The sequence below is a fragment of the Atlantibacter subterraneus genome, assembly GCF_007570865.1.
GTDB classification, from domain to species: Bacteria; Pseudomonadota; Gammaproteobacteria; order Enterobacterales; family Enterobacteriaceae; genus Atlantibacter; species Atlantibacter subterraneus.
Genome location: NZ_VLPS01000008.1, coordinates 55814 through 113484, shown reverse-complemented (window position 1 = coordinate 113484; position 57671 = coordinate 55814). Strand labels below are relative to the sequence as shown.

General features: G+C 56.4%; 50 protein-coding genes and 1 pseudogene (2 of these 51 running past the window's edge). 36 read left to right on the top strand and 15 right to left on the bottom strand.

The genetic code is table 11. The features are described 5' to 3' along the window. The 7 genes and pseudogenes from livK to FND52_RS15345 form a co-directional block, all read left to right on the top strand. Window positions 1–662, top strand: partial view of a high-affinity branched-chain amino acid ABC transporter substrate-binding protein LivK gene (livK, locus tag FND52_RS15375; protein ID WP_144131695.1) — the 3' portion only. It extends 451 nt beyond the left edge of the window; 662 of the gene's 1113 nt are visible here — the last part of the coding sequence; its start codon lies off the left edge, out of view; its stop codon occupies window positions 660–662. A gap of 47 nt (window positions 663–709) precedes the next feature. After that, complete coding sequence (gene livH, locus FND52_RS15370; RefSeq protein ID WP_125292609.1) at window positions 710–1636, top strand: high-affinity branched-chain amino acid ABC transporter permease LivH; 927 nt, start codon at window positions 710–712, stop codon at window positions 1634–1636. Next, a complete protein-coding gene (locus FND52_RS15365; protein ID WP_144131693.1) occupies window positions 1633–2913 on the top strand; it encodes a high-affinity branched-chain amino acid ABC transporter permease LivM in 1281 nt (426 codons plus the stop codon). The genes livH and FND52_RS15365 overlap by 4 nt, the downstream gene beginning before the upstream one ends. Further along, complete coding sequence (livG, locus tag FND52_RS15360) at window positions 2910–3677, top strand: high-affinity branched-chain amino acid ABC transporter ATP-binding protein LivG (protein WP_125292607.1); 768 nt, start codon at window positions 2910–2912, stop codon at window positions 3675–3677. The genes FND52_RS15365 and livG overlap by 4 nt, the downstream gene beginning before the upstream one ends. A 1-nt stretch (window position 3678) precedes the next feature. Further along, a complete protein-coding gene (gene livF / locus FND52_RS15355) occupies window positions 3679–4392 on the top strand; it encodes a high-affinity branched-chain amino acid ABC transporter ATP-binding protein LivF (protein WP_125292606.1) in 714 nt (237 codons plus the stop codon). An 84-nt stretch (window positions 4393–4476) separates the two neighbouring features. Then, window positions 4477–4685: pseudogene (locus FND52_RS15350) on the top strand (type II toxin-antitoxin system Phd/YefM family antitoxin). 171 nt (window positions 4686–4856) lie between these two features. Then, window positions 4857–5156, top strand: a complete 300-nt coding sequence (locus FND52_RS15345; RefSeq protein ID WP_144131691.1) for a hypothetical protein — start codon at window positions 4857–4859, stop codon at window positions 5154–5156. 29 nt (window positions 5157–5185) lie between these two features. On the opposite strand, the gene FND52_RS15340 is transcribed toward FND52_RS15345, so the two are convergent. Then, entirely contained in the window at window positions 5186–5671 is a 486-nt protein-coding gene (locus FND52_RS15340; protein WP_167509368.1) for a GNAT family N-acetyltransferase, read from the bottom strand. Beyond that, the gene (locus FND52_RS15335) at window positions 5662–5961 is read right to left on the bottom strand and encodes a type II toxin-antitoxin system TacA family antitoxin (protein WP_144131689.1); all 300 of its coding nucleotides are present in this window, start codon (window positions 5959–5961) and stop codon (window positions 5662–5664) included. The genes FND52_RS15340 and FND52_RS15335 overlap by 10 nt, the downstream gene beginning before the upstream one ends. Before the next feature lie 249 nt (window positions 5962–6210). On the opposite strand from FND52_RS15335, the gene ugpB reads away from it, so the two are divergent. The 5 genes from ugpB to ugpQ are packed head-to-tail and all read left to right on the top strand — an operon-like array spanning window position 6211 to window position 11120. Then, window positions 6211–7524, top strand: coding sequence for a sn-glycerol-3-phosphate ABC transporter substrate-binding protein UgpB (ugpB, locus tag FND52_RS15330; protein WP_144131687.1), 1314 nt, complete (start codon window positions 6211–6213; stop codon window positions 7522–7524). Window positions 7525–7584: 60 nt separating this feature from the next. Beyond that, on the top strand, window positions 7585–8472 hold the full coding sequence (ugpA, locus tag FND52_RS15325; RefSeq protein WP_144131685.1) for a sn-glycerol-3-phosphate ABC transporter permease UgpA: 888 nt from the start codon (window positions 7585–7587) through the stop codon (window positions 8470–8472). Further along, window positions 8469–9314 (top strand): sn-glycerol-3-phosphate ABC transporter permease UgpE, encoded by an 846-nt coding sequence (ugpE, locus tag FND52_RS15320; RefSeq protein WP_125292602.1) that lies wholly within the window; start codon window positions 8469–8471, stop codon window positions 9312–9314. The genes ugpA and ugpE overlap by 4 nt, the downstream gene beginning before the upstream one ends. Before the next feature lies 1 nt (window position 9315). Continuing rightward, complete coding sequence (locus tag FND52_RS15315; protein WP_144131683.1) at window positions 9316–10383, top strand: sn-glycerol-3-phosphate import ATP-binding protein UgpC; 1068 nt, start codon at window positions 9316–9318, stop codon at window positions 10381–10383. Beyond that, window positions 10380–11120 (top strand): glycerophosphodiester phosphodiesterase, encoded by a 741-nt coding sequence (ugpQ, locus tag FND52_RS15310; RefSeq protein ID WP_144131681.1) that lies wholly within the window; start codon window positions 10380–10382, stop codon window positions 11118–11120. The genes FND52_RS15315 and ugpQ overlap by 4 nt, the downstream gene beginning before the upstream one ends. Here ugpQ and FND52_RS15305 read toward each other — a convergent pair. Beyond that, window positions 11117–11593: a DUF2756 family protein gene (locus FND52_RS15305; RefSeq protein WP_125292599.1), complete on the bottom strand. Its 477-nt coding sequence runs from the start codon at window positions 11591–11593 to the stop codon at window positions 11117–11119. The genes ugpQ and FND52_RS15305 overlap by 4 nt on opposite strands. A gap of 122 nt (window positions 11594–11715) precedes the next feature. Here FND52_RS15305 and ggt point away from each other — a divergent pair, with 122 nt between their 5' ends. The 6 genes from ggt to gntU all read left to right on the top strand — a co-directional run bounded on the left by ggt (window position 11716) and on the right by gntU (window position 19551). Next, window positions 11716–13455 carry a gamma-glutamyltransferase gene (gene ggt / locus FND52_RS15300; RefSeq protein ID WP_125292598.1) on the top strand — a complete coding sequence of 580 codons (1740 nt, stop codon included), beginning with the start codon at window positions 11716–11718 and terminating at the stop codon, window positions 13453–13455. 194 nt (window positions 13456–13649) lie between these two features. Next, a complete protein-coding gene (locus FND52_RS15295) occupies window positions 13650–15272 on the top strand; it encodes a methyl-accepting chemotaxis protein (protein ID WP_244290577.1) in 1623 nt (540 codons plus the stop codon). 426 nt (window positions 15273–15698) lie between these two features. Beyond that, a complete protein-coding gene (locus FND52_RS15290) occupies window positions 15699–16394 on the top strand; it encodes a pirin family protein (RefSeq protein ID WP_144131679.1) in 696 nt (231 codons plus the stop codon). A gap of 145 nt (window positions 16395–16539) precedes the next feature. Next, window positions 16540–17535, top strand: coding sequence for a gluconate operon transcriptional repressor GntR (gene gntR, locus FND52_RS15285; RefSeq protein ID WP_125292594.1), 996 nt, complete (start codon window positions 16540–16542; stop codon window positions 17533–17535). 145 nt (window positions 17536–17680) lie between these two features. Next, on the top strand, window positions 17681–18214 hold the full coding sequence (gntK, locus tag FND52_RS15280) for a gluconokinase (RefSeq protein WP_144131677.1): 534 nt from the start codon (window positions 17681–17683) through the stop codon (window positions 18212–18214). After that, window positions 18211–19551, top strand: a complete 1341-nt coding sequence (gntU, locus tag FND52_RS15275; protein ID WP_144131675.1) for a gluconate transporter — start codon at window positions 18211–18213, stop codon at window positions 19549–19551. The genes gntK and gntU overlap by 4 nt, the downstream gene beginning before the upstream one ends. A 44-nt stretch (window positions 19552–19595) precedes the next feature. Here the strand turns inward: gntU and FND52_RS15270 are convergent, their stop codons facing one another. Beyond that, on the bottom strand, window positions 19596–20189 hold the full coding sequence (locus FND52_RS15270) for a YhgN family NAAT transporter (RefSeq protein WP_002436499.1): 594 nt from the start codon (window positions 20187–20189) through the stop codon (window positions 19596–19598). A 175-nt stretch (window positions 20190–20364) separates the two neighbouring features. On the opposite strand from FND52_RS15270, the gene asd reads away from it, so the two are divergent. The 6 genes from asd to glgP all read left to right on the top strand — a co-directional run bounded on the left by asd (window position 20365) and on the right by glgP (window position 31184). Further along, window positions 20365–21471 carry an aspartate-semialdehyde dehydrogenase gene (gene asd, locus FND52_RS15265; protein ID WP_125292591.1) on the top strand — a complete coding sequence of 369 codons (1107 nt, stop codon included), beginning with the start codon at window positions 20365–20367 and terminating at the stop codon, window positions 21469–21471. 258 nt (window positions 21472–21729) lie between these two features. After that, the gene (gene glgB, locus FND52_RS15260; RefSeq protein WP_125292590.1) at window positions 21730–23916 is read left to right on the top strand and encodes a 1,4-alpha-glucan branching enzyme; all 2187 of its coding nucleotides are present in this window, start codon (window positions 21730–21732) and stop codon (window positions 23914–23916) included. Further along, window positions 23913–25895 carry a glycogen debranching protein GlgX gene (gene glgX / locus FND52_RS21830; protein ID WP_167509367.1) on the top strand — a complete coding sequence of 661 codons (1983 nt, stop codon included), beginning with the start codon at window positions 23913–23915 and terminating at the stop codon, window positions 25893–25895. The genes glgB and glgX overlap by 4 nt, the downstream gene beginning before the upstream one ends. 15 nt (window positions 25896–25910) lie before the next feature. Continuing rightward, entirely contained in the window at window positions 25911–27194 is a 1284-nt protein-coding gene (gene glgC, locus FND52_RS21825; RefSeq protein WP_125317941.1) for a glucose-1-phosphate adenylyltransferase, read from the top strand. Between the two features lie 89 nt (window positions 27195–27283). Continuing rightward, the gene (gene glgA / locus FND52_RS15250) at window positions 27284–28717 is read left to right on the top strand and encodes a glycogen synthase GlgA (protein ID WP_125292589.1); all 1434 of its coding nucleotides are present in this window, start codon (window positions 27284–27286) and stop codon (window positions 28715–28717) included. Window positions 28718–28736: 19 nt separating this feature from the next. Then, entirely contained in the window at window positions 28737–31184 is a 2448-nt protein-coding gene (glgP, locus tag FND52_RS15245; protein WP_125292588.1) for a glycogen phosphorylase, read from the top strand. 42 nt (window positions 31185–31226) lie between these two features. Here the strand turns inward: glgP and glpD are convergent, their stop codons facing one another. After that, complete coding sequence (gene glpD / locus FND52_RS15240; RefSeq protein WP_144131673.1) at window positions 31227–32732, bottom strand: glycerol-3-phosphate dehydrogenase; 1506 nt, start codon at window positions 32730–32732, stop codon at window positions 31227–31229. Window positions 32733–32948: 216 nt separating this feature from the next. On the opposite strand from glpD, the gene glpE reads away from it, so the two are divergent. The 3 genes from glpE to FND52_RS15225 are packed head-to-tail and all read left to right on the top strand — an operon-like array spanning window position 32949 to window position 34938. Beyond that, a complete protein-coding gene (gene glpE / locus FND52_RS15235; RefSeq protein ID WP_144131671.1) occupies window positions 32949–33278 on the top strand; it encodes a thiosulfate sulfurtransferase GlpE in 330 nt (109 codons plus the stop codon). 46 nt (window positions 33279–33324) lie between these two features. Then, window positions 33325–34155 (top strand): rhomboid family intramembrane serine protease GlpG, encoded by an 831-nt coding sequence (glpG, locus tag FND52_RS15230; protein WP_125292585.1) that lies wholly within the window; start codon window positions 33325–33327, stop codon window positions 34153–34155. A gap of 24 nt (window positions 34156–34179) precedes the next feature. Beyond that, complete coding sequence (locus tag FND52_RS15225; protein WP_144131669.1) at window positions 34180–34938, top strand: DeoR/GlpR family transcriptional regulator; 759 nt, start codon at window positions 34180–34182, stop codon at window positions 34936–34938. 25 nt (window positions 34939–34963) lie between these two features. On the opposite strand, the gene malT is transcribed toward FND52_RS15225, so the two are convergent. Then, window positions 34964–37669 (bottom strand): HTH-type transcriptional regulator MalT, encoded by a 2706-nt coding sequence (gene malT / locus FND52_RS15220; RefSeq protein ID WP_125292583.1) that lies wholly within the window; start codon window positions 37667–37669, stop codon window positions 34964–34966. 493 nt (window positions 37670–38162) lie between these two features. Between malT and malP the strand changes: the two genes are divergently transcribed. Then, complete coding sequence (gene malP, locus FND52_RS15215; RefSeq protein ID WP_144131667.1) at window positions 38163–40565, top strand: maltodextrin phosphorylase; 2403 nt, start codon at window positions 38163–38165, stop codon at window positions 40563–40565. Window positions 40566–40574: 9 nt separating this feature from the next. Beyond that, window positions 40575–42683 carry a 4-alpha-glucanotransferase gene (gene malQ, locus FND52_RS15210; protein WP_144131665.1) on the top strand — a complete coding sequence of 703 codons (2109 nt, stop codon included), beginning with the start codon at window positions 40575–40577 and terminating at the stop codon, window positions 42681–42683. 64 nt (window positions 42684–42747) lie between these two features. On the opposite strand, the gene nfuA is transcribed toward malQ, so the two are convergent. Together nfuA and gntX are read right to left on the bottom strand one after the other, a co-directional pair. Next, complete coding sequence (gene nfuA / locus FND52_RS15205; RefSeq protein ID WP_144131663.1) at window positions 42748–43323, bottom strand: Fe-S biogenesis protein NfuA; 576 nt, start codon at window positions 43321–43323, stop codon at window positions 42748–42750. 58 nt (window positions 43324–43381) lie between these two features. Continuing rightward, window positions 43382–44065, bottom strand: a complete 684-nt coding sequence (gntX, locus tag FND52_RS15200) for a DNA utilization protein GntX (RefSeq protein ID WP_144131661.1) — start codon at window positions 44063–44065, stop codon at window positions 43382–43384. 34 nt (window positions 44066–44099) lie between these two features. On the opposite strand from gntX, the gene bioH reads away from it, so the two are divergent. Together bioH and FND52_RS15190 are read left to right on the top strand one after the other, a co-directional pair. Beyond that, complete coding sequence (bioH, locus tag FND52_RS15195) at window positions 44100–44885, top strand: pimeloyl-ACP methyl ester esterase BioH (RefSeq protein WP_125292579.1); 786 nt, start codon at window positions 44100–44102, stop codon at window positions 44883–44885. Between the two features lie 114 nt (window positions 44886–44999). Next, on the top strand, window positions 45000–45269 hold the full coding sequence (locus tag FND52_RS15190; RefSeq protein WP_125292578.1) for a YdgH/BhsA/McbA-like domain containing protein: 270 nt from the start codon (window positions 45000–45002) through the stop codon (window positions 45267–45269). A gap of 58 nt (window positions 45270–45327) precedes the next feature. Here FND52_RS15190 and feoC read toward each other — a convergent pair whose 3' ends face one another. From feoC to FND52_RS15170, 4 genes are all read right to left on the bottom strand, one after another. Then, window positions 45328–45564 carry a [Fe-S]-dependent transcriptional repressor FeoC gene (feoC, locus tag FND52_RS15185; RefSeq protein WP_125292577.1) on the bottom strand — a complete coding sequence of 79 codons (237 nt, stop codon included), beginning with the start codon at window positions 45562–45564 and terminating at the stop codon, window positions 45328–45330. A 9-nt stretch (window positions 45565–45573) separates the two neighbouring features. Next, window positions 45574–47892, bottom strand: a complete 2319-nt coding sequence (gene feoB / locus FND52_RS15180; protein ID WP_144131659.1) for a Fe(2+) transporter permease subunit FeoB — start codon at window positions 47890–47892, stop codon at window positions 45574–45576. Between the two features lie 21 nt (window positions 47893–47913). Beyond that, the gene (gene feoA, locus FND52_RS15175; RefSeq protein WP_125292575.1) at window positions 47914–48138 is read right to left on the bottom strand and encodes a ferrous iron transporter A; all 225 of its coding nucleotides are present in this window, start codon (window positions 48136–48138) and stop codon (window positions 47914–47916) included. A gap of 452 nt (window positions 48139–48590) precedes the next feature. After that, window positions 48591–50909 carry a Tex family protein gene (locus tag FND52_RS15170; RefSeq protein WP_144131657.1) on the bottom strand — a complete coding sequence of 773 codons (2319 nt, stop codon included), beginning with the start codon at window positions 50907–50909 and terminating at the stop codon, window positions 48591–48593. 135 nt (window positions 50910–51044) lie between these two features. Here FND52_RS15170 and greB point away from each other — a divergent pair, with 135 nt between their 5' ends. The 3 genes from greB (at window position 51045) to nadS (ending at window position 52307) form a co-directional block, all read left to right on the top strand. Continuing rightward, window positions 51045–51533 carry a transcription elongation factor GreB gene (greB, locus tag FND52_RS15165; protein ID WP_125292573.1) on the top strand — a complete coding sequence of 163 codons (489 nt, stop codon included), beginning with the start codon at window positions 51045–51047 and terminating at the stop codon, window positions 51531–51533. A 124-nt stretch (window positions 51534–51657) separates the two neighbouring features. After that, a complete protein-coding gene (locus FND52_RS15160; RefSeq protein ID WP_144131655.1) occupies window positions 51658–51975 on the top strand; it encodes a type II toxin-antitoxin system RelE/ParE family toxin in 318 nt (105 codons plus the stop codon). 29 nt (window positions 51976–52004) lie between these two features. Next, window positions 52005–52307 carry a NadS family protein gene (gene nadS / locus FND52_RS15155; protein WP_144131653.1) on the top strand — a complete coding sequence of 101 codons (303 nt, stop codon included), beginning with the start codon at window positions 52005–52007 and terminating at the stop codon, window positions 52305–52307. Here nadS and uxuR read toward each other — a convergent pair. The 3 genes from uxuR to uxuA form a co-directional block, all read right to left on the bottom strand. Continuing rightward, a complete protein-coding gene (gene uxuR, locus FND52_RS15150; protein ID WP_144131651.1) occupies window positions 52304–53077 on the bottom strand; it encodes a Uxu operon transcriptional regulator in 774 nt (257 codons plus the stop codon). The genes nadS and uxuR overlap by 4 nt on opposite strands. A gap of 135 nt (window positions 53078–53212) precedes the next feature. After that, window positions 53213–54682, bottom strand: coding sequence for a fructuronate reductase (locus tag FND52_RS15145; RefSeq protein WP_144131649.1), 1470 nt, complete (start codon window positions 54680–54682; stop codon window positions 53213–53215). A gap of 81 nt (window positions 54683–54763) precedes the next feature. Next, complete coding sequence (gene uxuA, locus FND52_RS15140) at window positions 54764–55948, bottom strand: mannonate dehydratase (RefSeq protein ID WP_125292570.1); 1185 nt, start codon at window positions 55946–55948, stop codon at window positions 54764–54766. A 547-nt stretch (window positions 55949–56495) separates the two neighbouring features. On the opposite strand from uxuA, the gene ompR reads away from it, so the two are divergent. Further along, window positions 56496–57215: an osmolarity response regulator transcription factor OmpR gene (gene ompR / locus FND52_RS15135; protein ID WP_006177890.1), complete on the top strand. Its 720-nt coding sequence runs from the start codon at window positions 56496–56498 to the stop codon at window positions 57213–57215. Next, window positions 57212–57671 carry the beginning of a two-component system sensor histidine kinase EnvZ gene (gene envZ / locus FND52_RS15130; RefSeq protein ID WP_144131647.1) on the top strand. 893 nt of this gene lie beyond the right edge of the window, so the window shows 460 of its 1353 coding nt (coding positions 1–460); it begins with the start codon at window positions 57212–57214; its stop codon lies beyond the right edge, outside the window. Before ompR ends, envZ begins: the two co-directional genes overlap by 4 nt.

The following is a 57671-nucleotide window of genomic DNA, read 5'->3' as shown; positions in this document are numbered from 1 at the left end:
CGGCGAACTATATTCTGGAAACCGTGAAGCCGCAGCGTATCGCCATCATCCATGACAAACAGCAATACGGCGAAGGCCTGGCGCGTTCCGTTCAGGACGGCCTGAAAAAAGGCGGTGCCAACGTGGTGTTCTTTGACGGCATCACCGCAGGCGAGAAAGATTTCTCCGCACTACTGGCGCGCCTGCAAAAAGAAAATATCGATTTCGTGTATTACGGCGGTTACTACCCGGAAATGGGCCAGATGCTGCGCCAGGCGCGCGCCACCGGCCTGAAAACCCAGTTTATGGGCCCGGAAGGCGTAGGTAACGCGTCGCTTTCCAATATTGCGGGCGATGCGGGCGAGGGGATGTTAGTGACCATGCCGAAACGCTATGACCAGGAAGCCTCCAACAAGGCTATCGTGGATGCCCTGAAAGCCGACAAAAAAGATGCCAGCGGCCCGTATGTGTGGATCACCTATGCCGCCGTACAGTCACTGGCGACTGCGATGGACAGAAGCGGTTCAAAAGAACCGACTGATTTGATTAAGGACTTGAAACAACACGGGGCTGATACCGTGATTGGGCCGCTGAACTGGGATGAAAAAGGCGATCTGAAGGGATTTGAATTTGGTGTATTCCAGTGGCATGCCGACGGGTCGTCAACCAACGTGGCGAAATAAACGCGCACCGTGGATCGCTGACCTGAACGAGTGAAAAAGGTTACGTTATGTCCGAGCAGTTCCTCTATTTTTTGCAGCAAATGTTTAATGGCGTCACGCTGGGGAGTACCTACGCGCTGATCGCCATCGGCTACACCATGGTGTACGGCATTATCGGCATGATTAACTTCGCCCACGGCGAGGTGTACATGATCGGCAGTTACGTCTCCTTTATGATCGTGGCGGCGCTTATGATGATGGGTATCGACGCCAGCTGGCTGCTGGTGGGTGCGGCCTTTATCGGGGCGATTGTCATTGCCAGCGCCTACGGCTGGAGCATCGAGCGGGTCGCCTATCGCCCGGTGCGTAGCTCCAAGCGCCTGATCGCGCTGATTTCCGCCATCGGGATGTCCATTTTCCTGCAAAACTACGTCAGCCTGACCCAGGGTTCGCGCGATGTGGCGCTGCCGAGCCTGTTTAACGGCCAGTGGCTGGTGGGCAGCAGTGAAAACTTCACTGCCACCATCACCACCATGCAGCTTGTTATCTGGATCGTCACCTTCCTGGCGATGCTGGCGCTGACCCTTTTCATTCGTTATTCCCGCATGGGCCGCGCCTGCCGCGCCTGTGCCGAAGACCTGAAAATGGCCAGCCTGCTCGGCATTAATACTGACCGCGTCATCTCGCTGACCTTCGTGATCGGCGCGGCGATGGCGGCGGTTGCTGGGGTTCTGTTGGGCCAGTTCTACGGCGTAATTAACCCGTACATCGGCTTTATGGCGGGGATGAAAGCCTTTACCGCTGCGGTATTGGGCGGCATCGGCAGCATTCCGGGCGCGATGATCGGCGGGCTGATCCTCGGCCTGACCGAAGCGCTGACCTCTGCCTACCTGAGCACCGAATATAAAGATGTGGTCTCTTTCGCCCTGTTAATTGGCGTATTGCTGGTCATGCCTACCGGTATTCTGGGCCGCCCGGAGGTAGAGAAAGTATGAAACCGATGCATTTTGCCATGGCGCTGCTCTCTGCCGTGATGTTCTTCGTGCTGGCTGGCGTGATGATGGGCGTTCAGTTAAGCCTGTCCGGCACCAAACTGGTGGTGGATACCGCCTCTGCGATCCGCTGGCAGTGGATTGCAGTGGGTACGGCAGTGGTGTTTCTGTTCCAGCTGCTGCGCCCCTTGTTCCAGAAAAGCTTCAAAAAAGTCTCCGGACCGAAGTTCATTCTGCCCGCGATTGATGGTTCCACGCCGAAACAAAAACTGTTCCTGGTGGCGCTGCTGGTACTGGCGGTGGCCTGGCCGTTTATGGTGTCGCGCGGCACGGTGGATATCGCCACCCTGACCATGATTTACGTGATCCTCGGCCTGGGCCTGAACGTGGTTGTGGGGCTGTCTGGCCTGCTCGTGCTGGGTTACGGCGGTTTCTATGCCATCGGCGCGTACACTTTTGCGCTGCTGAACCACTATTACGGTCTCGGCTTCTGGACCTGTCTCCCGCTGGCGGGCCTGGTGGCTGCGGCGGCAGGCTTCCTGCTGGGCTTCCCGGTGCTGCGTTTGCGCGGCGACTATCTGGCGATTGTCACCTTAGGCTTTGGTGAAATCGTCCGTATTTTGCTGCTCAACAACACTGAAGTGACCGGCGGACCGAACGGCATCAGCCAGATCCCCAAACCGACGCTGTTCGGCCTGGAGTTTAGCCGCATGCCGCGCGAAGGGGGCTGGGATACCTTCAGCAACTTCTTCGGCATGAAGTACGACCCCAGCGATCGCATTATTTTCCTCTATCTGGTGGCGCTGCTGCTGGTGGTGATCACCCTGTTTGTGATTAACCGCCTGCTGCGTATGCCGCTGGGCCGCGCCTGGGAAGCGCTGCGTGAAGATGAGATCGCCTGCCGTTCCCTGGGCCTCAATCCGACGCGCATCAAGCTGACCGCGTTTACCATCAGCGCCGCGTTTGCCGGTTTCGCCGGGACGCTGTTTGCCGCACGCCAGGGCTTTGTTAGCCCGGAATCCTTCACCTTTGCCGAATCGGCGTTTGTGCTGGCGATTGTGGTGCTTGGCGGGATGGGCTCGCAGTTCGCGGTTATCCTGGCGGCTATCCTGCTGGTGGTGTCGCGCGAGCTGATGCGTGATTTCAACGAGTACAGCATGCTGATGCTGGGCGGTCTGATGGTGCTGATGATGATCTGGCGTCCGCAGGGGCTGCTGCCGATGACGCGTCCTCAGTTGAAGTTGAAGAATGGGCACGCCGCTGAAGGAGAGAAAGCATGAGTCAGCCACTTTTAAGCGTTGAAGGCCTGATGATGCGTTTTGGCGGCCTGCTGGCGGTCAACAATGTCTCTCTGGAGCTGCGCGAACACGAAATCGTGTCGTTAATCGGCCCGAACGGCGCAGGGAAAACCACGGTGTTCAACTGCCTGACCGGTTTTTATAAGCCGACCGGCGGCACCATCAAACTGCGCGACAAGCATCTTGAGGGCCTGCCGGGCCAGCAAATTGCGCGTATGGGCGTGGTGCGTACCTTCCAGCACGTGCGTCTGTTCCGCGAAATGACGGTGATTGAAAACCTGCTGGTGGCACAGCATCAGCAGTTAAAAACCGGTCTGTTTTCCGGCCTGCTGAAAACCCCGGCGTTTCGCCGCACCCAGAGCGAAGCGCTGGATCGCGCCGCCACCTGGCTCGACCGTATCGGGCTGCTGGCGCACGCCAACCGCCAGGCCAGTAACCTGGCCTACGGCGACCAGCGCCGTCTGGAGATTGTGCGCTGCATGGTAACTCAGCCGGAAATTCTGATGCTGGATGAACCGGCGGCGGGCCTGAACCCGAAAGAGACCAAAGAGCTGGATGAACTGATCGTCGAGCTGCGCGACCACCACAACACCACCATCCTGCTGATTGAGCACGATATGAAACTGGTGATGGGGATTTCCGATCGCATTTACGTGGTAAACCAGGGCACGCCGCTGGCTAACGGCACGCCGGAGCAGATCCGAAATAACCCTGATGTAATCCGCGCATACCTGGGCGAGGCATAAGATGGAAAAAGTCATGTTGTCTTTTGACAAAGTCAGCGCCCATTACGGCAAAATCCAGGCGCTGCACGACGTCAGTTTGCAGATTAAGCAGGGGGAGATCGTTACCCTGATCGGGGCCAACGGCGCGGGTAAAACCACGCTGCTCGGCACGCTGTGCGGCGATCCGCGTGCTACCAGCGGGCGGATCGTGTTTGACGGCAAAGATATTACCGACTGGCATACCGCCAAAATCATGCGTGAAGCAGTAGCGATTGTGCCGGAAGGGCGCCGCGTGTTCTCCCGGATGACGGTGGAAGAGAACCTGGCGATGGGCGGCTTCTTTGCCGATCGCCAGCAGTATCACGAACGCATCGAGCGGGTATATCAGTTATTTCCACGCCTGCACGAGCGCCGCATCCAGCGCGCGGGCACCATGTCCGGCGGCGAACAGCAGATGCTGGCGATTGGCCGCGCCCTGATGAGCCAGCCGCGCCTGCTGCTACTGGATGAACCGTCGCTGGGTCTCGCGCCGATCATCATCCAGCAGATTTTCGACACCATCGAACAGCTGCGCGAAGAGGGGATGACCATCTTTCTGGTAGAGCAGAACGCCAACCAGGCCCTGAAGCTTGCCGATCGCGGCTATGTGCTGGAAAACGGCCACGTGGTGCTATCCGATACCGGTGATGCGCTGCTGGCGAACGAAGCGGTGCGTAGCGCGTATTTGGGTGGGTAAGGTTTTTATCCTCTGAGCAAGGAGCCGCCAGGCTCCTTTTTACGTCTCAGTTGTAAAACTGATTTGCATGTATAAGGAGGTTCTATGCAAACCATGAATTACAGCGAAGCACGTCAAAATTTGGCAGCTGCTCATGATAGCGCCGCGTCACTATTATCCGACGGGGTCACAAACCCGTAGTGATCATTAGCGTAGAAGAGTTCGAACGCTATCAGTCCACAAAAATGGATATGGAGTTTGCAGACATTATGACGGTTCACGGCAATGAAATTCAGGAACTGGCGGATAAATAACAGTTCTGTTTATCTCAGCGGAAGAGATAATGCGTTTTCACGACAGCCAGCCAATTGCAAGCATCGCAGTAAGGCAAGCCCTTTTCCGAAAAAAGAGCCGAAAGGCTCTTTTCTTTGTCTCATTTGCTATTGTCCCGGAGGGAAATTATTCACCTTGCAAAGGAGCGTCGAATGACCCTTTCTTCTGTAAAACGCGTTTTATACCTATCGCTTATTGTCGTTGTGCCTGCCGTCGCTAATCCTGTTGAGACATCCAAACCCGATCTTCACGACCCGCAAATATGGCAAACGTCGCCGGAGCCGCTCAGCGCGCAAGAAAAGGAAGAACAGTGCCGGGTATTTCAGACCTCCGCTTGCCCGTATGCTCAGGACACGCAGTCTGATATTCAGCGTGAAGCGCAGCGCCGTGAACAAAGCCGTTATGACAATATTCAGAAAGAAGGGGAGTGGCGTCAGGTTAAACCGCGTTAGCCGTCATTTTACATATGCAATAAACGGCTCTACTGGAGCCGATATAGCAACGTGTCAGGGGCAATGACAGACTGCACAAAGCCGTAATACTGATAAAATTCTCGTGCTTTCTCATCAATGGCATGGACCATAATAGCCTTAATACCTACGTGTTCAGCGATTCTGATGACACGGTCCGTCGCATCTTTTAACAGCCATTTACCCATATTATGCCCCTGATATTCGGCATCAACTGCCAGCCGACCCAGCAAAATTACGGGAATAGGATCTGGCATATTCTGGCGCAAACCACGCGATGCATGAATATGATCGACTGAGCCCGACGCCAGGCAATAATATCCCACAACAATATGGGTTCCCGCCTGGCAGCTGACAAAGGTTCGGGATGCATTGAGTGTCTGATTCTTGTAAGCGCGGCGCACTAACCAGTCATCCAGCACAGGGTTACCGCAGCGAAATTGAGTTAAGTCATGCTCGCCAGTTAGTAAGACTGGTTGCGTTACGTTTATTCCCATTCCGGCTTCACATCCCTTAAACGGTTGCGTCCTTCCGTGTTTTCCAGCGGCGCTTCAAGCTGTTCGATAAAAGCGGCGTAGCGCTCGTCGTCCAGCATAAACATCCGTTGATCGAGAATGATGTTTTGCGCCTCGTTGTAAGCCAGTTCCAGAATAAAATCGGTGCGCGATTTATTTACCAGGCTGGCGGCATAATCGATGACCGCGCGCTCTTCAGCACTGGCGCGCAAATTGATTTGGTTTTCACGCGGCAGCTTTTTAGTGCCCGCGTAGTAGCGAGGTGAAGGCATACGTCCTCCTGTTAAAACGCAATCTTATGGATAAATAATAACCAGATGAATAGCAAATTGCTATACATAAAAATGGCATCTTAAAACCCGCTGTATAGCCACATTCATGGTTCCTTCATCTTGCTGGCATCTCTGTGTCACCGTTTTGTAATCAAAAAGTTATTTTTCTGTCATTCGCGCATGTCATGTTACCTCGCGAGCATAAAACGCGTGGTTTCGCGCATCCGGCACAACAAGAGAGATAACCGCATGACATCGTTACGTACAGCTTCAGCTCTGGCGATTGGGATGGCGTTGGCCAGTCAGTCTTTCGCTGCTACCCCTATTCCGTTCTGGCATTCCATGGAAGGCGAACTGGGTAAAGAAGTGGAATCCTTAGCGCAACGCTTTAACCAGACCCACCCGGATTACCAGATTACCCCGGTGTATAAAGGTAACTACGAGCAGAGCCTGGCGGCCGGGATTGCGGCGTTCCGCACCGGGAATGCGCCGGCGATTTTGCAAGTGTATGAAGTGGGTACCGCGACCATGATGGCATCGAAAGCCATCAAACCGGTGTACGAAGTGTTCAGCGATGCGGGCATCAAGTTTGACGAATCCCAGTTTGTGCCGACGGTGTCCGGCTATTACACCGACGCGAAAAGCGGCCATCTGCTGTCCCAGCCGTTTAACAGCTCCACTCCGGTGCTGTACTACAACAAAGACGCCTTCAAAAAAGCCGGTTTAGACCCGGAGCAGCCGCCGAAAACCTGGCAGGAGCTGGCGGAATACACCGCGAAACTGAAAGCCGCCGGGATGAAGTGCGGCTATGCCAGCGGCTGGCAGGGCTGGATCCAGATTGAAAACTTCAGCGCCTGGCACGGCCTGCCGGTCGCCACTGAGAACAACGGCTTTAACGGCACTAACGCGGTGCTGGAGTTCAACAAGCCGGAGCAGGTGAAGCATATCGCCATGCTGCAAGAGCTGAACAAGAAAGGGGATTTCACCTATTTTGGCCGTAAGGATGAATCCACCGAGAAGTTCTATAACGGTGACTGCGCCATTACCACCGCCTCTTCCGGTTCGCTGGCAGACATCCGCCACTACGCCAAATTCAACTACGGCGTGGGGATGATGCCGTACGATGCCGACGCCAAAGGCGCGCCGCAAAACGCCATTATCGGCGGTGCCAGCCTGTGGGTCATGCAGGGTAAAGACCAGGAAACCTATAAAGGCGTCGCCGAGTTCCTCGACTTCCTGGCGAAACCGGAAAACGCCGCCGAATGGCACCAGAAAACCGGCTATCTGCCGATCACCAAAGCGGCCTATGACCTGACCCGCGAGCAGGGCTTTTACGATAAAAACCCCGGCGCGGATATCGCCACCCGTCAGATGCTGAACAAGCCGCCGTTGGATTACACCAAAGGGCTGCGTCTGGGCAATATGCCGCAAATCCGCACCGTGGTTGACGAAGAGCTGGAAAGCGTCTGGACCAACAAGAAAACGCCTCAGCAGGCGCTGGACGCCGCCGTTGAGCGTGGCAATCAGCTGTTGCGCCGCTTCGAACAATCCACCAAATCCTGATAAGTCTCGCCCCTCACGCTGGCCGCGCGCCGGGTGAGGGGTTTTTTATTGAGTAACGCTATGTCCTCATCACGCCCGGTATTCCAGTCCGGCTGGTTGCCGTATCTGTTGTTATTGCCCCAACTTGCTATCACGGTGGTATTTTTTATCTGGCCCGCCGGGGAAGCGCTCTGGTACTCGGTACAAAGCGTCGATCCCTTTGGCTTATCCAGCGAGTTTGTCGGCCTGGATAACTTTCACCAACTGCTGAACGACAGCTACTACCTGGACTCGTTCTGGACCACCATCAAGTTCAGCGCCATGGTGACGTTTTTCGGCCTGGTCAGCTCGCTGTTTTTCGCCGCGCTGGTGGATTATGTGGTGCGCGCCAGCCGCCTGTATCAAACCCTGATGCTGCTGCCCTACGCCGTCGCCCCCGCGATTGCCGCCGTGCTGTGGATTTTCCTGTTTAATCCCGGACGCGGGTTGATTACCCACTGGCTGGAGTTGATGGGCTATCAGTGGAATCACGCCCAGAACAGCGGGCAGGCGATGTTCCTGGTGGTGTTCGCCTCGGTGTGGAAGCAGATCAGCTATAACTTCCTGTTTTTCTTCGCCGCGTTGCAGTCGATACCCCGCTCGCTGGTGGAAGCGGCGGCCATAGACGGTGCCGGTCCGGTGCGCCGGTTCTTTAAGCTGTCGCTGCCGCTGATTGCCCCGGTGAGCTTCTTCCTGTTGGTGGTGAATCTGGTTTACGCCTTCTTCGACACCTTCCCGGTGATCGACGCCGCCACCGCCGGTGGGCCGGTGCAGGCCACTACCACACTTATCTACAAAATCTACCGGGAAGGCTTTGCCGGGCTGGATCTGTCGGCCTCGGCGGCGCAGTCGGTAGTGCTGATGGCGCTGGTGATTGTGCTGACGGTGGTGCAGTTCCGCTACGTTGAAAAAAGGGTGCGATACCAATGATAGAACACCGTCGCGGGCTGGATATCTTCAGCCATTGCATGCTCATCCTCGGTATCGCCGTGATCCTGTTCCCGATGTACGTGGCTTTTGTGGCCGCCACCCTGGACAGCAAAGCGGTATTCGAGACCCCGATGACGCTGATCCCCGGCGGCCATCTGTGGGAAAACCTCAGCCATATCTGGCAGCACGGCGTGGGGGCCAACAGCGCGCCGTTCGGCCTGATGCTGTTTAACAGCCTGGTGATGGCACTGACCATTACGGTGGGCAAAATCGCGGTATCGATCCTGTCGGCATTCGCCATCGTCTGGTTCCGCTTCCCGCTGCGCAATCTTTGTTTCTGGATGATTTTTATCACCCTGATGCTGCCGGTGGAAGTGCGTATTTTCCCGACGGTAGAGGTGATCGCCAACCTGAAGCTGCTCGACAGCTATACCGGCCTGACGTTGCCGCTGATGGCATCCGCCACCGCCACTTTTCTGTTCCGCCAGTTCTTTATGACATTGCCCGATGAGCTGATAGAAGCGGCGCGCATTGACGGCGCATCGCCGATGCGCTTTTTCCGCGACATCGTGCTGCCGCTTTCCCGCACCAATCTGGCGGCGCTGTTTGTTATCACCTTTATCTACGGCTGGAACCAGTATCTGTGGCCGCTGTTGATCGTCAGCGACGTCAATCTGGGCACCGCCGTGGCGGGTATTAAAGGGATGATTTCAACCGGCGAGGGCAGCACCCAATGGAACCAGGTAATGGCGGCGATGTTGCTGACGTTGATCCCGCCGGTGGTGATTGTTTTAGTGATGCAGCGCGCGTTTGTGCGCGGCTTAGTGGACAGTGAGAAATAACATGGCCGGACTAAAATTACAGGCAGTAACCAAAAGCTGGGACGGCAAAACCCAGGTGATTAAGCCGCTGACCGTGGACGTGGCGGACGGCGAATTTATCGTGATGGTCGGTCCGTCGGGCTGCGGAAAATCCACGCTACTGCGCATGGTTGCCGGGCTGGAGCGCGTCACCAGCGGTGATATCTGGATCGATAATCAACGCGTCACCGAACTGGAGCCGAAAGCGCGCGGCATCGCCATGGTATTCCAGAACTACGCGCTGTATCCGCACATGAACGTCGAAGAGAACATGGCGTGGGGCCTGAAAATCCGCGGCATGGGCAAAGGGCACATCGAGGCGCGGGTCAATGAAGCGGCGCGTATTCTGGAGCTGGATGGCTTACTGAAACGCCGTCCGCGCGAACTCTCCGGTGGCCAGCGCCAGCGCGTGGCGATGGGCCGCGCTATCGTGCGCGATCCGGCGGTGTTCCTGTTCGACGAGCCGCTCTCCAACCTCGACGCCAAACTGCGGGTGCAGATGCGTCTCGAGCTGCAACAGCTGCACCGCCGCCTGAAAACCACCAGCCTTTACGTCACCCACGATCAGGTGGAAGCGATGACCCTGGCGCAGCGGGTGCTGGTGATGAATAAGGGCGTCGCCGAGCAGATCGGGACGCCGGTTGAAGTCTATGAGCGCCCCGCGTCGCGCTTTGTGGCGAGCTTTATCGGCTCGCCCGCCATGAATTTGCTGGAGGGGCGCATTAACGCCCAGGGCACCCATTTTGACGCCGATGGCTTCAGCCTGCCGCTGGGGGCGCGCCATCTGGCGCTGGCCGGGCGCGTGGTGACGCTGGGTATCCGCCCCGAACATATTGCGCTAAGCTCACAGGCCGCAGGCGGCGTGCCGCTCAACGTGCAAACGCTTGAGATGCTGGGTGCGGACAACCTGGCGCACGGGCGGTTCGGCGAGCAAAAAGTGATTGTGCGCCTTGCGCATCAGCACCGGCCTGTGGCGGGCTCGACGCTCTGGCTGCATCTGCCGCCGGAGCATCTGCACTTTTTCGATGGTGAAACAGGAATACGTCTATGAATAACTGGCCTTACCCTGCGATTGTCGCCCACCGGGGCGGCGGCAAGCTGGCTCCCGAAAATACCCTGGCGGCTATCAATGTGGGGGCGCGTTATGGGCACACCATGATCGAGTTTGACGCCAAGCTTTCCAGAGACGGGCAGATCTTTTTACTGCATGACGACACGCTTGAGCGCACCAGCAACGGTTGGGGGATCGCGGGCCATCTCGACTGGGATGACCTGGTGAAAGTGGACGCGGGTAGCTGGTACAGCGGCGAGTTCAAAGGCGAATCCCTGCCGCTGCTCAAAGACGTGGCTGCGCGCTGTCGCGAGCACGGCATGATGGCAAATATCGAGATCAAACCCACCACCGGCGTGGACGCGCAAACCGGTAAAGTGGTGGCGCTGGCGGCACGTGATTTATGGCAGGGCATGACGCCACCGCTGCTTTCGTCGTTTTCCGTAGCCGCGCTGGAAGCCGCACAACAGGCCGCGCCGGAACTGCCGCGCGGATTATTGCTGGATGAATGGCGCAGCGACTGGCGTGAACTGACGGCGCGCCTTGAGTGCGTGTCGATTCACCTGAATCATAAACTGCTGGATGAGGCGCGGATCGCGGCGCTGAAGGCGGCGGGGCTGAAAATCCTCGTCTACACCGTTAACAATCCCCAGCGCGCCGCCACGCTGCTGCGCTGGGGGGTTGATAGCATTTGCACCGATCGCATTGACGAGATCGGCCCGCATTTTAACGCTTAAGGCCCAATGGTTTTCAGCGGGATATTCGGCTGTGGCATGGTGGTGACGCCCTGATTGCTCAGGGTGCCGTTATTGGGCCGCAGCATATCGCCGTTGGTTTTATCGGGTAGCATATGCTGCTGATTATTCAGCATCCGGTCCTGGCTGGATGAGCCGTTATTCAGCATACTGCCGCTGGTATTGGGCAGCATCTGCTGGGTTTGCGGATTCAGCTCGCCCGGCGCGGATTCTCTGATGCGCTGCGTATTAGTGTTGATCTGCGATTCCAGATGCTGCTGCTGAACCCGGGTCTGGGTCTGCAATTGCTGGTTCAGCATTCCTTTCTGCTGGATTTGCTGGCTCTGCATCTGGTTTTGCATCCGCTGCTCGCTTGGATTGACGAACCCCGGCTGATTCGGGTTATTCAACACATTAATCGGCTGTGCAAAGCTACAGGGCGACAGAAGCGCCGCCAGAATTAACAGTTTTTTCATCATCATTCCTCCTCGTGAAGGATCTTCTAAGTTTACTCGCTTTCCGGCAGTACGATGATTTTTTAAGAGTTGTGAACCAGGCTTAAGCGGGGGACGAGCCCCGTGAAACCCGGAGAACAACAATGAAGATGATGTGGAAAGCCCTGCCTGCATTACTCATGGGTCTGTGTCTGTCGGCGTTTGCCGCGCCGCCCCCTACAGCCGCACCCGTTTCCTATGGCGTGGAAGAGGATGTGTTTCATCCCGTTCGTGCCCGGCAGGGGATGGTCGCCTCGGTGGATGCCACCGCCACCAGGGTCGGCGTCGAGATCCTGAAAAAAGGCGGCAATGCGGTGGATGCCGCCGTGGCGGTAGGTTTTGCGCTGGCGGTGACGCATCCCCAGGCCGGTAACCTCGGCGGCGGCGGGTTTATGATGCTGCGTACCAAAGACGGCAACACCACTGCCATTGATTTCCGCGAAATGGCCCCGCAAAAAGCCACCAAAGATATGTTCCTCGACGCTGCGGGTAACGCCGACAGCAAAAAATCCCTGACTTCACACCTCGCGACCGGTACGCCGGGCACCGTGGCGGGCTTTGCGCTGGCGCTGCAAAAATACGGCACCATGCCGCTAAACCAGGTGGTGCAGCCAGCGATCCTGCTGGCGCGTGACGGCTTCATGGTCAACGACGCGCTGGCAGACGATCTCAAAACCTACGGCAGCGAAACGCTACCCAATCATCCCAACAGTAAAGCCATCTTCTGGAAAACCGACGGTAACCCGCTGCAAAAAGGCGACAAACTGGTGCAGGCCAATCTCGCCAAATCGCTGGAGATGATTGCCGAAACCGGGCCGGATGCGTTTTATAAAGGCGCAATCGCCGATCAGATTGCCGATGAGATGGCAAAAAACGGCGGGCTAATTAGCAAGGAAGATTTAGCCAACTACAAAGCGGTAGAGCGCAAACCAATCAGCGGCGACTACCGTGGATACCAGGTATTCTCTATGCCACCGCCGTCCTCCGGCGGGATCCACATCGTGCAGATCCTCAATATCCTGGAAAACTTCGACCTGAAGAAATATGGCTTCGGTAGCGCCGATACCCTGCAAATCATGGCCGAAGCGGAGAAATTCGCCTATGCCGACCGTTCGGAATACCTAGGCGATCCGGATTTTGTGAAGGTGCCCTGGCAGGCGCTGACCGATAAAGCCTATGCCAAAACCCTGGCGGACCAGATCGATCTGGCGAAGGCGCGCCCGTCGAAAGAGATCAAACCCGGCAACCTCGCGCCTTACGAGAGTAATCAAACCACCCATTTCTCGGTGGTAGATAAAGACGGCAACGCGGTGGCGGTCACCTATACCCTGAACACTACTTTTGGCAGCGGCATTGTTGCTGGCAATACCGGGATCCTGCTGAATAACGAAATGGACGACTTCTCGGCGAAGCCGGGCGTGCCTAACGTTTACGGCCTGGTTGGCGGTGAAGCGAACGCAGTGGGGCCGAATAAACGCCCGCTGTCGTCGATGTCGCCCACCATCGTAGTGAAAGATGGCAAAACCTGGCTAGTCACCGGCAGCCCAGGCGGCAGCCGGATTATCACTACCGTATTGCAGATGGTAGTGAACAGTATTGATTTCGGGATGAACATCGCCGAAGCCACTAACGCGCCGCGCTTCCATCATCAGTGGCTACCGGACGAGCTGTGGGTTGAAAAAGGGTTTAGCCCCGACACGCTGAAGCTGCTGAAAGATAGAGGCCAGAACGTGGCGGTGAAAGAGGCGATGGGCAGCACTCAGAGTATTGTCGTCGGGCCGGATGGCGCGCTGTATGGCGCATCCGATCCGCGTTCCGTGGATGATTTGACGGCGGGTTATTAATCCGCCAAAAAACAGGCTGGGCGGTGAAATTCCGTCCAGCCCTCACTTTTCCTTATAATTAATGGGTATAAGACTTACCCCTTATTTACGACGTAAACGTGAATTTCCCCGCCTCGCTTGTATACCTTTTGTTCATCCTGCCGATAACTGCTGTATCTGGTGGAAAATCCACCTTGTATACAAAGGAAATAGTTATGGGTTTACTTCAACATTTCACCATTCGTTCCGTCATGGTCGCCATCCTGGGGCTACTGTGCTTGTTGTGGAGCGGTGCCGGGCTGTTTAGCGTGTTTTCGCTGAACCAGATGAGCCAGGGAAATGATGTGGATCGGCATCTGGTGCGCCAGATGACGGTGCTCAGTAAAGGGAACGATCAGTACTTTCGTTTCGTTACGCGGCTGGCACGCGTGATGGACGGAACCAAACCGGGCATGCAGCCTGATGCCACGGTGATGAAGCCGGTGCAGAAAGCGCTGGAGAATATGGCGCAGGAGCTGGCGCGATTTAAAGAGCTATCGCCAGGGCCAATGGATCAGGTTACCTCTGATAACGTCATTGCCAGCTGGCAGAAGCTGCTCGACGAGGGCATTACCCGCCAGTTCCAGCTGGCCCAGCAGGGCGATCTGGATGCGTTTCGCGCCCACGCCAACAACATCACCCCCGCGCTCAGCCGTGCGTTCGGTGCCAGCGCTGAGGAGTTTAACGCCAATGCGGGCCGGATGCTGGATGAAACCCGCGTAACGGTGGATAACCAGACCTCGCTGACCCGCACTATCATCATCGCCAGCGTGGCGCTGGGCGTGCTGATGCTGATCCTGGCTGACCGCTATCTGGTGACTATACTGGTGCGCCCGCTTAATCGGATTCGCGATCACTTCCAGCTTATCGCTAACGGCGACCTCAGCCAGCCGGTACCGCTCAAGGCTAGCCGCAACTGCGTGGGTAAACTGGTGCCGCTGCTGACGGCGATGCAGGACAGCCTGCGCGATGCGGTGAGCGCCATCCGCCAGGGCAGCGAGCATATCTGGCACGGCGCGCGGGATATCTCCGCCGGCAACCAGGATCTCTCAACCCGTACCGAAGAGCAGGCGTCGGCGCTTGTGGAAACCGCCGCCAGCATGGAGCAACTGACCGCCACCGTACAGCACAACGCCGATAACGCCCACGAAGCCAGCCAACTGGCGCAAAAGGCCTCGGCGACCGCCAGCAAAGGCGGGAAGCTGGTGGGCGATGTAGTAACCACCATGACCGGTATTTCCGGCAGTTCGAAGAAAATTGCCGATATCACTACGGTGATTAACAGCATTGCCTTCCAGACCAATATTCTGGCGCTTAACGCCGCAGTGGAAGCCGCGCGGGCGGGCGAGCAGGGGCGCGGGTTTGCGGTGGTGGCAAGTGAAGTGCGCAACCTGGCCAGCCGCAGCGGGCAGGCGGCGAAAGAGATTGAAACGCTGATTGCCGATTCTGTTCACCGGGTCGAGAAGGGCGCGGAGCTGGTCAATCAGGCGGGGATCACCATGGCGGAAATCGTCGATGCGGTGGCGCAGGTCACGGCGATTATGGAGCAGATCGCCTCGGCGACCGACGAACAGAGCAAAGGCATTGCCCAGGTTGGCGTGGCTATCACCCAGATGGATAGCGTGACGCAGCACAACGCGGCGCTGGTGGAGCAGGTATCCGCCGCTGCCGCCAGCCTGGAACGCCAGACGGCGGAATTGCAGCAGTCGGTGGAGCATTTCCGTCTGGGAGGCCATGCGCCCGTTGTGGTGGAACAAAAACCGCAGTCAGGGACGCAGGCTGCGTGGGCGGCATTTTAATCGTGGTTGCGAGGGCTGAGGTAAATTAGCGTGATGAGCGCAGGCGAGCCATAAAATAAGCGTCAACGTTTTCGCCATCGCTCATCCCTTTTGTCGTCAATAAGTTATAAAACCCTTTAAACATCATTGACTTTTAAATTTTCGGCAATCTGATTTTTTTCAAAAAAAAGCTGGACACATGCGAATGATAATGATTATTATTGTCATGCGTTCAGGGAGACCCTTACAGTGTTAACCTGAAAGCACGACATTGCTCACATTGCTTCCAGTATTTCTTAGCCAGCCTCGAGCTGGCTTTTTTTTATCCTGAATTCGCCCCGACAACTCATTCACATTTTTTGAACAGAGGCGTCAATTTTCGCCCTCTATCATCAACGACGCTGCCGGTCCACACTACTTCCATCGCAAACGAACTGGGGGTACACAATGATTTATTTACGCAAAGCAGCCGAACGCGGCCATGCCAATCACGGTTGGTTAGACTCATGGCATACCTTCTCTTTTGCCAACTATTACGATCCAAATTTTATGGGCTTTTCCGCCCTGCGCGTGATTAACGACGACGTGATCGACGCTGGTCAGGGCTTCGGCACTCACCCGCATAAAGACATGGAAATCCTGACCTACGTGCTGGAAGGCGCGATTGAGCATCAGGACAGCATGGGCAATAAAGAGCAGGTGCCTGCGGGCGAGTTCCAGATTATGAGCGCCGGGACCGGGGTGCGTCATTCCGAGTACAATCCCAGCGAAACCGAGCGTCTGCGCCTGTATCAAATCTGGATCATCCCGGAAAAAAATGGCATTGAGCCGCGCTACGAGCAGCGCCGCTTCGACGCAACACAGGGCCGCCAGCTGGTGCTGTCGCCTGATGCCCGCGACGGTTCGCTGAAAGTGAACCAGGATATGGAACTGTCGCGCTGGGCGCTGTTGAAAGACGAGCAGGGCGTGTATCAGATTGCCGCTGACCGCAATGTCTGGATCCAGGTGGTAAAAGGCAACGTGACCATTAACGGTACCAAAGCCACCACCAGCGACGGTCTGGCGATCCGTGACGAGCAGGCGCTTTCTATCCACGCCGACAGCGACAGCGAAATCCTGCTGTTTGATCTGCCGCCGGTCTGATATCTGCCTTAACAGCGCATCGTCAAAGCGGTGCGCTGCATTCAAAAATCCGCGCTTTTTCCCGGGCTTCCGCTGTATACAGAGGAAGCCCGGGCGTCGTCCATGATAAACTCGCTGAACAGATCCATTTTGCGCCTTCGAGACGATGAAAAAGAAAAGACCGGTACTACAGGATGTGGCTGATCGCGTAGGCGTGACGAAAATGACCGTCAGCCGCTTCTTGCGCAATCCCGAACAGGTGTCCGAGGCGCTGCGCGGTAAAATCGCCGCCGCGCTGGATGAGCTGGGCTACATTCCCAACCGCGCGCCCGATATTCTTTCCAACGCCACCAGCCGCGCCATCGGCGTGCTGCTGCCGTCGCTCACTAACCAGGTGTTTGCTGAAGTGCTGCGCGGTATCGAAAGCGTGATTGACGCCCATGGCTACCAGACCATGCTGGCGCACTACGGCTATAAGCCCGAGCTGGAAGAGGAGCGCCTGGAATCGATGCTCTCCTGGAATATCGACGGGCTAATTCTTACCGAACGCACCCACACGCCGCGCACGCTCAAAATGATTGAAGTGGCGGGGATCCCCGTGGTCGAGCTAATGGACAGCGTTTCTCCGTGCCTGGACATCGCTGTCGGTTTCAACAATTTTGAAGCGGCGCGCCAGATGACGGCGGAAATCATCGTACGCGGCCACACCCACGTGGCGTATCTGGGGGCGCGTCTGGATGAGCGAACCATTCAGAAGCAGCGCGGCTATGAGCAGGCGATGCGCGATGCGGGCCTGACGCCGTACAGCGTGATGGTCGAGCAATCCTCTTCTTATTCCACCGGCATTGAACTGCTGCGCCAGGCGCGGCGCGAATTCCCTCAACTTGACAGCATCTTCTGCACCAATGACGATTTAGCTATCGGCGCGGCATTCGAGTGCCAGCGGCTGGGGCTGCGTATTCCTGACGATATGGCGATTGCCGGTTTTCACGGCCACGATATCGGGCAGGTGATGGAACCCCGGCTGGCGAGCGTGCTGACGCCGCGTGAACGCATGGGGCGAATTGGCGCGGAACGCCTGCTGGCGCGCATCCGGGGCGAAATCGTGACGCCTAAATTGTTAGATTTAGGTTTCACATTGTCGCCAGGCGGATCGATTTAACCTCGCCAAATTTGAACTAGCTCACACTTATTAACACTGGCGACGCACGGAGATTGCGTCGCCCTCAGTGCCGCATGACAATGTTACCGATAACTGTTACCCGTAACATTCCCCTTCCAACGTTTTGTGCCAGTGGAGCAACGCGATGAGCACGACTAACCATGATCACCACATTTACGTCTTAATGGGCGTATCCGGCAGCGGTAAATCCGCCGTAGCCAGCGAAGTGGCGCACCGCCTGAAGGCCGCTTTTCTGGATGGCGATTTCCTGCATCCGCGCAGCAACATTATGAAAATGGCCTCCGGCGAGCCGCTAAACGATGACGACCGCAGACCCTGGCTGAAAGCGTTGAACGACGCGGCATTCGCCATGCAGCGCACCAATAAAGTGTCGCTAATCGTCTGTTCATCCCTGAAAAAAGACTATCGCGACCAGCTGCGCGACGGTAACCCGAACCTCTCTTTCATCTATCTGAAAGGAGAATCTGCGGTAATCGAAGAGCGTCTGAAAGCGCGTAAAGGCCACTTCTTCAAACCCCAGATGCTGATAACTCAGTTCCAGACTCTGGAAGAACCAAAAGCCGACGAGACCGATGTCATTGTGATTGATATCGATCAGCCGCTTGAAGGCGTGGTGGAAAGCACTATCGCCGCAATTGGAGAAGGCAAGGCGGCGTGAATACTTTAACATTGGTGTTAACAGCAGTCGGCTCCGTGCTGTTGCTGCTGTTTTTAGTGATGAAGGCCCGTATGCATGCCTTTGTTGCTTTGATGGTGGTGTCTATTGGTGCAGGACTTTTCTCTGGTATGCCGCTCGATAAGATTGCGGCAACCATGGAAAAAGGGATGGGCGGCACGCTGGGTTTTTTGGCGGTCGTAGTGGCGCTGGGCGCCATGTTTGGCAAGATCCTTCATGAAACTGGCGCGGTCGACCAGATCGCCGTCAGGATGCTCAAATCCTTTGGGCACAGCAAAGCGCACTATGCCATTGGCCTCGCGGGCCTGATCTGCGCGCTACCGCTATTCTTCGAAGTAGCGATTGTTCTGCTGATAAGCGTTGCGTTTTCCATGGCGCGCCACACCGGGACCAACCTGGTGAAGCTGGTGATCCCGCTATTTGCCGGCGTGGCGGCGGCAGCGGCGTTCCTGCTGCCAGGGCCTGCACCGATGCTGCTGGCCTCGCAGATGCACGCCGATTTCGGCTGGATGATTTTGATTGGCCTGTGCGCCGCGATACCCAGCATGCTGATCGCCGGTCCGCTGTTCGGCAACTTCATCAGCAAGCATGTTGAACTGCATATTCCGGACGACATCAGCGAACCGCATTTGGGCGAAGGCAAACTGCCGTCGTTTGGCTTCAGCCTGGCGCTGATCCTGCTGCCGCTGGTGCTGGTGGGCCTGAAAACCATCGCCGCGCGCTTCACCGAACAGGGTTCGCAGCTCTATGAGTGGTTGCAGTTTATCGGCCATCCGTTCACCGCCATCCTGATTGCCTGCCTGGTGGCGATGTATGGCCTGGCGATGCGTCGCGGCATGCCGCGCGAGCGGGTGATGGAAATCTGCGGCCATGCGCTGCAACCCGCCGGGATTATTCTGCTGGTGATTGGCGCAGGCGGCGTGTTCAAACAGGTGCTGGTGGATTCTGGCGTGGGTCCGGCGCTGGGTGAAGCGTTAACCGGCATGGGCTTGCCGATTGCCATTACCTGCTTTGTGCTGGCAGCGGCGGTGCGCATTATCCAGGGTTCCGCCACGGTTGCCTGCCTGACGGCGGTTGGCCTGGTGATGCCGGTGATTGAGCAACTGCATTACTCCGGCGCGCAGCTGGCGGCGCTGTCAATTTGCATCGCGGGCGGATCGATTGTGGTGAGCCACGTTAACGACGCCGGGTTCTGGCTGTTCGGGAAGTTTACCGGCGCGACTGAAGGGCAGACCCTGAAAACCTGGACACTGATGGAAACCATCCTTGGAACGGTTGGCGCGATTGTCGGCATGATCGCGTTTGCGATAGTCAGCTAAGCGTTAACCCACTGGCGTGCCTTGCGCACGCCAGTTTTCCCACGTTACCCCTTCATCCACGCCCGAATACCGTCCAGGAACATCTGTGTGGAAAGCATCACCAGCACCAGTCCCATCAAGCGCTCCAGCGCATTAACCCCTTTTTCGCCGAGCAGCCGCAAAAACAGCGATGATTGCAGCAGAATCGCCACCGTACCGCCCCAGGCAATCAGCAGCGCGATAACCAGATGCCCCATCTGATTAGGATACTGGTGCGACAGCAGCATCAGCGTCGCCAGAATCGTCGGGCCCGCCACCAGCGGGATCGCCAGCGGGACGATAAACGGCTCTTCACCGGCGGGCAGGCCGCTGGCGTTGCCCTCCTGGCTGGGGAAAATCATCTTAATGGCGATCAGGAACAGAATAATCCCGCCGGAGATAGAGACCGTCTCGGCGCGTAAATTCAGAAAAGCGAGTATTTTTTCGCCTGCGAACAGGAAAATCAGCATCAGCAGCAGCGCGATCAACAGCTCGCGTATCATGATTGCCCGCCGCCGCTTCGGTTCTGTGTGTTTCAGGACAGACATAAAAATAGGCAAGTTGCCCAGGGGATCCATAATGAGGATCAGCAAAACGGCGGCGGAGATAATGTCATTCATGTACGCATTTCCTGTTTTCCGGGTCCACTGCCCGCTTAAATAAGTTGCTTTACTGATGATCGCGCGATCATTGATTTATTTCACTTGCGACTTTAGCTGCATTTTGTAAGGTGAAAGGATGCCCGGCTTCTCCCGGCACGCACAACACGCACACACCTCGCAGGAATGATTCGCTATGAAAAATGTTGGTTTTATCGGCTGGCGCGGAATGGTTGGCTCCGTACTCATGCAACGCATGGTTGAAGAGCGCGATTTTGACGCCATTCGTCCCGTCTTCTTTTCCACTTCCCAGCTTGGGCAGGCTGCGCCGTCTTTTGGCGGCCATCAGGGCGGCACGCTTCAGGACGCGTATTCTATCGACGCGCTGAAGGCGCTGGATATCATCGTGACGTGCCAGGGCGGCGATTATACCAACGAAATTTACCCAAAGCTGCGTGAAAGCGGCTGGCAAGGATACTGGATTGATGCCGCCTCGTCGCTGCGTATGAAAGATGACGCCATCATTATTCTGGATCCGGTCAACCAACATGTCATTACCGAAGGCTTAAACAAAGGCGTGAAGGCGTTTGTCGGCGGCAACTGTACCGTCAGCCTGATGCTGATGTCGCTGGGCGGCCTGTTCGCGCAGAATCTGGTGGAGTGGGTGTCCGTGGCGACCTATCAGGCGGCGTCCGGCGGCGGGGCGCGTCATATGCGCGAGCTGCTGGCACAGATGGGCCAACTGTACAACGGCGTGGCGAGCGAACTGGCCGATCCGGCCTCCGCCATTCTGGATATCGAACGTAAAGTCACGGCGCTGACCCGCAGCGGCCAGCTTCCGGTGGATAACTTTGGCGTGCCGCTGGCGGGTAGCCTGATCCCGTGGATCGACAAACAGCTGGATAACGGCCAGAGCCGCGAAGAGTGGAAGGGCCAGGCGGAAACCAACAAAATCCTCGGCACCTCGTCTGTGATCCCGGTTGATGGCCTGTGCGTTCGCGTCGGCGCGCTGCGCTGCCACAGCCAGGCGTTCACCATTAAACTGAAAAAAGATGTTTCGCTTTCCTCTATCGAGGAAATGCTGGCGACGCATAACGACTGGGTAAACGTAGTGCCGAATGACCGCGATATCACCGTGCGCGAACTGACCCCTGCGGCGGTGACCGGTACGCTGGCGACCCCGGTTGGCCGTCTGCGTAAACTCAATATGGGCCCGGAATACTTGTCCGCCTTCACGGTTGGCGACCAGTTATTGTGGGGCGCCGCCGAGCCGCTGCGTCGTATGTTACGGCAGTTGGCGTAATCGAAACCTGTAACGGGAGTGCATAAGCGCTCCCTTTTTTTTGGCGCGGGAGGATGTAAACCAGTTTGTTGCAATTTTTCTCAGGAGTGAGATAGCGCGTTGGCTATGCTTAAGGTTCGGGTGGTTTTTACCGCTAAAACTTGTAGGTGGGAACGATCGGCCAGAGGATGACGAAGTGGCTGCTCGTTCAGGTCAAGAAAAGTATTGCGGCCTGACGCTCAGGCGTAGGGCGATACATAAAAACAGGATGACAAAACCATGTCTGATCGCATCGATAGAGACGTGATTAATGCGCTTATTGCGGGCCATTTTGCGGATCCCTTTTCCGTACTGGGCATGCACAAAACCGAGGCCGGGCTGGAAGTCCGCGCGCTGTTACCGGATGCCACCGAAGTGTGGGTTATCGAACCGAAAACTGGCCGCAAGGTCGGCAAGCTGGAATGCCTTGATTCCCGAGGGTTCTTCAGCGGCGTGCTGGCGCGCCGTAAAAACTTTTTCCGTTACCAGCTGGCGGTGCTGTGGCACGGTCAGCAAAACCTGATTGATGACCCATATCGCTTCGGCCCGCTGTTACAGGAAATGGATGCGTGGCTGTTGTCGGAAGGGACGCACCTGCGTCCTTATGAAACGCTTGGCGCGCACGCGCAAACCATGGATGGCGTGACCGGCACCCGCTTTACGCTCTGGGCACCCAACGCGCAGCGCGTTTCCGTGGTCGGCCAGTTCAACTACTGGGACGGACGGCGTCACCCGATGCGTTTTCGCAAAGAGAGCGGCATCTGGGAACTGTTTGTTCCCGGCGCGCATAACGGTCAGCTCTATAAATTCGAAATGATTGATGCCAACGGCAACCTGCGAATTAAAGCTGACCCTTACGCGTTTGAGGCGCAGATGCGCCCGGAAACGGCGTCGATGATTTGCGACTTGCCGGAAAAAACCACCATCAGCCCGGCGCGGCAAAAAGCCAACCAGATGGATGCGCCGATTTCCATTTATGAGGTGCATTTAGGTTCCTGGCGTCGCCATACCGATAACAACTTCTGGCTGAGCTACCGTGAACTTGCCGAGCAGCTGGTGCCATACGTGAAAGGCATGGGGTTTACCCATATCGAACTGCTGCCGGTTAACGAACATCCCTTTGACGGCAGCTGGGGCTATCAGCCGCTGGGGCTGTATGCGCCGACCCGCCGCTTCGGCACCCGCGACGACTTCAAATACTTTATCAATGCCGCCCATGCTGCCGGGCTGAACGTGATCCTGGACTGGGTGCCGGGGCATTTCCCGAGCGATGAATTTGGTCTGGCGAATTTTGACGGCACCGAACTTTACGAGCACAGCGACCCGCGCGAAGGCTATCACCAGGACTGGAACACGCTGATCTATAACTACGGTCGCCGTGAAGTCAGCAACTATCTGGTGGGCAACGCCCTGTACTGGACCGAGCGTTTCGGCATCGACGCCCTGCGCGTGGATGCGGTGGCGTCAATGATTTATCGCGATTACAGCCGCGCCGAAGGGGAGTGGATCCCTAATGAATACGGCGGGCGCGAAAACCTCGAAGCCATTGAGTTCCTGCGCAATACCAACCGCGTGCTGGGCGAGCAGGTACATGGCGCGGTGACCATGGCGGAAGAGTCCACCGATTTCCCTGGCGTGTCGCGCCCTCCTTCAACGGGCGGCCTTGGGTTCTGGTTTAAATGGAACCTGGGCTGGATGCACGACACCCTCGACTATATGAAACTCGACCCGGTGTACCGTCAGTACCATCACGACAAAATGACCTTTGGGATGCTGTACAACTACACCGAAAACTTTGTGCTGCCGCTATCGCACGATGAAGTGGTCCACGGTAAAAAATCAATTCTCGACCGTATGCCGGGCGATGCGTGGCAAAGATTCGCTAATCTGCGCGCCTATTACGGCTGGATGTGGGCGTTCCCGGGTAAAAAGCTGCTGTTTATGGGCAATGAATTCGCCCAGGGCCGCGAGTGGAACCACGACTCCAGCCTCGACTGGCATCTGCTGGAAGGCGGCGATAACTGGCATCACGGCGTTCAGCGGCTGGTGCGCGACCTCAACCATACCTATCGCCACCATAAAGCTATGCATGAGCTGGATTTCGATCCCAATGGCTTTGAATGGCTGGTGGTGGAAGACAAAGTTAACTCGGTATTTGTGTTTGTGCGTCGCGACCGCGAGGGCAACGAAATCATCGTCGCCGCTAACTTTACGCCGGTACCGCGCCATGAGTACCGCTTCGGCGTCAATCAGCCGGGCCGCTGGCGTGAAGAGCTGAATACCGACTCGATGCACTATCACGGCAGCAACACCGGCAACGGCGGCGTGGTGCAGACCGACGCCATCCCGAGCCATGGCCGCGATAACTCGCTGTGCATCACCATTCCGCCGCTGGCGACCATCTGGCTAGTCCGGGAGGGGGAATGAGCCTGCTGGCTACAGGGAATCCAGCGCCACTCGGCGCGCATTTTGACGGAAAGGGCGTGAATTTCACGCTGTTTTCTGCCAACGCGGAAAAAGTCGAGCTGTGCTTGTTTGATGAGCAGGGGAATGAGCATCGTTATGATTTACCGGCGCGTACCGGCGATATCTGGCACGGCTACCTGGCCAATATCCGCCCTGGCCAGCGCTACGGTTATCGGGTTCACGGCCCCTGGGCACCGCACCAGGGGCATCGTTTTAACCCGGCTAAATTACTGCTCGACCCCTGCGCGCGCGCCGTTGACGGCGATGTTGAAGATTCGCCGCTGCTGCATGGTGGCTATCAGGAACCGGATCATCGCGACAGCGCCTCCGTCGCGCCGAAAGGCGTGGTGATTCAGGATGATTACGACTGGGAAGACGATGAATTGCTGTATACGCCCTGGGGAGAGACGGTGATTTATGAAGGCCACGTGCGCGGCCTGACGCAGCTGCATCCGCAAATTCCCACCGCCATGCGCGGAACCTATTCCGCGCTCGGGCACCCGGTGATGATCGACTATTTCAAACGCTTAGGGATCACCGCGCTGGAATTATTGCCCATCGCTCACTTTGCCAACGAGCCGCGCCTGCAGCGTCTGGGGTTAACCAATTACTGGGGATACAACCCGTTTGCCTTATGGTGCGTATCGCCGCGCTATGCAATAAATCATGATTTTACCGCCGCCATTGATGAGTTCCGTGATTCAGTGAAAGCGCTGCACCGCGAGGGGATTGAAGTGATCCTCGATATTGTCCTCAACCACACGGCGGAGATCGATGAACATGGGCCGACCTATTCCATGCGCGGAATCGATAACCGTAGCTATTATTGGTTACAGGATAACGGCGACGATCACAACTGGACCGGCTGCGGCAACACCGTGAATTTGAGCCATCCCGGCGTGGTGGATTTCGCTATGGGCTGCCTGAAGTTCTGGGTGGAAGAGTGCCACGTCGACGGCTTCCGCTTCGATCTGGCGTCGGTGATGGGGCGCACCCCTGAATTCCGCCAGGATGCGCCGCTGTTTGAGGCCATCCGCCAGGATCCGGTGTTGTCGAAAGTGAAGCTGATCGCTGAGCCGTGGGACATCGGCGCAGGCGGCTACCAGGTCGGGAACTTCCCGCCGCTGTTCGCGGAGTGGAACGACCATTTCCGTGACGGGATGCGCCGCTTCTGGTTGCAGCAGGATCTTTCATTAGGCGGTTTCGCCTGCCGGTTTGCGGGCTCCAGCGACATCTTTCGCGACGATGGCCGCCCGCCGTCCGCCAGCGTTAATTTAATCACCGCCCATGACGGTTTTACACTGCGCGACTGCGTGAGCTTTAACAGCAAACACAACGAAGCCAACGGCGAAGACAATCGAGATGGCACTACCCACAACTACAGTAACAACTATGGTTTTGAGGGTCTGGAGGCCGGGCAACATATCAAAGAGCGGCGGCGCGACAGCATTCACGCGCTGCTAACAACGTTATTGCTTTCTCAGGGCACCCCGATGCTGCTGGCCGGTGATGAACATGGCCATAGCCAGCACGGCAACAATAATGCCTACTGCCAGGATAACGAACTGACCTGGCTGGACTGGGCCCATTGCAATGACGGTTTAACGACCTTTACGGCGGCGTTAATTCACCTGCGCAAGACGATTCCGGCGTTGACCGCGAACCGCTGGTGGGATGAAGGTGATAACAACGTCCGCTGGTTGAATCGAGAGGGTCAACCTCTCCGGGCTGATGAGTGGCAAGGGGGTCCGCGCTATCTGCAGATCCAGCTTTCCGATCGTTGGCTTATTGCGATCAATGCAACCGATGTGGTGTCAGAGATCGTCTTACCCCAAGGGGAATGGCGTGCTATCCCCCCATTTGCCGGAGAGGACAATCCGGTAGTAATGGCTGTATGGCATGGGCCCGCGCACGGAGTGTGCGTATTCCAAAAGTCATAATAAAAGGAGTCAGTCATGGTTAGGTTTGAAAAGAACGATCCTCTGATGTTAGCGCGGCAACTGCCGATAAAGTCTGTCGCATTAATACTGGCGGGTGGACGTGGCACACGCCTCAAAGATTTAACCACTACCCGAGCTAAACCCGCCGTGCACTTTGGTGGCAAGTTTCGCATCATCGATTTTGCGTTATCTAACTGCATCAACTCGGGCATCCGCCGGATTGGGGTGATCACTCAGTATCAGTCGCATACGCTGGTACAGCACATTCAGCGCGGCTGGTCGTTCTTCAGCGAAGAGATGAATGAGTTTGTCGATCTGCTGCCCGCGCAGCAACGCGTGCATGGTGAAAACTGGTATCGCGGCACGGCAGATGCGGTCACCCAGAACCTCGATATTATCCGGCGCTATAAGGCTGAATACATCGTGATTCTGGCGGGGGACCACATCTATAAGCAAGACTACTCGCGCATGTTGATCGATCATGTGGAAAAAGGCGCGCGTTGTACCGTGGCCTGTATGCCGGTTCCTAAGGCAGAAGCGACGGCATTTGGCGTAATGGATGTGGACGAGCACGACAAAATCATCGATTTCGTCGAAAAACCGGCCGATCCGCCGACCATGCCGAACGACCCGAGCAAATCGCTGGCCAGTATGGGGATTTATATTTTTGACGCCGAATACCTGTATGAACTGCTGGAAGAGGATGACAACGATCCGAACTCCAGCCACGATTTCGGCAAAGATATTATTCCTAAACTGACGGCGGCGGGGGAAGCCTATGCCCACCCGTTCCCGCTCTCCTGCGTGCAGTCCGATCCGGACGCAGAGCCCTACTGGCGTGATGTAGGGACGCTGGAAGCCTACTGGAAAGCCAACCTCGATCTGGCCTCGGTCACCCCGGAACTGGACATGTACGATCGCGATTGGCCAATTCGTACCCACATGGAACCGTTACCGCCTGCTAAATTTGTACAGGACCGATCCGGCAGTCACGGGATGACGCTGAACTCGCTGGTGTCCGGCGGATGCATTATTTCCGGTTCCGTGGTGGTGCAGTCGGTGCTGTTCCCCCGGGTGCGGGTAAATTCATTCTGTAATATTGATTCTTCAGTATTGTTGCCAGACGTCTGGATTGGCCGTTCGTGCCGCCTGCGTCGCTGCATTATTGACCGTGCCTGCGTGATCCCTGAAGGTATGGTAATTGGCGAAAATGCGGAAGAAGATGCTCGCCGGTTCTATCGCTCCGAAGAAGGGATTGTCTTGGTTACGCGCGAGATGCTCAGGAAACTGGAAGGGTAATTGCGCAGGGAATAACCGCGCGCTTGTCGCGCGGTTAAATTTCGCGTTTGGCGCGCTTTTTCGCGCCGGGTAATTGAACGGGAGCCATAATGCAGGTTTTACACGTTTGTTCTGAAATGTTTCCGCTACTGAAAACAGGTGGTTTGGCGGATGTGATTGGGGCGTTGCCCGCCGCGCAGATTGCTGATGGCGTGGATACCCGCGTGCTGTTGCCCGCGTTCCCTGATATTCGACGCGGCGTCACCGATGCCCAGCAGGTCGCGCACCGCGACACCTTTGCCGGGCCGGTTACGCTGCTGTTCGGGCATTTCAACGGCGTCGGTATCTACATGATTGACGCACCGGATCTGTATGACCGCCCGGGGAGTCCTTATCACGACACCAATCAGTATGCATACCCGGATAACGTTATCCGCTTTGCACTGCTGGGGTGGGCAGGCTGTGAAATGGCGTGCGGATTCGATCCCTTCTGGAAGCCAGATGTGGTGCACGCCCATGACTGGCATGCCGGCCTTGCGCCAGCGTACCTTGCCGCGCGCGGCCACCCGGCGAAATCGGTGTTTACGGTGCATAACCTGGCCTATCAGGGCATGTTCTATGCGCATCACATGAGCGAGATTGGTCTGCCTTGGTGGTTCTTCGACATTAACGGTCTGGAGTTCAACGGACAGATTTCATTCTTAAAAGCCGGGCTTTACTACGCCGACCATATCACGGCGGTCAGCCCGACTTATGCCCGCGAAATTACCGAGCCGCAGTTCGCTTACGGTATGGAGGGGCTGCTGCAACAGCGTCATCGCGAAGGCCGGCTGTCCGGCATCCTCAACGGTGTGGATGAGAACATCTGGGACCCGTCAACGGACCTGCTCTTGTCTGCGCGATATAACCGCGATACGTTAGAAGAGAAGGCAGAAAACAAACGCCAGCTGCAAATTGCCATGGGACTGAAGGTGAATGACAAAGTCCCGCTGTTTGCGGTGGTGAGTCGACTTACCAGCCAGAAAGGTCTCGATCTGGTGTTGGAAGCGCTGCCGGGCTTGCTGGAGCAGGGCGGGCAGTTGGCATTGCTTGGCGCGGGTGATGCGGTGTTGCAGGAGGGTTTCCTTGCCGCCGCTGCCGAACATCCGGGCCAGGTTGGGGTACAGATTGGTTATCACGAAGCGTTTTCCCACCGCATTATGGGCGGCGCGGATGTGATCCTGGTACCCAGCCGTTTTGAGCCGTGTGGTTTAACGCAGCTCTACGGATTGAAATATGGCACGCTGCCGCTGGTGCGCCGCACTGGTGGTTTAGCGGATACCGTGTCAGATAGCTCGTTGGAGAATTTAGCCGATGGAATGGCCAGTGGTTTCGTGTTTGAAGATAGTAATGCCTGGTCGCTGCTACGCGCGATTCGGCGTGCTTTCGTGTTGTGGTCGCGTCCATCCCTTTGGCGATTTGTTCAGCGTCAGGCGATGGGCATGGATTTTAGCTGGCATGTTGCGGCGAAGTCTTACCGCGAACTTTATCAACGCTTGATGTAACTATCCTGGAATCACATGTATGAATGCACCCTTTTCCTATTCATCCCCCACAGTCAGCGTTGAGGCGCTAAAGCATTCCATTGCTTATAAGCTGATGTTTACCATTGGTAAAGATCCGGCTATCGCCAACAAACACGAATGGCTGAACGCAACCCTGTTCGCCGTGAGGGATCGCCTGGTGGAGCGCTGGTTGCGCTCCAATCGCGCGCAGCTCTCGCAGGAAATGCGCCAGGTTTACTACCTGTCGATGGAATTTCTGATTGGTCGCACCCTCTCTAACGCCTTGCTGTCGTTGGGTATTTATGACGACGTTAAAGACGCGCTTGAAGAGATGGGGCTCGACCTGGAAGAATTGATCGATGAAGAGAACGACCCTGGCCTCGGCAACGGCGGCCTTGGGCGTCTCGCCGCCTGCTTCCTGGACTCGCTGGCGACCTTAGGGCTGCCGGGCCGCGGCTACGGTATCCGCTACGATTACGGCATGTTCCGACAAAATATCGTCGATGGCCGTCAAAAAGAGTCCCCGGATTACTGGCTGGAATATGGCAACCCGTGGGAGTTCAAACGCCATAACACCCGCTACAAAGTGCGTTTCGGCGGACGTATCCAGCAGGAAGGTAAGAAAACCCGCTGGATCGAAACCGAAGAGATCCTGGCGGTAGCGTATGACCAGATCATCCCCGGCTACGATACTGACGCCACCAACACGCTGCGCCTGTGGAATGCTCAGGCGAGTAGCGAAATCAATCTCGGTAAATTTAACCAGGGCGACTACTTCGCGGCGGTGGAAGATAAAAACCACTCCGAAAACGTCTCCCGCGTGCTTTATCCCGATGACTCGACCTATTCCGGGCGCGAACTGCGGTTGCGCCAGGAGTATTTCCTGGTGTCTTCCACTATCCAGGATATCCTCAGCCGTCATTACCAGATGCATAAAACCTATGCCAATCTGGCGGATAAAATCGCGATTCACCTGAATGACACTCACCCGGTGCTGTCGATTCCGGAACTGATGCGTTTGCTGATCGACGAACATAAGTTCGGCTGGGATGAGGCCTTCGAAGTCACTTGCCAGGTGTTCTCCTACACCAACCACACGCTGATGAGCGAGGCGCTGGAAAGCTGGCCGGTGGATATGCTGGGCAAAATCCTGCCGCGCCATCTGCAAATCATTTTCGAGATCAACGATTACTTCCTGAAAACCGTTCAGGAGCAGTACCCGAACGATACCGCGCTGCTGAGCCGCACCTCGATTATCGACGAATCCAATGGCCGTAAAGTGCGTATGGCCTGGCTGGCGGTGGTGGTGAGCCACAAGGTCAACGGCGTGTCGGAACTGCATTCAAACCTGATGGTGCAATCGCTGTTTGCCGATTTCGCGAAAATCTTCCCGGGCCGTTTCTGCAATGTGACCAACGGTGTCACGCCGCGCCGCTGGCTGGCGCTGGCGAATCCCGCGCTTTCTAAGGTGCTGGATGACAACATTGGCCGCAACTGGCGCACCGATTTGAGCCAGTTGAGCGAGCTGAAGCAGCATATCGACTATCCGTTGGTGAACCAGGCGGTGCGTCAGGCCAAGCTGGAAAACAAAAAGCGGCTGGCGAACGTCATTGCCCAGCAGCTGGATGTGGTGGTAAATCCGAAAGCGCTGTTTGATGTGCAGATTAAGCGTATTCACGAGTACAAACGTCAATTGATGAATGTTCTGCACGTGATCACCCGCTATAACCGCATCAAAGCCGATCCGAATGCCGACTGGGTGCCGCGCGTAAATATTTTTGCCGGTAAAGCCGCCTCGGCGTATTACATGGCCAAGCACATCATTCACCTGATCAACGATGTGGCGGAGGTGATCAACAACGATCCCGACGTGCGTGACCATCTGAAGGTGGTGTTTATCCCGAACTACAGCGTCAGCCTGGCGCAGGTGATCATCCCGGCAGCGGATCTCTCTGAGCAGATCTCTCTGGCGGGCACTGAAGCGTCCGGCACCAGTAACATGAAGTTTGCGCTCAACGGCGCGCTGACGATTGGCACCCTGGATGGCGCGAATGTGGAAATGCTGGAGCACGTTGGCGCGGAGAACATCTTTATCTTCGGCAATACGGCGGAACAGGTCGAGGAATTGCGCCGCAAAGGCTACAAGCCGCGCGAGTACTACGAGCAGGACGAAGAGCTGCATCTGGCGTTAACTCAGATCGGCACCGGCGTCTTTAGCCCGGATGAAGTTGGACGCTATCGCGATCTGGTGGACTCCCTGATCAATTTCGGCGACCACTATCAGGTGCTGGCAGATTATCGCAGCTACGTAGACACCCAGGATAAAGTTGACGAGCTGTATCGCCAGCCGGAAGCCTGGTCGACCTGCGCGATGCAGAACATTGCCAATATGGGGTATTTCTCGTCTGACCGGACGATTCAGGAATACGCCGAAAACATCTGGAATATCAAGCCCGTCAAGCTGTAAATAGCCCGAAAAAAACGGCGGAGATTCTCCGCCGTTTTTATTTTAAGAGGCTAATGACAGCTCTTGTTTGGTGTATTGGGTGAGCCAGGCCGCAATGCGCGATTCCTGCTCGGCATTGAGCCACATGCCTAATTTGGTACGACGCCACAGGGCGTCATCCAGACGGCGCACCCATTCGTGGTCCACCAGATAACGCAGTTCCGCTTCGTAAAACTCATGCCCGAAATCTTCGCCCAGCTCGTCGAGACGGCTGCTGTTGCCCAGAATCAGTTCGCTGTTGGAACCATAGGTCCGCGCATAGTGGCGTGCCAGCGATTCGCTGATGAACGGATAACGACGGCGCAGCTTCGCGGCATAGTCATCGCGATCGCCATTCAGTTCTCCGCCGGGCAGAACACAGCTTTTAGTCCAGGCCGGGCCCATAGAAGGATAGTAGTTAGCCATTTTCTCCAGCGCATGTTCCGCCAGTTTACGGTAGGTGGTCAGCTTGCCGCCGAACACCGACAGCAGCGGTGCCTGGCCATTTTCATCGTGAATATCCAGGGTGTAGTCGCGGGTGATGGCCTGCGGCGAATCCGATTCGTCATCGCACAGCGGGCGGACGCCGGAGTAAGTCCACACAACGTCATCGCGGCTAAGCTGCTTTTTAAAGTGCAGGTTATAAACCTTCAGCAGGTAGTTGATTTCGCTTTCATCAATTGCCACCTGTTTCGGATCGCCTTTATACTCCACGTCGGTGGTGCCGATGATCGAAAACTCGTCCATCCACGGGATCACAAACACGATGCGCTTATCTTCGTTTTGCAGAATATAAGCCTGCTTCTGTTGATGAACGCGCGGCACCACGATGTGGCTGCCTTTGATCAGGCGGATACCGTACGGCGACGGCAGTTTCAGCCCGTCATCAAAGAAGTTTTTCACCCACGGGCCGGTAGCATTGACCAGGCCGCGCGCGCGCCAGCTGTAAGTTTTACCGGTATCGATATCCTCTGCTTCCACCACCCACAGTCCGTTTTCGCGGCGGGCGGAGGTGGCTTTAGTGCGGGTCATCACTTCGCCGCCTTTCTTTACCACCATCTGCGCATTGGCGAGCACTAAACGCGCATCGTCTACCCAACAGTCAGAATATTCGAAACCGCGCACGATCTCTGGCTTCAGGACCGAATCTGCGCCAAAGCGCAAACCGTGCGAGCGCGGCAGGCTGGTGCGTTTACCCAGGTTATCGTACATAAACAGGCCTGCGCGGATCATCCAGGCCGGGCGTAAATGCGGGCGGTGCGGCAGCCGGAAACGCATCGGGAACGCGATATGCGGAGCCATTTTTAGTAATACTTCGCGCTCCGCCAGCGCCTCGCTGACCAGGCGGAATTCGTAATGTTCCAGGTAGCGCAGGCCACCGTGGATCAGTTTTGAACTTGCCGATGAGGTGGCACAGGCCAAATCCTGCGCTTCCAGCATCAGCACGGATAAACCGCGCCCGGCTGCATCCACCGCAATGCCTGCGCCGTTAATGCCTCCGCCTATCACAATCAGATCTTTGGTTTCCATGCTTGCCTCTTGCACTTTCGTTAAAGCTCAAAAATGTTCGTTATCGCTCATAATAGCAAATCTCCCGGTCGTTTGGTAACAAGAAAAAAACAATTTCGCGTGATACACATAACAATATGGCGCGTCGGCCTGCTCAGCACGTACACTTGAACGGTAAAATGAAGCAACCGGTCTACGATCGGGCAATATGATCAACTGAAGAAAATGAGAGCGACCATGGATCACTTTGAATGTATTGGTGTTGAAGAAGCACACCAGAAAATGCAGCGCGGCGCCGCCGTACTGGTGGATATTCGCGATCCGCAAAGTTATGCGATTGGTCACGCGCCCGGCGCGTTTCATTTAACCAATGACACGCTGAACAACTTTATGCAGCAAACGGATTTCGATACTCCGGTGATGGTGATGTGCTATCACGGCAACAGCAGCAAAGGCGCAGCGCAGTATCTGCTGCAGCAGGGCTATGAAAATGTGTATAGCGTGGACGGCGGTTTTGATGCCTGGCACCGGCACTTTCCTGCTGAAGTGGCTTATAAGCTCGGTTGAATAGCGTATATACTCCCTTTCTTTGTGTGGAAAACGGCGTTTATTGATGGTACTGATTACGACTTTTGCCAATCCGCGAATGGCCCAGGCCTTTGTGGACTATATGGCCACGCAGGGCGTTGTTCTGACCATTCAGCAGCACAGCCAGACCGATGTCTGGCTGGCGGACGATCAACAGGCCGACCGGGTGCAGGCCGAACTGGCGAAATTTCTTGAAGACCCGAACGATTCGCGCTATCTGGCCGCCAGCTGGCGCACCGGCCATACCGACAGCGGCCTGCACTATCGCCGCTATCCGTTTATGGCGACGCTGCGCGAGCGCGCCGGTCCGTTCACCATTGGGCTTGCCAGCGTCTGTATCGCGGTTTATGTCCTGATGCTGATGGTGGGCGACCAGGCGGTGATGATTTGGCTGGCCTGGCCTTATGACTCAAGTCTCGATTTTGAATTCTGGCGCTACTTTACCCACGCGCTGCTCCATTTCTCGATCATGCACATCACCTTTAATTTGTTATGGTGGTGGTATCTCGGTGGGCCGGTAGAAAAACGTCTCGGCAGCGGCAAGCTGATTGTGCTGACGCTGGTTTCCGCGCTGCTGAGCGGCTACGTGCAGCATAAATTCAGCGGTGCCTGGTTTGGCGGCTTGTCCGGCGTGGTCTATGCGCTGATGGGCTACGTCTGGCTGCGCGGCGAACGCGATCCCGAAAGCGGGATCGTGATGCCGCGTGGTTTAATGGTTTTTGCGCTGCTGTGGCTGGTTGCCGGTTGGTTCGATCTGTTTGGGTTCTCAATTGCCAATGCCGCGCACCTGACCGGGTTGCTGGTCGGTCTGGCAATGGCGTTCGTTGACTGCCTTAATTTGCGAAAACGAACATAATTCAGCGCAGTTCAGGAGAAAAGAGTGAAGCAAACACAGCGTCATGACGCCATTATTGAGCTTGTAAAAAAACAAGGATACGTCAGCACTGAAGAGCTGGTGGAGCAATTTTCCGTTAGCCCACAGACCATTCGCCGCGACTTAAACGATTTGGCCGATCAGAATATGATTTTGCGCCATCACGGCGGCGCGGCGCTGCCATCCAGTTCGGTCAACACCTCCTGGCACGACCGCAAGGCGACCCAGACCTCAGAAAAGGCGCGTATCGCCGAGCGGGTCGCCAGCCAAATCCCTAACGGTGCCACGCTGTTTATCGATATCGGCACCACGCCGGAGGCGGTGGCCCACGCGCTGCTGAATCATGAAAACCTGCGCATCGTGACCAACAACCTCAACGTCGCTAACACGCTGATGGTGAAGGACGATTTCCGCATCATTCTGGCAGGCGGCGAACTGCGCAGCCGCGACGGTGGGATCATCGGCGAGGCGACCCTGGATTTTATTTCCCAGTTTCGGCTGGATTTCGGCATTCTCGGCATCAGCGGCATCGACAGCGACGGCTCGCTGTTAGAGTTTGACTACCATGAAGTGCGCACCAAGCGGGCGATTATTGACAACTCGCGCCACGTGATGCTGGTGGTGGATCATTCGAAGTTTGGCCGTAACGCCATGGTGAATCTGGGCAGCATCAGCCTGGTGGATGCGGTTTACACCGATACCGCGCCGCCCGCAGGCGTGTTGCAGGTGATCCGCGAGCATAATATCCAGTTGGAACTCTGCTAGAAATACCCGGCGTTGCCGGGTATTTCTACACCCCGTATCCCATCATTTTAAGCAGCTGCTGGGCATGCTGCACCGCCGCCTGGCGATGGGCCACGCCCAGTTTCTGATACAGATTGCGAATATGGGTTTTGATAGTGGTGGCCGCCACGTCCAGCTCGCCGGCGATTTGATCGTTGCTGTAACCAGAATAAATCAGCCCCAGCACCTGCCATTCGCGCTGGGTGAGCGGGCTGGTGCGGATCAGTTCCGGCACTTCAGGATGAGTTAATAAACGGGTGACAAAATTCTCGTCAAAATGGGCGAACTTGTGCCGATGATGCTGATTGATTTCGCGCAGAATCAGCTGCGCGCGATGCTGTTCCAGCTCCGGCAGGGTATTGAGTTGGATCAGCTGGCGTAGCTGCTGCGCCATCGCTTCGCCCTCAATCACGAAATGGCTGACGAAACCGGTACGGTTGGAGAGCGTGAGCGCTTCCAGCAGCACGCGCTGGGCGTCGCTTTTGCGGCCCGACTGCCAGTAAAGCTGGTTCAACAGCAGCAGATTGCGGTTGATATCGCTCATCAGGCGCAGGCTACGCGCGTTTTCGTTCAGCTCTTCCAGCACCATCTCCGCCGGATCGAAATCCCCCAGCAGAATTTGCGCGCGGGCGATATTGCGCCACTGGCTTTGCAGAAAATGGTTATCGGCTGAGCCGGGCTTCGGCGTCTGGCGCAGCCAGGTGGCGGCAGCGGTTTTATCGCCGGTCATTTGCCAGTAGATCACCCGTACTTTGTCGGCGTTCGACACCCAGTCGCTGTGATACGGACCGTTGCCCAGCAGGTTTTCCAGACGGTTGAGGTGGCTGCGGGCATTATCCAGCGCGCCACGCGCCAGCGAGCTTTGCACCAGCAGCGCCAGGCACTGTAGCTGCTGTTGGGGCTGATAGTTCGCCAGTACCTCAATGCCCTGACGGGCGCAGGCTTCCGCCTCATCCAGACGCGCCCAGGCCCACAGCAGCTGCGCCCGGATGCGCAGCAAAAATTCATGCAGCGGTAGCTGTTCCAGATGCTGTTCGCGGATCAGGGTGAAAGCTTTATCCTGAGTTTCCCAGGCGGCCTGTAAAAAGCCCTGGGCGAACAGGATTTCGCTTTGCTGGATCAGGCTCCACAGGGCGTAGTGCCAGACGTCATGGCGACGGGCCATCATTTCGGTTTGCTGCATTACCGCCAGCGACTGGCTAAGCTCGCCTTTGCAGTGCAGCACTTCGCCGTGTACCGATGTCGCAACGATGCGGCTGTAGTAGCTCGCCAGCGGCAGCGTTTCCAGCGCGATAATCGACAGCCGCTCCGCCTCTTGCGGATCGCCATCGTTAATCGCCACCTGGGCGCGCAGCGCGTTAAATTCGCCCTGCAGCGTTTCGTCCATCTCGCCGTTCATTTCCTGTTCGGCGCGGGCGAGTAGGGTGTTCACTTCGCCGTAGCGATGCTGGCTTTGCATCAGCCAGGCCTGTAGCAACACCAGTTTCGGGTTAGCCAGCAGGCTCTCCCAGGGCAGCGCTTTCAGGGACTCTTCCAGCAGCGTCAGTTCGCTGTGGTTGAACAAACCCCAGGCGTGATTGAGCAGAATATCGCGCAGCATGGCGGCATCGCCTGCCGCCAGCGCGTGATGAATGGCTTCGCCAGGGAAACCCTGCGCCATCCAGCCTTCGGCGGCGGCGCGATGAATTTCCGGCAACTGCGTCGCCAGTTCCCACTGGCAGCGCTGGCGCAGGAAGTTACCAAACAGGGGATGATAGCTGAACCACTCGCCGCTATCGTCCATGCGTTGCAGGAACAGACCCTGGCGCTCAATCTCTTCCAGCCGCATCTGGCCGTTTTCTTCGCCAGTGACGCGCACGATCAGCGCATCGTTCATCGAGCGTAGCAGGGCGCTTTTCAGCAGAAATTTGCGTACATCCACATCGATGTTATCCAACACTTCATCCACCAGATAATCAGACAAATGGCTGGCATTAATTCCCGCCAGGCGACGGGCGGACTGATGCGCCGAGGTGTTGTTTTGACGGGCGGAAAGGGCGATAAGCTGCAATGCAGTCGCCCATCCGGCGACGTCATCGCACATTTTGTTGCTTTCAGCCGGTTCGATAGGGGCATTCAGGCGACAATCAAAAAATTGTCTGGCTTCCTGATGGGTAAAAGCCAGTTGCTGGCTGCCGATTTCCAGCAGTTGGTCACGCACCCGCAAGTTAGCAATGCCGAGCTGCGGCAAATTACGCGATAACACCACCAGGCTGACATTTTCCGGCTGATGGCGCAGAAAGAAACGCATGGCGTCGTGGATCACCGGGTTAGTGATGAGATGATAATCGTCAATCACCAGATACAGCGGGTGTTCCCAGTCGGAGATCTCAATAAAAAGCTGGGCAAACAGGGAGTTAAGGCTGGCGTACTGGCGTTTTTGCGCCATCACTTCGCTGGTGGGGCAATGGCCGCCCGTGGCCTGTTGGATCGCCGCAATCAAATAAATGGCAAAGCGCTCTTGCTGGTTATCTCCTTCATCCAGAGAAAACCATCCGAGATACTGTTTACCGGAAGCCCACTGGGAAACCAGCGTAGTTTTGCCATAGCCCGCCGGGCTGGTGACAAGAGCCAGTCGATAGTGATGCGCGCTACTCAATTTCGCCAGAAGCCGTTCACGTAAAACGGTATTTTCCAGGCGAACCGGGCGACTTAATTTAGACGGTATCAACATAGATGGTCACTTCACTGTGTAATCCAGGCCGAAGGATTTATTTTGCGCCTCGTAATTAATGCAGGCATGTAGGGTCGGACACCCTATGAAGTATTGCAAGTTATGTCGATTTTAGAAGCGGCTAAAGTTGCACTAAGTCACATTTCGATAACTAATATGAATAGGTGCTAAGACATTTGGGCGAGGTAACAAGCGGCCTGTAGAGGGCGTTGAGACTGGCGTCTCATTTTTTGAGACTCATCGCTAATGTAAATATTCAGATAGTGAATTATGCACCGGCGTAGACATGGGCACTTACAGATTGTTATTGCTGATGAGGTTTACACCAAGCGGCTGAAAAGTAATTTGAGATTGTGTTAAGTGTCTGGGATCACATTTTTGCCTACTCCCCACTACTCCTCCCTGCCTAATCCCCGGCAGGATGAGGAATTTGCCGTGGCTGCCAGGCACACTAGCGCTAATGCCACTACTTTTTTACAGGACCCTTGTTTCTATGTCACAGACGACGTTTGACACTACCCAGTTTGAGGCCGCCCTGACGCGTCAGTGGCGACATTTTGGTTTATCCGCCGCCAGCGAGATGACGTCTCGCCAGTGGTGGCACGCCGTCAGCGCCGCGCTGGCGGAAATGCTGCACGCCCAGCCGCGGGTTCAGCCTGAAACCAACCAGCGCCATGTGAATTATATCTCGATGGAATTCCTGATTGGCCGCCTGACTGGCAACAACCTGCTCAACCTGGGCTGGTATCAGGCGGTGAGCGACGCGCTGGCGACCCACAGCGTCAACCTGACCGATCTGCTGGAAGCGGAAACCGACCCGGCGTTGGGCAATGGCGGTTTGGGTCGTCTGGCGGCCTGTTTCCTCGACTCCATGGCGACGGTCGGCCAGGCGGCCACCGGCTATGGACTGAACTATCAGTACGGCCTGTTCCGCCAGTCGTTCGAAGACGGCAAGCAGATGGAAGCACCGGATAACTGGCATCGCGAAAGCTACCCGTGGTTCAGCCACAACGAGGCGCTGGATGTGCAGGTAGGCATTGGCGGCAAACTGGTGAAAAACGGCGACCAGCAGGTCTGGGAGCCGGGCTTTACCATCACCGGTCAGGCCTGGGATTTGCCGGTGCTGGGCTATCAGAACGGCGTAGCACAGCCGCTGCGCTTGTGGCAGGCCACCCATGCGCATCCATTCAATTTGACCAAATTCAACGACGGCGACTTCCTGCGTGCCGAGCAGCAGGGCATTGATGCGGATAAGCTCACCAAAGTGCTCTATCCGAACGACAACCATCAGGCCGGTAAAAAGCTGCGTCTGATGCAGCAGTATTTCCAGTGCGCCTGCTCGATTGCCGATATCCTGCGCCGCCATCACTATCTGGGTCGTTCGCTTAACGAACTGCCGGATTACGAAGTGATTCAGCTCAACGATACCCACCCGACCATCGCTATCCCTGAGCTGCTGCGCGTGCTGATTGACGAGCATCAGATGAGCTGGGATGAGGCCTGGGCCATCACCAGCAAAACCTTTGCCTATACCAACCATACCCTGATGCCTGAAGCGCTGGAGTGCTGGGACGAGCGGCTGATCCGCACCCTGCTGCCGCGCCACATGCAAATCATTAAAGAGATCAACGCGCGCTTCAAAGTGCTGGTGGACAAGACCTGGCCGGGCGACGAGGCGGTGTGGGCTAAACTGGCGGTGGTGTATGACAAACAGGTGCGCATGGCAAACCTGTGCGTGGTGAGCGGCTTCGCGGTCAACGGCGTGGCGGCGCTGCACTCAGATCTGGTGGTAAAAGATCTGTTCCCGGAATATCACCAGCTGTGGCCGACCAAATTCCACAACGTGACCAACGGCATCACGCCGCGTCGCTGGATCAAACAGTGCAACCCGGAACTGGCGGCGCTGATCGACAAGACGCTGAACAAAGAGTGGGTGAACGATTTAGACGCGCTGGCGGAACTGGAAAAATATGCCGATGACGCCGATTTCCGTAACCAATACCGCGCCATCAAACAGCGTAACAAGGTCAAGCTGGCTGCTTTCGTAAAAGCGCGTACCGGTATTGAAATCAACCCGGAAGCCCTGTTCGACATCCAGATTAAACGCCTGCACGAGTACAAGCGCCAGCACCTGAACCTGTTGCAGATTCTGGCGATGTACAAAGAGATCCGCGAAAACCCGCAAGCCGACCGCGTGCCGCGCGTGTTCCTGTTCGGCGCGAAAGCCGCGCCGGGGTATTACCTTGCCAAAAACATCATCTACGCGATCAACAAAGTGGCCGATGCGATCAACAACGATCCGCGCGTGGGCGACAAACTGAAAGTGGTGTTCCTGCCGGATTACTGCGTGTCGGCGGCGGAGAAAATGATCCCGGCGGCGGATATTTCCGAGCAAATTTCTACCGCCGGTAAAGAAGCCTCCGGCACCGGCAACATGAAGCTGGCGCTTAACGGCGCGCTCACCGTCGGTACCCTGGACGGCGCGAACGTTGAAATCGCCGAGAAAGTGGGTGTGGAAAACATCTTCATCTTTGGCCTGACGGTAGACGAAGTCAAAGTGCTGAAAGCCAAAGGTTACGACCCGGTGAAATGGCGTAAAAAAGACAAACTGCTGGATGCGGTGCTGAAAGAGCTGGAGAAGGGCGTCTATGCTGATGGCGACAAGCACGCTTTCGACCCGATGCTGCAAAGCATCGGCAAAGCCGGCGGCGACCCGTATCTGCTGATGGCCGACTTCGCTTCCTACGTGGCGGCGCAAAAACAGGCGGATTTACTGTACCGCGACCAGGAAGCCTGGACGCGAGCTGCTATCCTGAATACCGCACGTTGCGGCATGTTCAGCTCTGACCGCTCGATTCGCGACTACCAGACCCGTATTTGGCAGGCCAAACGTTAAGGATATGCCATGGATAAACGCCTGAATAATGCCGCCCTCGAGGCGGGTATTAGCGCTAATTACATTAATGCTCACGGCAAAGCTCAGGCGATTGGTGCGGAAACCAAGCGCCGCCTGCTGGAAGCGATGAACCGCACCCATGCGGTTAAAAAGCCGGCTGCGGCGCCGATCCCCGGCGTAAAGGTGCTGCGTTCCAGCACCCGCATGGCGATTACCCTTGAGGGGAAAGGTGAATATGAATGGCTGCTGACCACGGAAGCGGGCAAGCAGCATAAGGGAAGCGCGACGGGCGGCGAAAGCCTGCGGCTTCCCGCCAAATTAGCGTTGGGTTACCACACCCTGATGCTGAAGCAAAAATCCCAGCAGTGGGAATGCCGGTTGATCGTCGCGCCGAAACGCTGCTTTGAACCGGAAACCCTCGTTAAAGGCGAAAAAATCTGGGGCGCGTGTGTACAGCTGTATACCCTGCGCTCGCGCACCAACTGGGGGATTGGCGATTTCGGCGATCTGAAACGGATGCTGGTCTCTGTGGCGCAACGGGGCGGCAGCTTTATCGGCCTGAACCCGATCCACGCGCTTTATCCCGCTAATCCGGAAAGCGCCAGCCCTTACAGCCCGTCATCGCGCCGCTGGATGAACGTCATTTATATCGACGTGAACGCCATTGACGATTTCCAGCAAAGCGAAGAGGCGCGCGCCTGGTGGGAAATGCCCACTACCCAGCAGACGCTGAAAGCGGCGCGGGATGCGCAGTGGGTTGATTATTCTGCGGTGACCGCGCTGAAAATGGCGGGCCTGCGCATGGCCTGGAAACAGTTCTCCCTGCGTGACGAGGATGATGAACAGGTGCGCGGGTTTCGCGATTTTGTCGACAGCGAAGGCGACAGCCTCTACTGGCAGGCCGCGTTTGATGCGCTGCACGCTGAACAGGTGAAAGAGGACGAGCTGCGCTGGGGCTGGCCGGTCTGGCCCGAGGGCTATCAGTCCATCGACAGCCCGCAGGTGAAAGCCTTTTGCACAGCGCATGCCGACGACATCGAGTTCTATCTGTGGCTGCAATGGCTGGCCTGGAAACAGTTCGCCGAGTGTTGGGAAACCAGCCAGCTACACGGTATGCCGGTCGGCCTGTATCGCGACCTGGCGGTGGGTGTGGCGGAAGGCGGCGCGGAAACCTGGTGTGACCGCGAGCTGTACTGCCTGAAAGCGTCGGTCGGCGCGCCGCCGGATATCCTCGGGCCGCTCGGTCAAAACTGGGGATTGCCGCCGATGGACCCGCACGTGATGACCGCGCGCGGCTATGAGCCATTTATCCAGCTATTGCGCGCCAATATGACCCACTGCGGCGCGCTGCGTATCGATCACGTGATGTCGATGCTGCGCCTGTGGTGGATCCCTTATGGCGAAACCGCGGATCAGGGTGCTTACGTGCACTATCCGGTGGACGATTTACTGGCGATCCTGGCGCTGGAAAGCGAGCGCCACCAGTGCATGGTGATTGGCGAAGATCTGGGCACCGTGCCGGTGGAGATCGTCGGCAAACTGCGCCAGAACGGGGTCTATTCCTACAAAGTGCTCTATTTCGAAAACGACTCCCGCAAGCACTACCGCGCGCCGCAGGCCTGGCCTGAGCAGGCGATGGCGGTGGCGACCACCCATGATTTGCCGACCCTGCGCGGCTACTGGGAAAGCGGCGATTTAACGCTGGGTAAAACGCTGGGCCTCTACCCGGATGAAATTGTGCTGCGCGGGCTGTATGAAGATCGCGAACGCGCCAAACAGGGGCTGCTGGACGCGCTGCACCAGTACAACTGCCTGCCGAAAAGCGTGGGACGTAAAGCTAAAGGGATGAAGATGACGCCGCTGCTTAACCGGGCGATGCAGCGTTATATCGCCGATACGCACTGCGCCTTGCTCGGTTTACAGCCGGAGGACTGGCTGGACATGGCGGACCCGGTCAATATTCCCGGCACCAGCTATCAGTATAAAAACTGGCGACGTAAATTATCCGCGCCCCTTGAGAAGATGTTCGCCGATGAAGGCGTCAACAAGCTGATTAAGGATCTGGATAAACGGCGTCGCGCGGCTTCGCGCAAGCGTGAGGTGCCGAAGGCGAAGTAATCGGCAGACATAAAAAAGCCGCTGAACGACATCAGCGGCTTTTTTGTCTGCGGCGGTCAGCAGATTAGTAGTAAGAGTGCTCGCCACGCTGGTGTTCAGTCAGATCGCGCACGCCTTTCAGTTCCGGGAACTCGTTCAGCAGCTGCTTCTCGATCCCTTCTTTCAGCGTCACGTCTACCATCGAACAACCGTTACAGCCGCCGCCGAATTGCAGGATGGCAAAGCCTTCGTCGGTGATTTCCATCAGCGACACGCGGCCACCGTGACCAGCCAGCTGCGGGTTGATCTGCGATTGCAGCAGGTACTCCACGCGCTCCATCAGCGGGGCATCATCGGATACTTTGCGCATTTTGGCGTTCGGCGCTTTCAGCGTCAGCTGCGACCCTAACTGGTCGGTGACAAAGTCGATTTCCGCGTCTTCCAGATACGGAGCGCTTAACTCGTCCACGTAAGCGGTGAGATGTTCAAACGTCAGCGCCGTGTCGCTGGCTTCGACCGCATCCGGCGGGCAGTATGACACGCCGCATTCTGCATTCGGCGTACCTGGGTTAATCACGAACACGCGGATTTGGGTGCCTTCTTCCTGGTTAGCCAGAAGTTTGACAAAGTGCACCTGGGCAGCATCGGAAATACGAATCATAGCAATGGCCTAATAGTTGACTATTTTACCTGGTTATAATACGCCCATCATCGACCCTCTACAAGGTTCGACACAGGCACCATACCTGGACAGTCGCCGCGCCATGGCGATGCAATAATTTGGCAATTTCTCCCACCGTACTGCCCGTTGTAACGACGTCATCCACGATAACGATATGGAGATCGCGCACGGGCAATTCAAGGCGAAATGCCGCGCGCAGGTTTTTTTTTCGCAGCCGTGCGCTGAGATGGTGCTGAACCGGTGTGTTCCTGACGCGCTTTAATGCTCGTGCCTCATAGCGACAGCCCAGCCAGCGGGCAAGCGGTTTTGCCAACAGCGCGCTCTGGTTAAATCCCCGTCGCCACGCCCGTCGCCGATGCAGCGGCACGCTGATGATTAAGTCGGGAAGCGGTAGCGCCAATTCCTGCTGGGCCTGACGCACGCGCAGCAATATCAGCCGCGCCAGCGGTTGGGCCAGGGCGGTTTGCCGGTAAAACTTCAACCCCTGTACCAGCGTGCTCAATGGCGGGCAGTAATCCGTTACGTAGAGCAGCCGTTGCCACGGCGGGGATTTTCGCAGGCAGCGTCCGCAGGGCAATGTGGTTACGACGGCGGGCAATCCGCACACCGGGCAGCAGGGCGGTGGGGCGGGCAGCGCTGTGTAACAGCAGGAGCAAATCCCCCACCGGGAAACGGCAAGCGGCATCCTGCATAGCCAACACAAGGCGGGTACTGTTAGCATCGTGGTCTTCCTGACAAAAATGAGACTTTAGCGAATGAATGACATCTGGTGGCAGACCCGGGGAGAGGGAAATATTGATCTTGTGCTGTTGCACGGATGGGGACTGAATGCCGGCGTGTGGGATTGCATCAGCGAGCAATTAGCCTCGCAATTTACCCTGCATCTGGTGGATTTGCCGGGTTATGGTCGCAGTACCGGTTTCGGCGCGATGGATCTCGACGCGATGGCAAAGTGCGTGCTGCGTCAGGCCCCCAAAAATGCCATCTGGCTGGGCTGGAGCCTGGGCGGGCTGGTGGCGAGCCAGATCGCGTTAACGCACCCGGAACGGGTAGACGCACTGGTAACCGTCGCATCATCACCATGTTTCAGCGCCCGCGAAGAGGAGCAGTGGCCGGGGATCAAGCCCGCGGTGCTGGCGGGTTTTCAGCAGCAGTTAAGCGAAGACTTTCAGCGTACCGTCGAGCGCTTCCTGGCGTTACAGACTCTGGGCACGGAAAGCGCCCGGCAGGATGCCCGCAGGTTGAAATCCATCGTTCTTGATGCGCCGATGCCATCCGTCGACGTGCTGAACGGCGGCCTGGAAATCCTCCGGTCGGTCGATTTGCGCGACGATCTCGCCGCATTGACGATGCCGTTCTGGCGTTTATATGGTCGGCTGGATGGGCTGGTGCCGCGCAAAGTTGCGGTGTTGCTGGATGAACGTTATCCGGACAGCCGGTCGGTGATGTTTGATAAAGCCGCCCACGCACCGTTTATCAATAATTCTGAAATGTTTTGCGAGGTGCTGTTTAGCCTGGGTGAGTCTCTGGCAAAAGTATAAATAACGGTCAATACTTAGAAAGTGGTTGTCCCACGGGCAATTTTTATTTTTCGGCGCAGAGTCGCCCCCGCCAGGCATCACAAAACAACAAACCTTTCTAAGGAGTGTGAAGCTATGAAATTAGTCACTGGCATTGTTACTTCTTTAGTTATCGGCTCGCTTTCTTTCGGCGTATTCGCAGCGAAAGAACTCGAGAAAGATAAAGTGGCAGGAATGAATTTGACCAAGATTGGCACGATTTCCACCAGCGATGAAAGCGCGCCGATGGACGCCAGGAAAGAACTGTCGAAAAAAGCCGATGAAATGGGCGGCACTTACTATGTGATCACCAGCGCCGATAAGAAAACGCAGGATATCCGCGCAACGGCCGACGTCTACAAATAATGAAAAAGGCGGGGTAACCCGCCTTTTTTAGTGCCACTGCTTTCTTTATTTTGTGGTGCTATTGAAGCGTCCAGAACGTTTTTTGGCAAGCATTTCCTTCAGGGCAGCGTTTACAACTGCCTGACAAACACCCGCTCAAGTCTTCCGTCACGCGTTTTACCCGACCCATTGCTTCCAGTCGTCCCAGCATTGCGTCAATCATCGGACGCGGAGTGGCGAGCAACTCACTCATCCGGCTGGCCTCCAGACGTCCCTGTAACGCCAGCAAATCGCGAACTTGTATCAGCGTCGCCATACGTTCACCTTAATGACAGTGGCTGGATGAGGCTTCACAGCAGACTTCCGCCGCCTTGCGCTGCCCCAACACGCCGAGGTCAACGCGGCTGCGCGCCCGACGTAACAGCGTCAGCACCAGCACGTTAAACAACACGACCGCCAGGATGCATACCAGGCTGTATTGCGGATGCTGCTGGAACGACACGGTCTGGTAGTAAAGCGTCGAAAGCGAGTAAGCGATATTCAGTCCCCACAGAATAGAGAAGCCCATCCAGCTGCGGCTGGTTTCGCGGGCGATCGCCCCCATCACCGAAATGCATGGAATATACAGCAGGACAAAAATCAGGTAGCTGTACGCCGACGCGCTGCTACCAAATTTGGCGCTCATCACCCCCATGGTGCCGCTTTCCATCTCGCCGTCGCCTTTGCTGGCCTCAATCGGGTTCATCAGCACGCTCAGGCTGAAGGTGTCTTTCAGGCTCTGCCAGGTTTCTTCTACCGCGCCGCCCAGTTCATCAAGCAGGTTAAAGCTGGCAGCATCAAATTCTTCCTGATGAATATTTTCGGCGGTGTACAGCGTGTTTAATGTGCCGACCACCACTTCTTTTGCCATCGCGCCGGTAAACAGCCCCACGGTGGCCTGCCAGTTATCTTCCTGGACGCCGATGGGCTTCAGCAGCGGGGTGAGCACCTGGCTCACCGACGCCAGCGCAGAGTCATTGATGTTATCCACTGGCTTGCCGCTAAACGAAAAGCTGTTTAACGCGCCGACGAAAATACTGACTACCACAATCACCTTCCCGGCGCGCATCACGAAGGATTTCAGACGCTGCCAGGTTTGCAGCACCAGGCTTTTCAGATGTGGGACGTGATAAACCGGCAGTTCCATCACGAACGGCGTCGCTTCGCCGCGCATGATGGTGTGCTTCAGCATCAGGCCGGTGAGGATCGCCATCACAATGCCCAGCAGATACAGCGAAAACACCACCAGTGCCCCCTGCTGCCCGAAGAACGCGGCGGCAAATACCGCGAATATCGCCAGCCGCGCTCCGCAGGACATAAACGGTGCCATCATCACGGTCATCAGCCGCTCGCGCGGCGCATCCAGGGTACGCGCGCCCATCACCGACGGCACGTTGCAGCCGAAGCCGACAATTAGCGGGACGAAGGATTTGCCGGGCAAGCCGAGGGACTGCATCAGGCGGTCCATCACAAACGCCGCGCGCGCCATATAGCCGGAATCTTCAAGGAACGAGAGGAACAAATACATCATGCCGATTTGCGGCACCAGCGGCAGAACGGTATTGATACCACCGCCAATCCCCTGGGCGAGGAATATCGTCAGCCACTGCGGGAAATGGAACGTTGCGCCAACCCACTGCAAACCATGAATAAAGATCGCTGCCGAACCGACGTCAAACAGCGGCTGCAACGCGCCGCCAATGTTAATCGCCAGCAGGAACATCAGGTACATCACCAGCAAAAACACCGGAATGCCGAGGAAACGGTTGATAACGATTTTATCCAGCGCGGTGGTTAAGTAGTGGGGCTCTGCGGTTAAGCTGTTGCTGACGCTGTCGCAAATGGCGGCGATGCTCTGGTAACGCGCATCGGCGATATGCAGCGCCGGATCGTCCATTTCTTCGGTGAGTCGCGCTAACGCCACGTCCAGCTTTTGCGCCGCATCACCGGCAAACGCGCGGCTATAGATATCGCCTTCCAGCATCTGCAAACCCAGCCAGCGGCGCTGGGTAAACGGCATCTCACCGGGCATATGTTCCGCCAGATGCTTAGCCTCGCGGCAAAGCGGCGCGGCGTAATGCACGTCGATCGCGTTTTGGGCATGGTGGTCACGATCGATAATCCGTTTCAGGGTATCAATGCCGCGTCCGCGCGTGGAAACCAGCGGCACTACCGGGCAGCCGAGGCGATTCGCCAGCGCGTCCACATCAATGCGAATTTGCTGTTTCTCGGCGATATCCAGCATGTTCAGGGCAACAATGCAGGGAATGCCCAGCTCGCGCAGTTGCAGCGTCAAATAGAGATTGCGTTCGAGGTTCGAGGCGTCCACGACGTTAATCAGCAGGTCGGCGTCGCCGCTCAGGATGTAATGGCAGGCAATTTGCTCATCGAGCGAGGTCTGAGAGGAGATCGTCGTCAGGGAGTAGGTGCCGGGTAAATCTACCAGCGTGACCTGATGCTCGGGCGTGGTAAAAAAGCCCTCTTTACGTTCAACGGTGACGCCCGCCCAGTTGCCTACCCGCTGCCGGGAGCCGGTTAACTGGTTAAACAGAGTCGTTTTACCCGAGTTCGGGTTGCCGATTAATCCAATGGTTAGCTTTTTCATAGGTCAATTTGAGCTCAAAAATCAGGACGATGCTTCAACCTGTACCAGCGCTAAATCCTTTTTGCGTAACACAAGGTTTACCCGACGAGTGGAAATATGAATCGGATCGCCCAGCGGGGCGACGCGCACCACGTCAAAAGAGGAGCCGGGGAGTAAACCTAACGAAAGTAATTTTTGGCGGTAAGCCGGGCTAATTTCCCGGGCAAAGCCGGTGATTTTCCAGGTACTGTTAGCGCAAAATTGCATAGAGCCTTCTTGTCTTTCGTAGTCGGGAACAGGGTTTCCATGACTGGAGGGCAGGCACAGGAAACCAGATTCATTGGCAGAAAAGGAATAATCTTGATGGAAAGGTATGATAATGAGAATGGTTTTTATCTTCAATGCAGAATATGTTGCTAAATACAATATTTAACCATTCATTGTTTTGGCGCAAAGAATGAAAAATAAACGCTTGAAATGCGAATTTATTAAGAAATATTAATAATATCAGCTTGTTAAAATAAAATGAGGCGCACTGATTTTTATCGGTCGAATGCGGTATTGACGGTTTTTTTGTTATTAAAATGAGAATGACGCGTATATTTTATGATAATCAGCGCCGGGAAAACCAATAAAATCAATAATAGAAAATATTCCGCGATTCTCATATTGCGAAATATTACAGGGGAAATAAAAGGCCGGTTTCCCGGCCTCTGTTGTTAACGTTTTTTACCCAAAGCGGCGGCAAGGGCATCGCCCATGGCGCTATTGCCTGCGGGTTTATTATCGCGCGCGCGGGGCTTTTGCTGCTGCGCCGGACGGGATGCGGGCCCGCCTGCGCTGCGGCGAGGGGTGCTTTCGCCCGGCTGCTCGTCCAGACGCATGGTCAGCGCGATGCGCTTACGCTGCAAATCCACTTCCAGCACCTTAACCTTCACGATATCGCCCGCTTTCACTATTTTATGCGGATCGTCGATAAACTTGTCCGACAGCGAGGAGATATGCACCAGGCCGTCCTGGTGGACACCGATATCCACAAAGGCACCAAAGTTGGTCACGTTGGTCACCGCGCCTTCCAGCACCATGCCCGGCGTAAGATCGTTGAGGGTTTCCACCCCTTCGGCGAACTGCGCGGTTTTAAATTCCGGACGCGGATCGCGGCCCGGTTTTTCAAGCTCTTTGATGATGTCGCTAACCGTCGGCACGCCGAAACGCTCATCGGTGTAATCCACCGCTTTCAGACTCCGCAATTCATTGCTGTTGCCCATCAGATCGCGCAGCGACTGCTGGGTGGCGGCCAGGATACGCTCAACGATGGGATAGGCTTCCGGGTGAACGGTGGAGGCGTCCAGCGGGTTATCGCCGTGGTTGATGCGTAAAAATCCAGCGCACTGTTCAAAGGCTTTCGGCCCCAGACGGCTCACTTTCAGCAGTTGTTGACGATTCTGGAACTGGCCGTTTTCGTCGCGCCAGCTGACGATATTTTGCGCCATCATGCGCGTCAGCCCGGCGACGCGGGTCAACAGCGGCACCGACGCGGTATTCAAATCCACACCCACGGCGTTTACGCAATCTTCCACCACCGCATCCAGCTTGCGCGCCAGCTGCGACTGGCTGACGTCATGCTGATACTGGCCGACGCCGATGGATTTCGGGTCGATTTTTACCAGCTCCGCCAGCGGATCCTGCAAACGACGGGCAATAGACACCGCACCGCGCAGCGAGACATCCAGATCCGGGAACTCCTGCGCTGCCAGCTCAGAGGCGGAATAAACCGACGCACCCGCCTCACTGACAATCACTTTCTGGGCGGTGATTTGTGGATACTGCTTCTGTACGTCAAGGAAGAAGCGTTCGGTTTCGCGGGACGCGGTGCCGTTGCCGATGGCGACCAGCTCAACGTTATGTTTAGCGCATAGCGTGGCGACCGCCACGGCGGCTTTAGCAGCCTGCCCGGTGTGAGGATAAATGGTATCGGTCGCCACCAGTTTGCCGGTGCCGTCTACCACCGCCACTTTCACCCCGGTGCGCAGGCCCGGATCGAGACCCATAGTGGCGCGCAGCCCGGCAGGGGCTGCCATCAGCAGATCGTGCAGGTTGCGGGCGAACACGTTGATGGCCTCTTCTTCGGCGCGTTCGCGCACGGTGCTCATCAGCTCGGTTTCCAGATGCATCAATACCTTAATGCGCCAGGTCCAGCTCACTACCGCGCGACGCCAGCTGTCTGCCGGGGCATTGTTCAGGCGTAAGCCCAGATGATCGATAATGATTTGCTCGCAGTGGCTTTCACGCGGCGGCTCGTCGAACTGCGGATCGGCATTCAGCGCCAGTTGCAGCACGCCTTCGTTACGGCCCCGGAACATTGCCAGCGCGCGGTGCGAAGGTACGGTTGCAATCGGTTCATGATGGTCGAAATAATCGCGGAATTTCGCGCCTTCCTCTTCTTTACCGCTGACTACGCTCGCCACCAGATGGGCGTTTTTCCACAAATAGTCGCGGACTTTCGCCAGCAATGCGGCGTCTTCGGCGAAGCGCTCCATCAGGATATAGCGCGCCCCGTCCAGCGCGGCTTTGCTGTCGGCCACGCCGTTATCGGCATCGATAAACTTCGCGGCTTCGGTCTCAGGATCGTGAGACGGCGTATTCCACAGCAGGTCCGCCAGCGGTTCAAGGCCCGCTTCAATGGCGATTTGTCCACGGGTGCGGCGCTTGGGTTTATACGGCAGGTATAAATCTTCGAGTTCGGTTTTGCTGAGCGTGCCGTTGATGGCGGAGGCCAGTTCCGGGGTGAGTTTCCCTTGTTCTTCAATCGATTTGATAATCGACTGGCGGCGCTCTTCCAGCTCGCGCAAATAGCCCAGACGCGTCTCAAGTTGACGCAATTGCGTGTCGTCCAGACCGCCGGTCACTTCCTTACGATACCGGGCGATAAACGGTACGGTGTTCCCTTCATCAAGCAGGCGAACGGCGGCGGCGACCTGTTCGGCTCTGGCCTGAAGTTCACCGGCGATAATACGGCTGAGTGAATCATTCATCATGGCAATTTCATCTGTTGGATGCGAAAATTTCAGGGCACAGTTATACGGATTGCCGGAACAAAATGCCAGTCGCTGCACGATGCGGTCATGGATTCGGACAGTTCCGTTTATGTTTAATCAACCGAGAGTGAACGCGTGGCGACCAAACTGATTACCCGCGAAGGGTATAACAAGCTTAAGCAAGAGCACGACTATCTCTGGAACGAGAAACGCCCGGAAATCACCAAAATCGTCTCCTGGGCGGCGAGTCTCGGCGACCGCTCCGAAAACGCCGATTACACCTTCAATAAGCGCATCCTGCGCCAGATTGACCGGCGGGTACACTTCCTGCGCAAATTGATGCCGCAACTGCAAATCGTTGACTATTCACCCCAGCAGGAGGGCCGGGTTTTCTTTGGTGCCTGGGTGGAAATTGAAAACGAAGCGGGGGATGTGAAAACTTTCCGCATCGTCGGCCCGGAAGAGATTTACGGCGAGCGCAAAGATTACATCTCCATCGACTCGCCGATGGCGCGCGCCATTCTGAAAAAGCAGGTCGATGAAGAGTTTGTGGTAAAAACCCCGGAAGGGGAAAAGATGTGGTTTGTGAACAGTATTCGGTATGAAAAAGGGGAAGGGCAGTAATTAGTCTGCTAATGCTGACATCTTGGTGTAGTCTTAAAGGTGTACTTAGTACACATAAAAACGCTGAGCCATGTACCCAGTACATGTACTATGTCGCAAAGACCTTAACGAGTCAGGGAGCGACATGTTCACATTTATCGAACTGTATGGTTTTGCCCGGCGTCGAGCTGCGTTAATGCATGATGATGAGTTCCGCTGTTTACAGGAGGAACTGATTAACGATCCGGAAACTGGCGATACGATTTCCGATACGGGTGGTTTTAGAAAAATGCGTTGGAGCCGCACCGGAATGGGTAAGCGCGGCGGCTTGCGGATAATTTATTACAATTTAACCCGCAAAGGCCGCCTTTATCTGGCGCTGATATACCCTAAGAACGAACAGGATGATCTAACGCCAGAGCAAAAAAAGCAGCTCAGGCAGCTTGCTGATATGCTGATTTGAGGCAGCGTTACCAGGGCAACGAGGTACAGATGAAAGAAGAGTTATTTGCCGATCTGCTGGCAAGTGCAGAAGAAATGGTGAACATCGAACAAGGCAAGCAAAGCCCAGGGCCTGAGCATGTCCATATCTATAGCGATATCGATGTGAAAGCCATCCGGGAAGCGGCTGGTTTGAAACAACAGGATTTCGCGCTGGCCGTTGGCGTTAGCTATGACCTGGTAAAAAGCTGGGAAACGAAGCGGCGTCAGCCGACTGGCGCGCCGCGTAAACTCTTACTTCTGCTCCAGGCAAATCCTGGGATCATCAAGCAGCTCATTGCGATAGGCCGTTAACCGTTCACATTATCCAGCGGCCATGAATCGAACAGGTAGCCATCAAAGTAGATATCATCCACGTTGGAGAACTCCAGCAGCCGCAGTTTGACGTTTTCGAGGTGCTGCCACATCGCCAGCTTGGCGGCTTTAGCATCTTTCTTGATCAGCGCCGCCAGGATCTGTTTATGGTCCGACAGCCACTCTTTGCGGTAGTGGGTGTTATCCAGATGGCGGTGAAGCTGGATCCACATCGGGTTATTCTCGCGCCACTGCCATGATTGCTTAAACAGCTCCACCAGCATGCTGTTGTGGGTGGCTTCGGCAATCGCCAGATGGAACTGCATATCGCCGCTCTCGGTTTCGTCCGGCGCGTCGGATGCCAGCTCCTGCTCTTCCAGCAGCAGCGCCTGGCGCATTTTGACGATATCTTCCCGGGTCGCCTGTAGGGCGGCGAATTCGGCAATGTTGCTCTCCAGCAGCTGGCGCGCCTGGAGCAGTTCAAACGGCCCGGCATCGTTGCACTGCGCCGCGCTGCCTGGGGAGTTTGACGGTGCTGAAGGCGTAGATATCACAAAAATGCCCGCGCCGCGCCGCACCTCAATCAGTCCTTCGATTTCCAGCATGATCAACGCTTCGCGCACCACGGTACGCGTCACGTTGAGCATTTCCGCGATCTCACGTTCCGGCGGAAGCCGCTCGCCGACGGCGTACTGTTTTTGCGCAATCATATTGCGCAGCATCACGCCGACTTCCTGGTAAGGGCGCTGTTGAGGAGTGTTTGATTTCATAACGTTACTGTCAGAATTGATTCGGTGGCGAACGGTGTCGAAAACCGCCCGGAATTGGCCTGACTATAGCATATCAACCCGCAGAGTCAGCGAAGAAACAGGCCGCGCCAGAAAGCTGAGCGGCCTGTTGATGGGTTACCGGTTCAGCGCGGCGACCGCGGCGCGCGCACCGCTGGCATTCAACTGCTGTAACGCTGCCACGACGGCAGAAACGAACGCGGGATTTGCCGGTAAATCCTGACCGAAAATCGCGCTCAGGCCGAGTAGCGCCTGCACGCGCTGTTCGGCGCTGGCGCTGGCAACAATTGCCTGATAGTCCGCTAACAGCGGATCCACTACCTCAATGGCATTGCCATGTTCATCCACGCCCGCCACGTAGCGCATCCAGCCCGCCACGCCCAGCGCAAGGTGCGACCAGTCATGGCCGTCTGCCAGATGGCGGCGGATCGGGTCCAGCATACGCTGCGGCAGCTTCTGGCTGCCGTCCATGGCGATTTGCCAGGTGCGGTGGCGCAGGGACGGGTTGCTGAAGCGCTCGATCAGCAGGTGCGCATAGGCCTCCAGATCGGTGCCTTGCGGCATAGCGAGCGTCGGTGCCTGTTCGCGCAGCATCAGCGCCAGCGCCGCATTGCGATAATCCGGGTTGGTCATGGTCTCGGCGATGGTCTCATAACCGCCCAGATAACCTAAGTAGGCGAGGAAAGAGTGGCTGCCGTTGAGCATCCGCAGTTTCATCATTTCAAACGGCACCACGTCCGCTACAAACTGCGCGCCTACGCGGTCCCACTCCGGACGACCGTTAACAAAGTTATCTTCAATAACCCACTGGCGGAACGGCTCACAGGCGATGGCACACGGATCGTAAACGCCGAGCTGGCCAGCGATATCGTCCAGGGTTTCCGCCGTCGCGGCAGGCACGATGCGGTCAACCATCGTGCACGGGAAGGTGACGTGGGTTTCAATCCAGTCCGCCAGCGCGGCGTCGCGTGCTTTCGCCAGCCCCAGCACGGCGGCGCGCGCCACGTGGCCGTTTTCCCGCACGTTATCGCAGGACATCACGGTAAACGCCTTCAGCCCCTGTTCGCGGCGCAGGCGTAGCGCTTCCACGATATAGCCAATGGCGGATTTTGGCTGGTCAGGATGGGCCAGGTCGTGCTGGATCAGCGGATTATTAAGGTCAAGTTCGCCGCTGGCGGCCTCGGTGCAGTAGCCTTTTTCGGTTACGGTCAGGGAAACAATGGCGGTTTGCTCACGCGCCATGGCGGCCAGAATGCCCGCGCAGCCGTCAATTGCCGGGTGCAGCGCCTCTTTCATCGAACCGATAATTTTCAGTTCGGTGCGCTGTGCACCTTTTTCCGCCACGGTATACAGCAGATTTTGTTTTTTCAGGTTTTCGATCAGCGTCTGGTCGTTGCCGGGCATCAGGTTGACTTCGCAGATGCCCCAGTCGCTGTCGGACTGCTCCAGCAGATGATGGGTATATAACGCCTGGTGGGCACGGTGAAACGCGCCGCAGCCAAGGTGAACAATACGGGATGACAGACGTGCGTTATCCCACAGCGGACGCGCCACGGGCAGCGTGCTGTTAGCAATAGTCGGTTCCATTTTAAACTCCGGGCAGTGGGCCTGCCTGAATGCAAACTTGAAAGGAAGCAGGGCGCGACGAAGGCCGCGCCCTGAGAAGATTTACTTACTGAAGAAAGCGCGCTGGATTGCCAGTTCCACGCCACGGACTTCAGCCAGGCCTTTCAGGCGGCCAATGGCGGAGTAGCCGGGGTTGGTCTTTTTCTTTAAATCATCCAGCATCTGATGACCGTGATCCGGACGCATTGGGATCAGGTCTTCCACGCCTTCAGCTTTACGACGATGTTCTTCTTCAACGATGGCTTTCACCACTTCGTACATATCCACATCGCCTGCCAGGTGCGCCGCTTCGTGGAAAGTCTTCGGGTTATCTTCGCGCATCGTTGAACGCAGGTGAGTAAAGTAAATACGCGGGCCGAACTGTTTGATCATATCCACCAGGTCGTTGTCGGCGCGGACGCCGTAGGAGCCGGTGCACATGGTAAAGCCATTCGCCATGCTGGCGACGGTATCGACCATCCACTGCATATCTTCGATGGTGGAAACAATACGCGGCAGGCCGAGGATCGGGCGCGGCGGATCGTCCGGGTGGACCGCCATACGCACGCCCACCTGTTCGGCGACCGGGATAATGCCGTTGAGGAAGTAAGCGAAGTTTTCGCGCAGTTTGGCTTTATCGATATCCGCGTAGCGTTCAAGGTGTTTGCTGAACTGCTCCAGCGTGTAACCTTCTTCGGCACCCGGCAGACCGGCGATGATATTGCGCGTCAGACGCGCTTTGTCTTCATCGCTCATGGCGGCGAAGCGGGCATTGGCCTGCTCAACTTCTTCCGCGGTGTAATCCGCTTCTGCGCCCGGGCGTTTCAGCAGGTGAATTTCGAACGCGGCGAATTCAATCTGATCGAAACGCAGCGCTTTGGAGCCGTCCGGCAGCACGTATTCCAGGTCGGTACGGGTCCAGTCCAGTACCGGCATAAAGTTGTAGCAGACGGTATAGATGCCGCATTCAGCCAGATTGCGGATCGACTGCTGGTAATTTTTGATCCACAGATCGTACTGGCCGCTATGGGTTTTGATGTCTTCGTGGATAGGAATACTTTCCACCACCGACCACACCAGCCCGGCCTCTTCCACGATGGCTTTACGCTTGAGGATCTCCTCAACCGTCCAGACTTCACCGTTAGGAATATGGTGAAGTGCGGTTACCACGCCGGTCGCGCCGGCTTGTCGGACGTCTGAAAGCGTTACCGGATCGTTGGGGCCGTACCAGCGCCATGTCTGCTTCATGCTTTACCTCTGCTCAGTCTTCGGGATGCCGTTAAGGCATTTTACCGGGGATTTATTGGTTGACCACTTCGCCGAGTTCATTGCGCTTTGCCAACGTAGTGGTGTAACAACTCTCTTTGTTGGCATACAACTTCGACTAAAAAGGGCAAAAAGTCAATGCGTGGCGCTGAATTGGTTAACCGTGTCACAGTTTGATTTGGCATGTTAAAAGGGCGTTACAGCAATAAAAAGGCGCTTTAACGCCGCGATGGCGGATATTGGTCAACCAATTTTCATGCCAGGAAACCGCTAACGGCTGCGAGATCTTGCCCCTGTTGATAAAAACTATGCCGTGATGACGTCATGAAGTGACGAAATTGTGATGAAATAGGCAGATAACCTGCTGTTAAATATGCTTTGTAACAATTTCGACTAGAATATATACCAGTTAAGTCTGGTGGTCGGCGCAGCCTTTTTTAGAATACATGTAGTTAAAAATGGCTTCATCGTGTAAACACGCGTGTCCGTTTTGCAGATAACAGTATTCGAACCTTTGGGAGTTAAATCGATGCAAGAGAATTATAAAATTCTGGTAGTGGATGACGATATGCGCCTGCGCGCGTTGCTTGAGCGTTATCTTACCGAGCAGGGCTTCCAGGTTCGTAGCGTAGCAAACGCTGAACAGATGGATCGCCTGCTGACCCGCGAGTCCTTCCACTTAATGGTGCTGGATCTGATGTTGCCGGGAGAAGACGGCTTGTCGATTTGCCGCCGCCTGCGCAGCCAGAGCAACCCGATGCCGATCATTATGGTGACGGCAAAAGGCGAAGAGGTCGATCGCATCGTGGGCCTGGAGATCGGTGCCGACGACTATATCCCGAAACCCTTTAACCCGCGCGAGCTGCTGGCGCGTATCCGCGCGGTGCTGCGCCGCCAGGCAAACGAACTGCCAGGCGCGCCTTCCCAGGAAGAAGCGGTGATTGCCTTCGGTAAATTCAAACTCAACCTTGGCACCCGCGAGATGTTCCGTGAAGACGAGCCGATGCCGCTCACCAGCGGAGAATTCGCGGTGCTGAAAGCACTGGTCAGCCATCCGCGCGAACCGCTGTCCCGCGATAAGTTGATGAACCTGGCGCGTGGCCGCGAGTATTCCGCCATGGAACGCTCCATCGACGTGCAGATTTCCCGCCTGCGCCGCATGGTAGAAGAAGATCCGGCGCATCCGCGTTACATCCAGACCGTCTGGGGTTTAGGCTACGTCTTTGTACCGGACGGCGCTAAAGCATGAAGCGACTGCGCTTCTCGCCGCGTAGCTCGTTTGCCAGAACCCTGTTGCTCATCGTCACCTTGCTGTTCGTCAGCCTGGTGACGACCTATTTAGTGGTGCTGAACTTCGCCATTCTGCCGAGTTTGCAGCAGTTTAATAAGGTGCTGGCCTACGAAGTGCGTATGCTGATGACCGACAAGCTGCAGCTGGAAGATGGGACGCAACTGGTGGTGCCGCCTGCTTTCCGGCGCGAAATCTACCGTGAGTTGGGGATATCGTTGTACTCCAATGAAGCGGCGGAAGACGCCGGGCTGCGCTGGGCCCAGCATTACGAATTCTTAAGCCAGCAGATGGCGCAGCAGCTCGGCGGCCCGACGGAAGTGCGCGTGGAGGTCAATAAGAGCTCGCCGGTGGTGTGGCTCAAAACCTGGCTTTCGCCCAATATCTGGGTGCGCGTTCCGCTGACGGAAATCCATC

What these genes read in the sequence shown, in the direction of transcription:
- glpD (WP_144131673.1), bottom strand. Translation starts at nt 32,732, where the DNA reads ATGGAAACCAAAGATCTGATTGTGATAGGCGGAGGCATTAACGGCGCA.
- FND52_RS15170 (WP_144131657.1), bottom strand. Translation starts at nt 50,909, where the DNA reads ATGATGAATGATTCACTCAGCCGTATTATCGCCGGTGAACTTCAGGCC.
- nfuA (WP_144131663.1), bottom strand. Translation starts at nt 43,323, where the DNA reads ATGATTCGTATTTCCGATGCTGCCCAGGTGCACTTTGTCAAACTTCTG.
- uxuA (WP_125292570.1), bottom strand. Translation starts at nt 55,948, where the DNA reads ATGAAGCAGACATGGCGCTGGTACGGCCCCAACGATCCGGTAACGCTT.
- livH (WP_125292609.1), top strand. Translation starts at nt 710, where the DNA reads ATGTCCGAGCAGTTCCTCTATTTTTTGCAGCAAATGTTTAATGGCGTC.
- glgP (WP_125292588.1), top strand. Translation starts at nt 28,737, where the DNA reads ATGAATGCACCCTTTTCCTATTCATCCCCCACAGTCAGCGTTGAGGCG.
- livG (WP_125292607.1), top strand. Translation starts at nt 2,910, where the DNA reads ATGAGTCAGCCACTTTTAAGCGTTGAAGGCCTGATGATGCGTTTTGGC.
- ugpA (WP_144131685.1), top strand. Translation starts at nt 7,585, where the DNA reads ATGTCCTCATCACGCCCGGTATTCCAGTCCGGCTGGTTGCCGTATCTG.
- feoC (WP_125292577.1), bottom strand. Translation starts at nt 45,564, where the DNA reads ATGGCGACGCTGATACAAGTTCGCGATTTGCTGGCGTTACAGGGACGT.
- ompR (WP_006177890.1), top strand. Translation starts at nt 56,496, where the DNA reads ATGCAAGAGAATTATAAAATTCTGGTAGTGGATGACGATATGCGCCTG.
- livF (WP_125292606.1), top strand. Translation starts at nt 3,679, where the DNA reads ATGGAAAAAGTCATGTTGTCTTTTGACAAAGTCAGCGCCCATTACGGC.
- FND52_RS15190 (WP_125292578.1), top strand. Translation starts at nt 45,000, where the DNA reads ATGAAATTAGTCACTGGCATTGTTACTTCTTTAGTTATCGGCTCGCTT.
- asd (WP_125292591.1), top strand. Translation starts at nt 20,365, where the DNA reads ATGAAAAATGTTGGTTTTATCGGCTGGCGCGGAATGGTTGGCTCCGTA.
- malP (WP_144131667.1), top strand. Translation starts at nt 38,163, where the DNA reads ATGTCACAGACGACGTTTGACACTACCCAGTTTGAGGCCGCCCTGACG.
- FND52_RS15160 (WP_144131655.1), top strand. Translation starts at nt 51,658, where the DNA reads ATGTTCACATTTATCGAACTGTATGGTTTTGCCCGGCGTCGAGCTGCG.
- gntK (WP_144131677.1), top strand. Translation starts at nt 17,681, where the DNA reads ATGAGCACGACTAACCATGATCACCACATTTACGTCTTAATGGGCGTA.
- FND52_RS15315 (WP_144131683.1), top strand. Translation starts at nt 9,316, where the DNA reads ATGGCCGGACTAAAATTACAGGCAGTAACCAAAAGCTGGGACGGCAAA.
- ggt (WP_125292598.1), top strand. Translation starts at nt 11,716, where the DNA reads ATGAAGATGATGTGGAAAGCCCTGCCTGCATTACTCATGGGTCTGTGT.
- ugpQ (WP_144131681.1), top strand. Translation starts at nt 10,380, where the DNA reads ATGAATAACTGGCCTTACCCTGCGATTGTCGCCCACCGGGGCGGCGGC.
- feoA (WP_125292575.1), bottom strand. Translation starts at nt 48,138, where the DNA reads ATGCAATTTTGCGCTAACAGTACCTGGAAAATCACCGGCTTTGCCCGG.
- malT (WP_125292583.1), bottom strand. Translation starts at nt 37,669, where the DNA reads ATGTTGATACCGTCTAAATTAAGTCGCCCGGTTCGCCTGGAAAATACC.
- glgA (WP_125292589.1), top strand. Translation starts at nt 27,284, where the DNA reads ATGCAGGTTTTACACGTTTGTTCTGAAATGTTTCCGCTACTGAAAACA.
- FND52_RS15295 (WP_244290577.1), top strand. Translation starts at nt 13,650, where the DNA reads ATGGGTTTACTTCAACATTTCACCATTCGTTCCGTCATGGTCGCCATC.
- FND52_RS15305 (WP_125292599.1), bottom strand. Translation starts at nt 11,593, where the DNA reads ATGAAAAAACTGTTAATTCTGGCGGCGCTTCTGTCGCCCTGTAGCTTT.
- feoB (WP_144131659.1), bottom strand. Translation starts at nt 47,892, where the DNA reads ATGAAAAAGCTAACCATTGGATTAATCGGCAACCCGAACTCGGGTAAA.
- FND52_RS15340 (WP_167509368.1), bottom strand. Translation starts at nt 5,671, where the DNA reads ATGGGAATAAACGTAACGCAACCAGTCTTACTAACTGGCGAGCATGAC.
- FND52_RS15335 (WP_144131689.1), bottom strand. Translation starts at nt 5,961, where the DNA reads ATGCCTTCACCTCGCTACTACGCGGGCACTAAAAAGCTGCCGCGTGAA.
- malQ (WP_144131665.1), top strand. Translation starts at nt 40,575, where the DNA reads ATGGATAAACGCCTGAATAATGCCGCCCTCGAGGCGGGTATTAGCGCT.
- glgC (WP_125317941.1), top strand. Translation starts at nt 25,911, where the DNA reads ATGGTTAGGTTTGAAAAGAACGATCCTCTGATGTTAGCGCGGCAACTG.
- glgX (WP_167509367.1), top strand. Translation starts at nt 23,913, where the DNA reads ATGAGCCTGCTGGCTACAGGGAATCCAGCGCCACTCGGCGCGCATTTT.
- nadS (WP_144131653.1), top strand. Translation starts at nt 52,005, where the DNA reads ATGAAAGAAGAGTTATTTGCCGATCTGCTGGCAAGTGCAGAAGAAATG.
- FND52_RS15365 (WP_144131693.1), top strand. Translation starts at nt 1,633, where the DNA reads ATGAAACCGATGCATTTTGCCATGGCGCTGCTCTCTGCCGTGATGTTC.
- ugpE (WP_125292602.1), top strand. Translation starts at nt 8,469, where the DNA reads ATGATAGAACACCGTCGCGGGCTGGATATCTTCAGCCATTGCATGCTC.
- ugpB (WP_144131687.1), top strand. Translation starts at nt 6,211, where the DNA reads ATGACATCGTTACGTACAGCTTCAGCTCTGGCGATTGGGATGGCGTTG.
- FND52_RS15145 (WP_144131649.1), bottom strand. Translation starts at nt 54,682, where the DNA reads ATGGAACCGACTATTGCTAACAGCACGCTGCCCGTGGCGCGTCCGCTG.
- gntX (WP_144131661.1), bottom strand. Translation starts at nt 44,065, where the DNA reads ATGCTAACAGTACCCGCCTTGTGTTGGCTATGCAGGATGCCGCTTGCC.
- glpE (WP_144131671.1), top strand. Translation starts at nt 32,949, where the DNA reads ATGGATCACTTTGAATGTATTGGTGTTGAAGAAGCACACCAGAAAATG.
- glgB (WP_125292590.1), top strand. Translation starts at nt 21,730, where the DNA reads ATGTCTGATCGCATCGATAGAGACGTGATTAATGCGCTTATTGCGGGC.
- FND52_RS15270 (WP_002436499.1), bottom strand. Translation starts at nt 20,189, where the DNA reads ATGAATGACATTATCTCCGCCGCCGTTTTGCTGATCCTCATTATGGAT.
- FND52_RS15345 (WP_144131691.1), top strand. Translation starts at nt 4,857, where the DNA reads ATGACCCTTTCTTCTGTAAAACGCGTTTTATACCTATCGCTTATTGTC.
- bioH (WP_125292579.1), top strand. Translation starts at nt 44,100, where the DNA reads ATGAATGACATCTGGTGGCAGACCCGGGGAGAGGGAAATATTGATCTT.
- FND52_RS15290 (WP_144131679.1), top strand. Translation starts at nt 15,699, where the DNA reads ATGATTTATTTACGCAAAGCAGCCGAACGCGGCCATGCCAATCACGGT.
- gntR (WP_125292594.1), top strand. Translation starts at nt 16,540, where the DNA reads ATGAAAAAGAAAAGACCGGTACTACAGGATGTGGCTGATCGCGTAGGC.
- glpG (WP_125292585.1), top strand. Translation starts at nt 33,325, where the DNA reads ATGGTACTGATTACGACTTTTGCCAATCCGCGAATGGCCCAGGCCTTT.
- uxuR (WP_144131651.1), bottom strand. Translation starts at nt 53,077, where the DNA reads ATGAAATCAAACACTCCTCAACAGCGCCCTTACCAGGAAGTCGGCGTG.